The organism is Rhizobium binae (assembly GCF_017357225.1).
In the GTDB taxonomy this organism is placed as follows: domain Bacteria; phylum Pseudomonadota; class Alphaproteobacteria; order Rhizobiales; family Rhizobiaceae; genus Rhizobium; species Rhizobium binae.
On sequence record NZ_CP071604.1, the window covers coordinates 4,080,001 to 4,135,716 of the forward strand.

52 protein-coding genes, 1 tRNA gene and 2 pseudogenes (1 of these 55 only partly in view) are annotated in these 55,716 nt (G+C 61.8%); 27 read left to right on the plus strand and 28 right to left on the minus strand.

Annotated features, from left to right (window positions below; translation table 11 throughout):
• The first annotated feature begins 144 nt into the window (after positions 1 to 144).
• Complete coding sequence (locus tag J2J99_RS19890) at positions 145 to 2,085, plus strand: M23 family metallopeptidase (RefSeq protein ID WP_168296719.1); 1,941 nt, start codon at positions 145 to 147, stop codon at positions 2,083 to 2,085.
• 98 nt (positions 2,086 to 2,183) lie between these two features.
• On the opposite strand, the gene clpB is transcribed toward J2J99_RS19890, so the two are convergent.
• The 6 genes from clpB to J2J99_RS19920 all read right to left on the minus strand — a co-directional run bounded on the left by clpB (position 2,184) and on the right by J2J99_RS19920 (position 11,699).
• Positions 2,184 to 4,784 (minus strand): ATP-dependent chaperone ClpB, encoded by a 2,601-nt coding sequence (clpB, locus tag J2J99_RS19895; protein ID WP_168296718.1) that lies wholly within the window; start codon positions 4,782 to 4,784, stop codon positions 2,184 to 2,186.
• Positions 4,785 to 5,035: 251 nt separating this feature from the next.
• Positions 5,036 to 5,758, minus strand: coding sequence for a DUF4167 domain-containing protein (locus J2J99_RS19900; RefSeq protein WP_168296717.1), 723 nt, complete (start codon positions 5,756 to 5,758; stop codon positions 5,036 to 5,038).
• 343 nt (positions 5,759 to 6,101) lie between these two features.
• Positions 6,102 to 6,962, minus strand: coding sequence for a peptide chain release factor N(5)-glutamine methyltransferase (prmC, locus tag J2J99_RS19905; protein WP_168296716.1), 861 nt, complete (start codon positions 6,960 to 6,962; stop codon positions 6,102 to 6,104).
• A complete protein-coding gene (gene prfA, locus J2J99_RS19910) occupies positions 6,959 to 8,038 on the minus strand; it encodes a peptide chain release factor 1 (RefSeq protein ID WP_168296715.1) in 1,080 nt (359 codons plus the stop codon). The genes prmC and prfA overlap by 4 nt, the downstream gene beginning before the upstream one ends.
• 29 nt (positions 8,039 to 8,067) lie before the next feature.
• Positions 8,068 to 10,335, minus strand: coding sequence for a phosphoenolpyruvate--protein phosphotransferase (gene ptsP / locus J2J99_RS19915; RefSeq protein ID WP_168296714.1), 2,268 nt, complete (start codon positions 10,333 to 10,335; stop codon positions 8,068 to 8,070).
• Positions 10,336 to 10,424: 89 nt separating this feature from the next.
• Positions 10,425 to 11,699: an aspartate kinase gene (locus tag J2J99_RS19920; RefSeq protein WP_004671807.1), complete on the minus strand. Its 1,275-nt coding sequence runs from the start codon at positions 11,697 to 11,699 to the stop codon at positions 10,425 to 10,427.
• A gap of 292 nt (positions 11,700 to 11,991) precedes the next feature.
• On the opposite strand from J2J99_RS19920, the gene ubiG reads away from it, so the two are divergent.
• Positions 11,992 to 12,738, plus strand: coding sequence for a bifunctional 2-polyprenyl-6-hydroxyphenol methylase/3-demethylubiquinol 3-O-methyltransferase UbiG (gene ubiG / locus J2J99_RS19925; protein ID WP_168296713.1), 747 nt, complete (start codon positions 11,992 to 11,994; stop codon positions 12,736 to 12,738).
• Between the two features lie 57 nt (positions 12,739 to 12,795).
• On the opposite strand, the gene J2J99_RS19930 is transcribed toward ubiG, so the two are convergent.
• From J2J99_RS19930 to J2J99_RS19945, 4 genes are read right to left on the minus strand one after another with little or no spacing between them, the layout of a single operon-like run.
• Positions 12,796 to 13,224: a DUF1178 family protein gene (locus J2J99_RS19930; protein ID WP_168296712.1), complete on the minus strand. Its 429-nt coding sequence runs from the start codon at positions 13,222 to 13,224 to the stop codon at positions 12,796 to 12,798.
• On the minus strand, positions 13,221 to 14,078 hold the full coding sequence (locus J2J99_RS19935) for a carbon-nitrogen hydrolase family protein (RefSeq protein ID WP_168296711.1): 858 nt from the start codon (positions 14,076 to 14,078) through the stop codon (positions 13,221 to 13,223). Before J2J99_RS19935 ends, J2J99_RS19930 begins: the two co-directional genes overlap by 4 nt.
• Before the next feature lie 10 nt (positions 14,079 to 14,088).
• Complete coding sequence (gene grxC / locus J2J99_RS19940; protein WP_168296710.1) at positions 14,089 to 14,346, minus strand: glutaredoxin 3; 258 nt, start codon at positions 14,344 to 14,346, stop codon at positions 14,089 to 14,091.
• Positions 14,347 to 14,377: 31 nt separating this feature from the next.
• Positions 14,378 to 15,154, minus strand: a complete 777-nt coding sequence (locus J2J99_RS19945; protein WP_168296709.1) for a ComF family protein — start codon at positions 15,152 to 15,154, stop codon at positions 14,378 to 14,380.
• Positions 15,155 to 15,328: 174 nt separating this feature from the next.
• Between J2J99_RS19945 and J2J99_RS19950 the strand changes: the two genes are divergently transcribed.
• Complete coding sequence (locus J2J99_RS19950; RefSeq protein ID WP_168296708.1) at positions 15,329 to 16,213, plus strand: methyltransferase domain-containing protein; 885 nt, start codon at positions 15,329 to 15,331, stop codon at positions 16,211 to 16,213.
• Positions 16,214 to 16,288: 75 nt separating this feature from the next.
• Here J2J99_RS19950 and J2J99_RS19955 read toward each other — a convergent pair whose 3' ends face one another.
• The 6 genes from J2J99_RS19955 to J2J99_RS19980 form a co-directional block, all read right to left on the minus strand.
• On the minus strand, positions 16,289 to 16,456 hold the full coding sequence (locus tag J2J99_RS19955) for a Flp family type IVb pilin (RefSeq protein ID WP_168296707.1): 168 nt from the start codon (positions 16,454 to 16,456) through the stop codon (positions 16,289 to 16,291).
• A 68-nt stretch (positions 16,457 to 16,524) separates the two neighbouring features.
• A complete protein-coding gene (locus J2J99_RS19960; RefSeq protein WP_168296706.1) occupies positions 16,525 to 16,842 on the minus strand; it encodes a hypothetical protein in 318 nt (105 codons plus the stop codon).
• Between the two features lie 222 nt (positions 16,843 to 17,064).
• Positions 17,065 to 17,478: an 8-oxo-dGTP diphosphatase MutT gene (mutT, locus tag J2J99_RS19965; protein WP_168296705.1), complete on the minus strand. Its 414-nt coding sequence runs from the start codon at positions 17,476 to 17,478 to the stop codon at positions 17,065 to 17,067.
• Positions 17,475 to 18,281: a GNAT family N-acetyltransferase gene (locus J2J99_RS19970; protein ID WP_168296704.1), complete on the minus strand. Its 807-nt coding sequence runs from the start codon at positions 18,279 to 18,281 to the stop codon at positions 17,475 to 17,477. The genes mutT and J2J99_RS19970 overlap by 4 nt, the downstream gene beginning before the upstream one ends.
• Entirely contained in the window at positions 18,262 to 19,503 is a 1,242-nt protein-coding gene (gene argJ / locus J2J99_RS19975) for a bifunctional glutamate N-acetyltransferase/amino-acid acetyltransferase ArgJ (protein WP_168296726.1), read from the minus strand. Before argJ ends, J2J99_RS19970 begins: the two co-directional genes overlap by 20 nt.
• A gap of 107 nt (positions 19,504 to 19,610) precedes the next feature.
• Positions 19,611 to 20,492, minus strand: coding sequence for a peptidylprolyl isomerase (locus J2J99_RS19980; RefSeq protein WP_004671783.1), 882 nt, complete (start codon positions 20,490 to 20,492; stop codon positions 19,611 to 19,613).
• A gap of 246 nt (positions 20,493 to 20,738) precedes the next feature.
• Between J2J99_RS19980 and secA the strand changes: the two genes are divergently transcribed.
• From secA to J2J99_RS19995, 3 genes and pseudogenes are all read left to right on the plus strand, one after another.
• A complete protein-coding gene (secA, locus tag J2J99_RS19985; RefSeq protein ID WP_168296703.1) occupies positions 20,739 to 23,453 on the plus strand; it encodes a preprotein translocase subunit SecA in 2,715 nt (904 codons plus the stop codon).
• A 168-nt stretch (positions 23,454 to 23,621) separates the two neighbouring features.
• Positions 23,622 to 25,045, plus strand: a pseudogene (locus J2J99_RS19990) (lipopolysaccharide biosynthesis protein).
• On the plus strand, positions 25,046 to 26,323 hold the full coding sequence (locus J2J99_RS19995) for a GNAT family N-acetyltransferase (protein WP_168296701.1): 1,278 nt from the start codon (positions 25,046 to 25,048) through the stop codon (positions 26,321 to 26,323).
• Between the two features lie 4 nt (positions 26,324 to 26,327).
• Here the strand turns inward: J2J99_RS19995 and J2J99_RS20000 are convergent, their stop codons facing one another.
• Positions 26,328 to 27,956, minus strand: a complete 1,629-nt coding sequence (locus tag J2J99_RS20000) for an AMP-binding protein (protein WP_168296700.1) — start codon at positions 27,954 to 27,956, stop codon at positions 26,328 to 26,330.
• Between the two features lie 199 nt (positions 27,957 to 28,155).
• Here J2J99_RS20000 and J2J99_RS20005 point away from each other — a divergent pair, with 199 nt between their 5' ends.
• Together J2J99_RS20005 and J2J99_RS20010 are read left to right on the plus strand one after the other, a co-directional pair.
• Positions 28,156 to 29,136 (plus strand): aldo/keto reductase, encoded by a 981-nt coding sequence (locus J2J99_RS20005; RefSeq protein ID WP_168296699.1) that lies wholly within the window; start codon positions 28,156 to 28,158, stop codon positions 29,134 to 29,136.
• 128 nt (positions 29,137 to 29,264) lie between these two features.
• Positions 29,265 to 29,444, plus strand: a pseudogene (locus J2J99_RS20010) (class I SAM-dependent methyltransferase); the annotation flags it as partial.
• 89 nt (positions 29,445 to 29,533) lie between these two features.
• On the opposite strand, the gene J2J99_RS20015 reads toward J2J99_RS20010, so the two are convergent.
• On the minus strand, positions 29,534 to 30,112 hold the full coding sequence (locus J2J99_RS20015) for a TetR/AcrR family transcriptional regulator (protein WP_168296698.1): 579 nt from the start codon (positions 30,110 to 30,112) through the stop codon (positions 29,534 to 29,536).
• 125 nt (positions 30,113 to 30,237) lie between these two features.
• On the opposite strand from J2J99_RS20015, the gene J2J99_RS20020 reads away from it, so the two are divergent.
• Positions 30,238 to 31,533 (plus strand): MFS transporter, encoded by a 1,296-nt coding sequence (locus J2J99_RS20020; protein ID WP_012485376.1) that lies wholly within the window; start codon positions 30,238 to 30,240, stop codon positions 31,531 to 31,533.
• Positions 31,534 to 31,659: 126 nt separating this feature from the next.
• A tRNA-Leu gene (locus J2J99_RS20025) sits at positions 31,660 to 31,744 on the plus strand.
• A gap of 88 nt (positions 31,745 to 31,832) precedes the next feature.
• Here J2J99_RS20025 and J2J99_RS20030 read toward each other — a convergent pair.
• Both J2J99_RS20030 and J2J99_RS20035 read right to left on the minus strand, forming a co-directional pair.
• A complete protein-coding gene (locus J2J99_RS20030; protein ID WP_064825865.1) occupies positions 31,833 to 32,120 on the minus strand; it encodes a hypothetical protein in 288 nt (95 codons plus the stop codon).
• Between the two features lie 163 nt (positions 32,121 to 32,283).
• Positions 32,284 to 32,568 (minus strand): hypothetical protein, encoded by a 285-nt coding sequence (locus J2J99_RS20035; RefSeq protein WP_168296697.1) that lies wholly within the window; start codon positions 32,566 to 32,568, stop codon positions 32,284 to 32,286.
• A 213-nt stretch (positions 32,569 to 32,781) separates the two neighbouring features.
• Here J2J99_RS20035 and J2J99_RS20040 point away from each other — a divergent pair, with 213 nt between their 5' ends.
• Positions 32,782 to 34,530, plus strand: coding sequence for a cation:proton antiporter domain-containing protein (locus J2J99_RS20040; RefSeq protein WP_168296696.1), 1,749 nt, complete (start codon positions 32,782 to 32,784; stop codon positions 34,528 to 34,530).
• 30 nt (positions 34,531 to 34,560) lie between these two features.
• On the opposite strand, the gene J2J99_RS20045 is transcribed toward J2J99_RS20040, so the two are convergent.
• On the minus strand, positions 34,561 to 34,845 hold the full coding sequence (locus tag J2J99_RS20045; protein WP_168296695.1) for a hypothetical protein: 285 nt from the start codon (positions 34,843 to 34,845) through the stop codon (positions 34,561 to 34,563).
• Between the two features lie 201 nt (positions 34,846 to 35,046).
• On the opposite strand from J2J99_RS20045, the gene J2J99_RS20050 reads away from it, so the two are divergent.
• Together J2J99_RS20050 and J2J99_RS20055 are read left to right on the plus strand one after the other, a co-directional pair.
• Positions 35,047 to 35,637 carry a YqaA family protein gene (locus tag J2J99_RS20050; protein WP_168296694.1) on the plus strand — a complete coding sequence of 197 codons (591 nt, stop codon included), beginning with the start codon at positions 35,047 to 35,049 and terminating at the stop codon, positions 35,635 to 35,637.
• Positions 35,638 to 35,763: 126 nt separating this feature from the next.
• Positions 35,764 to 36,279: a disulfide bond formation protein B gene (locus J2J99_RS20055; protein WP_168296693.1), complete on the plus strand. Its 516-nt coding sequence runs from the start codon at positions 35,764 to 35,766 to the stop codon at positions 36,277 to 36,279.
• Positions 36,280 to 36,388: 109 nt separating this feature from the next.
• On the opposite strand, the gene J2J99_RS20060 is transcribed toward J2J99_RS20055, so the two are convergent.
• Positions 36,389 to 36,946, minus strand: coding sequence for an HNH endonuclease (locus tag J2J99_RS20060; protein WP_010031546.1), 558 nt, complete (start codon positions 36,944 to 36,946; stop codon positions 36,389 to 36,391).
• A gap of 111 nt (positions 36,947 to 37,057) precedes the next feature.
• The gene (locus J2J99_RS20065) at positions 37,058 to 37,750 is read right to left on the minus strand and encodes a DNA-3-methyladenine glycosylase family protein (protein WP_168296692.1); all 693 of its coding nucleotides are present in this window, start codon (positions 37,748 to 37,750) and stop codon (positions 37,058 to 37,060) included.
• Here J2J99_RS20065 and gluQRS point away from each other — a divergent pair.
• On the plus strand, positions 37,749 to 38,630 hold the full coding sequence (gluQRS, locus tag J2J99_RS20070) for a tRNA glutamyl-Q(34) synthetase GluQRS (protein ID WP_168296691.1): 882 nt from the start codon (positions 37,749 to 37,751) through the stop codon (positions 38,628 to 38,630). The two genes, J2J99_RS20065 and gluQRS, sit on opposite strands and share 2 nt — an antisense overlap.
• On the opposite strand, the gene J2J99_RS20075 is transcribed toward gluQRS, so the two are convergent.
• Positions 38,595 to 39,518 (minus strand): YihY/virulence factor BrkB family protein, encoded by a 924-nt coding sequence (locus tag J2J99_RS20075; RefSeq protein ID WP_168296690.1) that lies wholly within the window; start codon positions 39,516 to 39,518, stop codon positions 38,595 to 38,597. The two genes, gluQRS and J2J99_RS20075, sit on opposite strands and share 36 nt — an antisense overlap.
• A 75-nt stretch (positions 39,519 to 39,593) precedes the next feature.
• On the opposite strand from J2J99_RS20075, the gene J2J99_RS20080 reads away from it, so the two are divergent.
• The 7 genes from J2J99_RS20080 to J2J99_RS20110 all read left to right on the plus strand — a co-directional run bounded on the left by J2J99_RS20080 (position 39,594) and on the right by J2J99_RS20110 (position 45,366).
• A complete protein-coding gene (locus J2J99_RS20080; protein WP_168296689.1) occupies positions 39,594 to 40,427 on the plus strand; it encodes an SDR family oxidoreductase in 834 nt (277 codons plus the stop codon).
• Positions 40,428 to 40,441: 14 nt separating this feature from the next.
• The gene (locus J2J99_RS20085; protein WP_064686421.1) at positions 40,442 to 40,645 is read left to right on the plus strand and encodes a twin transmembrane helix small protein; all 204 of its coding nucleotides are present in this window, start codon (positions 40,442 to 40,444) and stop codon (positions 40,643 to 40,645) included.
• Between the two features lie 306 nt (positions 40,646 to 40,951).
• Complete coding sequence (locus J2J99_RS20090; protein WP_168296688.1) at positions 40,952 to 41,530, plus strand: cob(I)yrinic acid a,c-diamide adenosyltransferase; 579 nt, start codon at positions 40,952 to 40,954, stop codon at positions 41,528 to 41,530.
• A 33-nt stretch (positions 41,531 to 41,563) separates the two neighbouring features.
• On the plus strand, positions 41,564 to 42,343 hold the full coding sequence (locus tag J2J99_RS20095) for a rhomboid family intramembrane serine protease (protein WP_168296687.1): 780 nt from the start codon (positions 41,564 to 41,566) through the stop codon (positions 42,341 to 42,343).
• 185 nt (positions 42,344 to 42,528) lie between these two features.
• Complete coding sequence (locus J2J99_RS20100; protein WP_168296686.1) at positions 42,529 to 43,290, plus strand: electron transfer flavoprotein subunit beta/FixA family protein; 762 nt, start codon at positions 42,529 to 42,531, stop codon at positions 43,288 to 43,290.
• 25 nt (positions 43,291 to 43,315) lie between these two features.
• A complete protein-coding gene (locus tag J2J99_RS20105) occupies positions 43,316 to 44,245 on the plus strand; it encodes an electron transfer flavoprotein subunit alpha/FixB family protein (protein ID WP_168296685.1) in 930 nt (309 codons plus the stop codon).
• A 239-nt stretch (positions 44,246 to 44,484) separates the two neighbouring features.
• Positions 44,485 to 45,366: a 3-hydroxybutyryl-CoA dehydrogenase gene (locus tag J2J99_RS20110; RefSeq protein WP_168296684.1), complete on the plus strand. Its 882-nt coding sequence runs from the start codon at positions 44,485 to 44,487 to the stop codon at positions 45,364 to 45,366.
• Between the two features lie 178 nt (positions 45,367 to 45,544).
• Here the strand turns inward: J2J99_RS20110 and tlpA are convergent, their stop codons facing one another.
• Positions 45,545 to 46,207, minus strand: coding sequence for a thiol:disulfide interchange protein TlpA (gene tlpA, locus J2J99_RS20115; protein ID WP_168296683.1), 663 nt, complete (start codon positions 46,205 to 46,207; stop codon positions 45,545 to 45,547).
• A gap of 26 nt (positions 46,208 to 46,233) precedes the next feature.
• On the opposite strand from tlpA, the gene argH reads away from it, so the two are divergent.
• From argH to J2J99_RS20135, 4 genes are all read left to right on the plus strand, one after another.
• Positions 46,234 to 47,637: an argininosuccinate lyase gene (argH, locus tag J2J99_RS20120; RefSeq protein ID WP_168296682.1), complete on the plus strand. Its 1,404-nt coding sequence runs from the start codon at positions 46,234 to 46,236 to the stop codon at positions 47,635 to 47,637.
• Between the two features lie 152 nt (positions 47,638 to 47,789).
• Positions 47,790 to 47,984, plus strand: a complete 195-nt coding sequence (gene lptM / locus J2J99_RS20125) for an LPS translocon maturation chaperone LptM (RefSeq protein ID WP_168296681.1) — start codon at positions 47,790 to 47,792, stop codon at positions 47,982 to 47,984.
• 11 nt (positions 47,985 to 47,995) lie between these two features.
• Entirely contained in the window at positions 47,996 to 49,264 is a 1,269-nt protein-coding gene (lysA, locus tag J2J99_RS20130) for a diaminopimelate decarboxylase (protein WP_168296680.1), read from the plus strand.
• A gap of 163 nt (positions 49,265 to 49,427) precedes the next feature.
• The gene (locus J2J99_RS20135; RefSeq protein ID WP_168296679.1) at positions 49,428 to 52,076 is read left to right on the plus strand and encodes a TIGR02302 family protein; all 2,649 of its coding nucleotides are present in this window, start codon (positions 49,428 to 49,430) and stop codon (positions 52,074 to 52,076) included.
• A gap of 75 nt (positions 52,077 to 52,151) precedes the next feature.
• Here J2J99_RS20135 and J2J99_RS20140 read toward each other — a convergent pair whose 3' ends face one another.
• The 3 genes from J2J99_RS20140 to J2J99_RS20150 all read right to left on the minus strand — a co-directional run bounded on the left by J2J99_RS20140 (position 52,152) and on the right by J2J99_RS20150 (position 54,010).
• Positions 52,152 to 52,511: a response regulator gene (locus J2J99_RS20140; RefSeq protein WP_003543311.1), complete on the minus strand. Its 360-nt coding sequence runs from the start codon at positions 52,509 to 52,511 to the stop codon at positions 52,152 to 52,154.
• Positions 52,512 to 52,681: 170 nt separating this feature from the next.
• Positions 52,682 to 53,224 carry a hypoxanthine phosphoribosyltransferase gene (gene hpt, locus J2J99_RS20145; protein ID WP_004671390.1) on the minus strand — a complete coding sequence of 181 codons (543 nt, stop codon included), beginning with the start codon at positions 53,222 to 53,224 and terminating at the stop codon, positions 52,682 to 52,684.
• Positions 53,225 to 53,356: 132 nt separating this feature from the next.
• Positions 53,357 to 54,010 (minus strand): hypothetical protein, encoded by a 654-nt coding sequence (locus J2J99_RS20150; RefSeq protein ID WP_168296678.1) that lies wholly within the window; start codon positions 54,008 to 54,010, stop codon positions 53,357 to 53,359.
• A gap of 206 nt (positions 54,011 to 54,216) precedes the next feature.
• Here J2J99_RS20150 and ftsE point away from each other — a divergent pair, with 206 nt between their 5' ends.
• Positions 54,217 to 54,876, plus strand: coding sequence for a cell division ATP-binding protein FtsE (ftsE, locus tag J2J99_RS20155; RefSeq protein WP_004671394.1), 660 nt, complete (start codon positions 54,217 to 54,219; stop codon positions 54,874 to 54,876).
• Positions 54,869 to 55,716, plus strand: the 5' portion of a protein-coding gene (locus tag J2J99_RS20160; protein ID WP_168296677.1) for a cell division protein FtsX. It continues 166 nt past the right edge of the window; 848 of the gene's 1,014 nt are visible here — the first part of the coding sequence; the start codon lies at positions 54,869 to 54,871; its stop codon lies beyond the right edge, outside the window. Before ftsE ends, J2J99_RS20160 begins: the two co-directional genes overlap by 8 nt.

Below are 55,716 nucleotides of genomic sequence, written 5' to 3' on the forward strand. Positions count from 1 at the left end.
ATTCACACAGGCATATGCGGGCAGACTGCCTTTCCGTGGCTGATTTGACTTCCATGCCCAAAATATGCACATCTTTCGCCCCAGCCAGGATGGCCAGGACATGCTCCCAGAAACATCAAGTGTAAGGACGCGGACCCGACTGCCATGATGACGGAGAAAATGATGATCCGCTCGTTGGGCAACGAGCCTCCGCTTCTGGCCGACGGCAGGCGTGCGCCTGACAAGCGCGAGGTTTCCTTGCGCTGGCTCTCGGGCACGTTCCTCACCGGCATTACATCTTCCGTCCTGATGGGTGTGGCCCTGTTTGCCGCGCTTGATGGCCGCCAGCAGCTGGCGATCCCTGCCGAAGCCTATGCGAGTGCTGCCGCGGAAGCGGATCAGGATACGGCCGTCGTCCGTGGCGGCCGGCTGATCGCGCCCGCCATCGCCGCAAAACCGTCCGACCGGGCGATCATGGAAGTTTCGACCGTCGTCCACGACGGCGAAAAGGAAGTCGTGCGCCGCCAGCCCTTCGCGCATGTGAAGATGACGTTGGCCGCCAACCATGTCGCGACCGAGGACTATCCCGATTTCGACCCCCTGGCGATCTTCTCCGCCGACGAGCCACAGCCTGCCCCGCAAAGCCGCACCGGCGCAATTTACGGCTCCGACGTTGAATCCGAAGTCAGCCTGAAAACCATTGCCTTCCCGACCGGCAAGACCGGCATGAAGATGGCCTCCGGTCTGTCGCTGGAGGAGGTCGAAGAAAATGTGCGTTCCAACGGTTCCGTGCTGACCGACGGCAACACGCAGCTCGCGGCGCTCTATTACGTCGACCCGCGTCGTTTCTCCAACGAGGATGCCGATGTCGATCTGACCGCGGGTCTCTCCGCCCGCGTGCTCGAACAGAATATGACGGTCTCCGCACCGGAATCGATCACGCCGCAGACAGAGGAATTCGCCGACGACATCCTGCCGGTGCGCGCCGACGCACCAATCGCCAAGGCGCTGACAGATTCCGGCTATCCGCAGCAATATGCCGATGGCATTGCCGGCATCATTGCCCAGCAGCTGGGAGCCAGCGACCTCGAAAAAGGCGACGTGCTGCGTATCGGCATCATTCAGAAGGGTGAACAGGCAAAGATCATCCGGGCGAGTGTCTATCGCGGCACCCGCCATCTGGTCACCGTGGCTGTCGACGACAAAGGCAAATATGTGCCCGGCAGCGAGCCGCCGATGCTTGACGCCATCGCCACCGCCTTCGATGACAATTCCTTCGCGCCGGCGCCCGGCCAGAACCTGCCGCGCGTTTATGACGGCATCTTTCGCGCCGCTCTTTCCTACGGCATGACGAAGGATATGACCGCGCTGATCATCAAGCTGCTTGCCAGCAATGTCGACTTCCAGGCGCAGTTGAGGCCGACGGATACGCTCGAGGCCTTCTTCTCCGTCGCCGACAGCACCGGCCAGGCGACTGAGGATTCCGAACTGCTCTACGTTAACGCCCGTTTCGGCGATACGCAAACGCGCTTCTACCGCTTCCAGGATCCCGAGGACGGCACGGTCGACTATTTCGACGAGAACGGCAAGAGCATCCGCCAGTTCCTGCTGCGCAACCCGGTCCCTAACGGCATCTTCAAATCCGGTTTCGGCATGCGCCGGCACCCGATCCTCGGTTTTGCCCGCATGCATACCGGCGTCGATTGGGCGGCACCCCGCGGCACGGCGATCATCGCTGCCGGTAACGGTACGGTCGAGAAAGCCGGGTGGGATTCCGGTGGCTACGGCAACCAGACGATCATTCGCCATGCGAACGGCTATGAATCCTCCTACAATCACCAAAGCGCCATTGCCAAGGGCGTCGTGCCCGGCGCCAAGATCCGCCAGGGCCAGGTGATTGGCTGGGTCGGCACGACAGGCGAATCCACTGGCCCGCATCTGCATTACGAGCTGATCGTCAACGGCACCAAGGTCGACCCGCTGCGCATTCGCCTGCCAGGCGGCAAATCCTTGCAGGGCGAGGCACTGGCAAAATTCGAGGATGAGCGCAAGCGCATCGATACGCTGCTGAACAACCAGACGCCGGATCAGGTGGCGAGCAAGTGATTGCCGTCGCAGCCGCTAGGCTGACGAACTGAAGGGGCGCCTCGGCCCCAAAAAAATGGCGGCCAGGGCCGCCATTTTCATTCATCCGACAGCTCAGCTTATGCCGCTTCGCTGACCGTCTGCTGTGTCCGGAACTGCAGTCGGTCCGAACCGTTTGTCACTTTCACCGTCGATCCATCCGGCACCTGACCGGACAGAATTTGCTCGGCCAGCGGATCCTGCACGAATTTCTGGATCACCCTCTTCAGCGGCCTCGCACCGTAGACCGGGTCATACCCCTTGTTCGCCAACCAGTGGCGGGCCTCCTCATCGAGATCGATGATGATCTTGCGTTCCGACAGCAGAGCCACCAGCCGCTTCAGCTGGATATCGACGATCGCGCCCATCTCCTCGCGTTTCAGGCGGTGGAAGAGGATGATCTCATCGATGCGGTTGAGGAATTCAGGCCGGAAATGCCCGCGCACGACCTCCATCACCTGCTCGCGAACCGTGTCGCTGTCGTCACCGTCCTTAAGCTGGGTCAGATATTCAGCGCCGAGGTTCGAGGTCATGATGACCATCGTGTTGCGGAAGTCGACTGTCCGGCCCTGGCCGTCGGTCAAACGTCCGTCGTCCAGCACCTGCAGCAGGATGTTGAAGACGTCGGGATGCGCCTTCTCGATCTCGTCGAACAGCACGACCTGATAAGGCCTGCGGCGGACCGCTTCGGTCAGCGCGCCACCTTCGTCATAACCGACATAGCCGGGAGGCGCACCGATCAGCCGGGCGACGGAGTGTTTCTCCATATATTCCGACATGTCCATACGCACCATCGCCGTTTCGTCGTCGAAGAGGAAGCGGGCGAGAGCTTTGGTGAGCTCCGTCTTGCCGACGCCGGTCGGACCGAGGAAGATGAACGAGCCGATTGGCCGGTTCGGATCCTGCAGGCCGGCGCGCGCGCGGCGGACCGCACGCGACACGGCCTGAACTGCGTCGCCCTGGCCGATCACCGATTTTCCGAGCTCGTCCTCCATCCGAAGCAGCTTGTCGCGTTCGCCCTCCAGCATCTTGTCGACGGGGATGCCGGTCCAGCGGGAAACGACATGGGCGATGTTGTCGGGGATCACCACCTCCTGGACCATCGCGCCGCGTTCGCCATCCTGCTTCTCGGCTTCGACGAGCTGCTTTTCGAGATCCGGAATGACACCATAGGTCAGCTCGCCGGCGCGCTGAAACTCACCCTTGCGCTGGGCAATCGCCAGTTCGTTGCGGGCATCGTCGAGCCGCTTCTTGAGATCGGCGGCAAGACCGAGCTTCTGCTTTTCCGCCTGCCAGCGGGCCGTCAGCGCATCGGCTTCCTCTTCAAGAGTGGTAAGTTCGGTCTCCAGCCGCTTCAGCCGATCGGCGGAAGCAACGTCGGTTTCCTTCTTCAGCGCCTCTCGCTCGATCTTCAGTTGGATGATGCGGCGGTCGAGCTCGTCGAGCTCCTCCGGCTTGGAATCCACCTGCATGCGCAGCCGCGCTGCCGCCTCGTCCATCAGATCGATCGCCTTGTCGGGCAGAAAGCGGTCGGTGATATAGCGGTTGGACAGCGTCGCGGCGGCGACAAGTGCTGCATCGGCGATGCGCACCTTGTGATGCTGCTCATACTTTTCCTTGAGGCCGCGCAGGATCGAGATCGTGTCTTCGACCGTGGGCTCGTCCACGACGACGGGCTGGAAGCGGCGGGCAAGCGCCGGGTCCTTTTCGACATGCTTGCGATATTCGTCGAGCGTGGTCGCGCCGACGCAATGCAGCTCGCCGCGGGCAAGCGCAGGCTTCAGCAGATTGGAGGCATCCATCGCCCCATCAGCCTTGCCGGCGCCAACCAGCGTGTGCATTTCGTCGATGAACAGGATGATCTCGCCGCTTTCCGCCTGCACTTCGTTGAGCACGGCCTTCAGCCGCTCTTCGAATTCGCCGCGATATTTCGCGCCGGCAATCAGCGCGCCCATGTCGAGCGCCATCAGCTTCTTGTCCTTGAGCGATTCCGGCACGTCGCCGTTGACGATCCGCAGCGCCAAGCCTTCGACGATCGCCGTCTTGCCGACGCCGGGCTCACCGATCAGAACCGGATTGTTCTTGGTGCGCCGCGACAGGACCTGGATCGTGCGGCGGATCTCGTCGTCGCGGCCGATCACCGGATCGAGCTTGCCCTCGCGGGCCTCGCCTGTCAGATCGCGCGCGAATTTCTTCAGAGAATCGAAGCCCTGCTCGGCGTTGGAGGAATCGGCCGTCCGTCCCTTGCGGATCTCGTTGATGACCTGATTGAGGCCCTGCGCCGTGACGCCAGCATTCTTCAGCGTCGAATAGGTTGAAGCTGAGGATTCGATCGCCAGCGCCTGCAGCAGACGCTCGACGGTGACAAAGCTGTCGCCGGCCTTCTTCGCCGCTTCTTCAGCGGTCGAAAGCACCTTCGCAAGCGGCTGCGCCAGGTAGATGTTACCGTTGCCGCCGGAGATCTTCGGCAACTTGGCGAGTGCCGCGTCATTGGCAAGGCGGGCAGCCTTGGCATCGCCGCCGGCGCGCTCGATCAGCGACGCCGCCATGCCCTGATCGTCATCGAGCAGGACTTTGAGGATATGTTCGGGCGAAAATTGCTGATGGCCCTGCGCCAGCGCATAGGTCTGCGCCGACTGGATGAAACCGCGCACCCGCTCCGAATATTTCTCGATATTCATATTCCACCTCCATGGATCGTCCTGCCCTCACGAGGCGCAGACCGATGATTGAGATCGACCCCCTGAAAAGGCAGGCCGCGCTTGGCCCCTCTCGATTTGGGCGAAGCAGTTCGAAGAGAATATGGTAGCCTGCTCCAGGAGTTTAAAGAGCCCGTAAAATGAAAATCCCCGGTACTAGGCCGGGGATTTCTAAGCAAATCAGGGCAGATGATATGAACGTCCCGCCTCTCCCCGAAGGGGAGGCAAATCCCTCACTCCGATGTGGCTTCCGCCAGAACAGGCGCATCGGCGGAAGCGCCCTCGCCTTCCGACGAAGCATCGCCTTCCGCACCACGCCGCGGGCGACGTGGACGGTTGCCAGCGCTGCGGCGGCGGGGCTGGCGTTCGCGCGGCTGACCGGCGGAACCTTCCTCGTCCATGGCCACCTCGGCAGGGATGCCTTCGATCTCCGGCTGCGGGCCGGTTCCATCGATGACCTCGGGCTGAGGTGCCGGAGCGGGAGCGGGAGCGGGAGCCGGCTGCGGCTGTGCCTGCGGCTGGTGCTGCCTGCTCTGCGGCGGCTGGACGACGACGACATCATCGCCGTCATTGTCGTTGATATCAATATCGTCGCTGTCGCGATCCGCCGCGTCGCGGTCATTGTATTCGACGCGATCGTCGCGCTGGAAACGCTCCTGCATCTGCGCCTGGGCGCTGGCGATGATCCGATTGTAATGTTCGGCGTGCTGAAGATAGTTCTCGGCCATCACGCGGTCGCCGGAGCTCTGGGCGTCACGTGCAAGTTGCGCGTATTTCTCGGCAATATGCTGGGCGGTACCGCGAATTTTCACGTCGGGGCCGGAGCTGTCATAGGTCCGGGTCAGCGGATTGCCGCCCTTGCGGTTGAAATTATTGTTATTGTTATTTCCACCGCCGCCATTGTTATTGTTGTTACCACGCCCTCGACCGCGCTTGTTTTGCTGTCCTGGCCTCATAGATCGTTCACCTGAATTCTCTGTTTGTGATGGATACATGGCACCAACCGCCATGACCGGAAAACCGGGTCAGGACCTTTGTGCCGCGAGCATACTGCGCCTTTGCGCCGACCTGCCGCTTGGTTCTCAAGTCAGTTTGACTGATTCACGCGTCGGGTCGTGTTCAACCGTTGAAACTCTCGTTTAAAAGAGCGGACCCCCGAGGCAAACCAAGTACCGAACGAATCTCGTTCATTCCTATCTGCCCAACACGTGTCCGCAACCTATATTGCTTCCTTGGGAAATCCAAGCCTTTTCTTCGCAATAACAATAATGTCCCGTCCAGTGCCGCAATTATCGCCTTTTACGCGAGCGCGAACATGAGCGCCCTGTCGTTATGACCATAATCTTTCATGGATTTGAGGCACCTGAAGCCTTTCGCTTCGAATATCGCCGTCACATCGTTTCGCTGATCGTAGCCGATTTCCAGTCCGAGAACCCCATCGGGCCTCATGAACCTTGCCGCATCCTTGGCTATGGCGTGGTAGGCGTCAAGCCCATCCGGGCCGCCATCCAGAGCCGCGACCGGATCAAATTTCGTCACTTCGGGAGCAAGATCGTGAATGACATTGGAGGCAATATAGGGCGGATTTGAGACAATCGCGTGAAAGGAGCCCTGGATGTCCTCGAACCATCTCGACTGTACGGCCTGAAAGCGATCCTGCAATCCGTTTCTTTCTGCGTTTGATCTTGCCGTTCCAAGGGCATCCGCCGATATGTCGCTGCCGACACCTGACGCCTCGGGACATTCGCTCAAAAGCGCAAGGCATATCGCCCCGGTCCCGGTTCCCATATCAAGAATATGGAGACGGCCATGCACCTTTGCAAGGTCCTTGAGATAGGCAAGCACCGTATCGACCAGGATTTCCGTATCCGGGCGTGGCTCCAGCGTTTCCGCCGAGAGCTGAAGCGGCAGACCGTAAAATTCCCGCTCGCCGAGAATGCGATGCACCGGCTCATGGCCGATCCGGCGTTCCATAGCCTTGGAGATCACCGCGATCTGGTCGGGAGAAAGCTTCTCGGCCGATCGCGTCAATAGCTCGGTCGACGACTGTTTCAAAAGGCCTGCGACCAGCTGCCGCGCATCGGTTGCCGGATCGGCGATGCCTGCCTCGGTGAAGCGACGGCGCGCTGCGGCAAGCATATCGGCGACCGTCTCCCTCATAGCTGCTCGCCGAGCTGCGCCAGCTGGCTTGCCTGATAATCGGCCATCAGCGCATCAACGACCTCCTCGATCTCGCCCTCCATCATCCGGTCGAGCTTATAGAGCGTCAGATTAATGCGATGGTCCGTTACGCGTCCCTGCGGGAAATTATAGGTGCGGATGCGTTCGGAGCGATCGCCGGAGCCGACCTGGCTCTTGCGATCGGCCGAGCGTTCGCTGTCGGCCCGTTGCCGCTCGACATCGTAGAGCCTCGAACGCAGCACCTGCATCGCCTTGGCGCGGTTCTGGTGCTGCGATTTTTCCGAGCTGGTGACGACGATGCCGCTCGGCAGGTGGGTGATGCGCACCGCCGAGTCCGTCGTATTGACGTGCTGGCCGCCGGCCCCGGAGGAGCGCATCGTGTCGATGCGGATATCTTCCGGCCGGATTTCGATGTCGATCTCCTCTGCCTCCGGCAGTACCGCCACCGTCGCGGCCGAGGTATGGATGCGCCCGCCCGCCTCGGTTTCCGGCACGCGCTGCACGCGGTGTACGCCGGATTCAAATTTCAGCTTGGCAAAGACGCCGCGACCGGTGATCGTCGCGATAATTTCCTTGTAGCCGCCGGCTTCGCCCTCGCTGGCCGAGAGCACCTCCACCTTCCAGCCCTTTGCGGCCGCGAATCGTTCATACATCCGGAAGAGATCGCCGGCGAACAAAGCTGCTTCCGAACCGCCGGTTCCAGCGCGGATTTCCAGGATCGCGCTTTTTTCGTCCGCCGCATCCTTCGGTAGAAGCAGGATCTGCATTTCCTGCTCCAGCGCCTCGATCCGCTCCTTCACCTCGGGCAGTTCGAGTTCGGCCAGATCGCGCATCTCGCGATCCATCGATTTGTCTTCGAGCAGCGTGTCGAGATCGGCAAGCTCGGCGACCGCCTTCTCGTAGGCGCGGATTTTCGTGACGACAGGCTGCAGCTCGGAATATTCGGATGCAAGTTTCACATAGACGTCGGCGGCCGGGCCTGCCGACATGCGCGCTTCGATCTCATCGAAACGGCGCTCCAGCTCGCGCATCTTTTCAACGGGAAGCTTCGCCACCCTTCACTCCGATTCTTCTTAGAATATGCCTAAAGGGGAATATTGTGGCTCTCGGCGAAGCGGGCAAGCACCTCGCGCATCGGCACCGTGGCGCTGTTGTCATCCAGCACTTCATTCATCGCTGTCGCCAGCGCGTCGACATCGAGCCCGAGCAGCATCGCTTTCACTGGCCCGATCGAGGCCGGCGACATCGAAATCGAGCGGAAGCCGATGCCGAGCAGCGCCATTGCTGAAAGCGGCTTGCCGGCAAGTTCGCCGCAAAGCGTCACCGGCGTCTTGTTCCGGTCCGCTCCACGCACGATTTCGCGCAGAATACGCAAAAACGGCTTGCCCAGCGGATCGAAGCGGTCCGACACACGCGCATTGCCGCGGTCGACGGCCATCGCGAACTGGAAGAGGTCGTTCGAACCGACCGAAACGAAATCGACCGCCGCCATCAACTCGTCGAGCTGCCAGAGCAGCGCCGGCACCTCAATCATCGCACCGAACTGCAGCTTGCGCGGCAGCCCGTGGCCGAAGCGCGAGAGATGCTGCACTTCCTTCTGCAAGAGCTCGCGCACCGTCGTCAGCTCGGAAACTTCGGTCACCATCGGCACCATCAGCTTCAGCTCGGTGTCGGCCGAGGCCTTCAGCAGGGCGCGCAGCTGGGTGCGCAGCAGCCCCGGCCGGTCGAGCGACAGCCGGATAGCCCGCCAGCCGAGCGCTGGGTTTTCTTCCTCGTGGCCGCGGAAATAGGGCACGACCTTGTCGCCACCGATATCGAGCGTGCGGAAGGTGACGACGCGACCCGCCGCCTGTTTGATCACATTCCGGTAGAACTGCTCCTGCTCGTCCGCCTTCGGCATGGTGGAGGCGATCATAAATTGCAGTTCGGTGCGGAAGAGACCGATGCCCTCTGCACCCGATTCGGACAGCTGCGGCAGATCGACCAGCAGCCCGGCATTCATCATCAGCGAGATCCGCTTGCCGTCTTTGGTGACCGGTTCGATGGCACGCAGTGCCCGGAACTGTTCCTGCCGTCTAGCGCGGAAGCGGACCTTTTCCTCGTAGGAACGGCGATGATCGGTCATCGGCCGCAGATGCACATGCCCCTCGTCGGCGTCGATGATGACGGCATCGCCGTTCTCGGCGAGCGCCACCACGCCTGCCGCCTGGCCGATGACAGGAATTCCCATGGCACGCGCGACGATCACCACATGGCTCGTCACCGCCCCTTCTTCCAGCACCAGCCCGCGCACATTGGCGCGCGGATAGTCGAGCAGTTCCGCCGCCCCCATGGCGCGCGCCAGGATGATCGCATCATTGGGAAAACCTTCGGCCGTCGTCCGGCCGGTATAACCCGTCAACTGTCTGAGCAATCGGTTCGCCAGATCCTCGAAATCGTGCATGCGTTCGCGCAGATAGGGGTCGGTCAACCGCATCATCCGCGCCTTGGTGTCGCTCTGCACCTTTTCGACCGCCGCTTCCGCCGTCAGGCCGTTGCGGATCGCCTCCTCGAGTTTGCGCACCCAACCCTGGTCATGCGCAAACATCCGGTAGGTTTCGAGCACTTCGCGATGCTCGCCCTCCATCGAAACATCGCGGCGCGACAGCATGTCGTCGATCGAGATTCTCAGCGAGCCCATGGCCTCTGCCAGCCGCCGGATCTCCTTCTCCGCATCCTCGTTCAGCAGGTTGGTGACGACGATGCGCGGCTCGTGCAGCACGACATAGCCGAGGCCGATGCCGTCATTATAGGTATCGCCGTCGATCGTCACCGATCGCGTCAGGTCGAGCTCGAGACCGGGCTTGGTGATCTTCTTCAGTTCGCCCGTGGCGATCATCTCGGCGAGCACCATCGCCGTCGTTTCGAGCGCTTCCACCTCCTCGTCGCGATAGTTGCGGCTCGCCTTGTTCTGCACGACGAGAACACCGAGTGAGCGCCCGGTCCTCAAGATCGGCACGCCGAGGAAGGAATGATAGATTTCTTCACCCGTCTCCGGCAGGTAGCGGAACGCCGGATGCGACTGTGCGTCGGAAAGGTTGAGCGGCTGCGCTGAAGCCGCGATCGTGCCGACGAGGCCCTGCCCCATCTTGAGCTGCGCCAGGTGCACGGCCTCGCGGTTGAGGCCTTCGGTCGCGTAGAGCTCAAGCACGCCGTCGGCGCGCAGCACGTAGACGGAACAAACCTCCGCCACCATGTTGCTGGCGATCTGGCGGACAATCCGGTCGAGACGGTCCTGCGGCTCCAGCGGCTCTGCCATCAACTCGCGCAGCCGCTTGAGCAGCACACGCGGACCGCCGGAAAGGTCTCTCATGACGTCTCAAGCTCCCGAAACAACGCACTCTGTCCCGGCCGGCCTGCCTTCGTCTCCTCAACCTGAAGGGGCAGGCCGTCCGCTGGGAATCAATTCTTATCCAGACCGTAGCAGGAATGCAAAGTCCTGACAGCGAGTTCTGCATAGGGACCGTCGATCAGGATAGAAATCTTGATCTCGGAGGTGGTGATCGCCTTGATGTTGATGCCTTTTTCGGCAAGTGCACGAAATGCGGTCGCTGCCACGCCGGCATGGCTGCGCATGCCGATACCGATGACCGATACCTTTACCAGCCCCGATTCGTTTTGCACGACGTCGTAGCCGATCTTCTCCTTATGGTCGCCGAGCACCTTGATCGCCTTTTCGACGTCGCCCGACGGTACGGTGAAGGTCATGTCGGTCTTCGATCCGTCCTCGGAAATGTTCTGGACGATCATGTCGACATTGATATGGGATTCGGCAAGCGGCCCGAAGATCGCGGCGGAGACGCCCGGGCGGTCGGCAAGACGGCGAAGCGAGATCTGAGCCTCATCCTTGGCATAGGCGATGCCGGTGACTACTTCCTGTTCCACGATTTCATCCTCGTCACAAATCAGCGTTCCGGGCGGGTTCAACAGATCGCCCATGCCCGGAGCATCGGGATCTTCGAAAGACGAACGCACGAAGGTACGCACCTTGTGCACCATGGCAAGCTCGACCGAGCGCACCTGCAGCACCTTGGCGCCGAGCGAAGCCATCTCGAGCATTTCCTCGAAGGCAATCTTCTTCAGCCGACGCGCCTGCGGCACGATGCGCGGATCGGTCGTATAAACGCCGTCGACATCAGTGTAGATATCGCAGCGATCCGCTTTTACAGCGGCCGCGATGGCCACAGCCGACGTATCCGATCCACCGCGTCCGAGTGTCGCGATGCGGTTGTCGGGTCCCAGTCCCTGGAAGCCGGCGATGACAGCAACCTGCCCCTCGCCCATCCGCTTGATGATGTCCGAACCGTCGATATCGAGGATGCGCGCCGCACCATGGGCGTTGTCGGTGCGGATCGGGATCTGCCATCCCTGCCAGGAGCGGGCATTGATATCCATCGCCTGCAGCGCGATCGCCAGCAGCCCCGAGGTCACCTGCTCGCCGGAGGCGACGACCGCGTCATATTCCCGCGCATCGTAAAACGGAGAGTTGGCGCCGATCACCTTCGGCGTGCCCTGCACCCAACCGACCAGCTCGTTGGTCTTGCCGGACATGGCCGAAACGACCACCGCCACCTCGTGGCCGGCATCGACTTCGCGTTTCACGTGGCGGGCAACGTTCTTGATGCGGTCCAGGTCAGCGACGGACGTGCCGCCGAATTTCATTACGATGCGTGCCATATGCCTCTACCACGACTGGCGCCGGAAAACGGAAACCCGGACCCGGCATCACGAAAGCCCAGGGGAGACCGGTTGGCGAAAGAGCCGGCCGAATTCTGGAACCGCTCGAAAAGCCCAGGCCCCCAAAGGCCCCAAGTTGCGGCGTCTCTTAGCGAGTTTGGCGGGGGGAGGCAAGCGCGCGCGATAAAAGCAGTTGCCGGGTTGCTCCACGCCCGCCGGTCTCCCGCTCCGCGCCCCTTGACTTATGCTGCCGATCATCCGACTTCACATCTGACGAACGAAGGAGTGGACGATGACGGAAGGCGCCAGAAGCACGATCGACCAGGGCGAAGTGGACCGCTTCTCGGCGATGGCGGCGGAATGGTGGAGCCCGACCGGCAAGTTCAGGCCGCTGCATAAGTTCAATCCCGTCCGTCTCGCCTATATAAGAGACAAGGCCTGCGAGAATTTCGGCCGCGATCCGAAAAGCCCTCGCCCGCTCGAGGGTCTGCGCGTGCTCGATATCGGCTGCGGCGGCGGCCTGTTGTCCGAACCCGTCGCCCGGATGGGCGCCTCCGTCATCGGTGCAGACCCCTCGGAGAAGAATATCGGCATCGCCTCGACGCATGCGAAAGCCTCCGGCGTTCCAGTCGACTATCGCGCCGTTACCGCCGAGGAGCTCGCCGAAGCAGGGGAGACCTTCGATATCGTCCTGAACATGGAAGTGGTCGAACACGTCGCCGAGGTCGATTTCTTCATGACGACCTGCGCGAAGATGGTCCGCCCCGGCGGCCTGATCTTCGTTGCGACCATCAATCGCACGATGAAGGCGGCAGCCCTTGCCATCTTCGCCGCCGAAGAAATCCTACGCTGGCTGCCGCGCGGCACCCATCAATATGAAAAGCTGGTGCGTCCGGAAGAGCTGGAAGGGCCCCTTGCCTCAAGCGGCCTCGAAATCACCGACCGCACTGGCGTCTTCTTCAATCCGCTGTCGAACCAGTGGAACCTGTCGAAAGATATGGATGTGAACTATATGCTGCTGGCGAAACGGCCGGCTTGATTCCCGATTCGTAAGCCAGCTATTTCCGGCATCGGGACCAACCGCGCCGGCTGAATATCAGTGCACATCCTCCGGCAGAACCGGAATGGCAGCGATCTCGATGCCTTCTTCCACCAGCGCTTGCGCCTCGTCGAGCGTCGCTTGGCCGATGATCCCGCGCGGATCCGCCTCGCCATAATGGATCTTGCGAGCTTCCTCGGGAAACTTCGTGCCGACATCCTCGGAATTGGCTTTGACCGCGGCGACGGCCTCTTTCAGCTTCTGCAGGGCCTCTTGCCGCATGGCATCCATTGCCAGCGTCTGCCTCTCGTCCTTCTTGCGCGCCGTCGATACCGACGGCGCCATCAGAAGTTTGGAGACGGCGGCGGAATGGCAGACCGGGCAGGTCAGGAAACCGCTCGCGACCTGACGGTCGAAGTCGGCGCTTTCCGAAAACCAGCCTTCGAATTCATGGGCATTGTCGCAGGCGAGGGAATAGCGGATCAAGCGGCGACGCCTCCTGCGACTGCCCCCGCGATCCTCTCGACCGAGAATTCCCGGCCGTTCCTGAGGTTCGGGATCTTGTCATGCGCGGCCTTGACCGCGCCGGGATCGATCTCGGCGAGGATGACGGCCTCTCCGGTGGCACCGGCGGAGGCCAGCACGGTGCCCCAGGGATCGATGATCATCGAATGACCGAAAGTCTCGCGCCCGTCCTCGTGCCGGCCGGCCTGGGCCGCGGCGATGACGAAGACACCGTTCTCGATGGCGCGCGCGCGCAGCAGGATCTCCCAATGCGCTTCGCCCGTCTGCCGGGTAAATGCGGCCGGAACCGTCATCACCTCGGCGCCGGCAACCGCCTGGGCACGGAAGAGGGCGGGAAAGCGCACGTCGTAGCAGATCGCGAAACCCATTTCGGCAAAGGGCAGCGACAGGACGCGCGCCTCCGAGCCGGCCGTATAGGCTGCACTTTCACGCCAGCTCTCGCCATTGTCGAGGTCGACGTCGAACATATGGATCTTATCGTAGCGATTGAGAATTCTGCCGTCGGGACCGAAGAGGAAACCGCGATTGGCGATCTTGCCGTCAGAAAGCGCGATCGCCGTCGAGCCGACATGCATGTGGATGCCAAACTCCCTGGCAAGCTCGGAGCCGGTCTTGACGATGACGTCATTCGCCTCGTCGGCGAGCACGGCGCGCGCCGCCACCCGGTCGCGCTGCAGCATGCCGGTCATCTCGGGCGTCTGCACATAGCTCGCGCCCTGGGCGGCAGCCTCGCGCACCAGCCGCGCCATGACGGCGGCATTCTTGACCGGATCGACCCCGGAGCACATCTGGATGGCGGCAGCCTTGAAGCTCATCGGTTCGTCCTCACGCCGCCAGCATCGGATCGAGCTTGCCGGCACGGTCAAGCGCAAAGAGATCGTCGCAGCCGCCGATATGTTCGGCGCCGATGAAGATCTGCGGGAAGGTGGTCCGCCCGTTCGACTTGCCAAGCATCTCCTGGCGAAGGTCCGGGGAATAGGTTGCGTCGTGTTCGACGTAGTCGACGCCCTTTTGTTCAAGAAGGGACTTGGCGCGGCTGCAATAGCCGCAGAACTGCCGTGTATAGATCGTGACGGGTACCATGATATCTCCAGACGGATGCCGGGTATTTCTGTCATATAGGCTCGGAGAGAGCCCTTGCAAAGGTCAAAACCGTGATCTCGGCCGCACCCGCCTTGCGTAGCGTCCGGCTTGCGGCGGCAACCGTCGCCCCTGTCGTGTAGACGTCGTCGACAAGAATGATGCGCTTGCCGAAAATGTCGTTTTCGCGACCCTTGGCAATCGCGAAAGCGCCTCTGACATTGTCCTCGCGCGCCCTGGCGCCGAGGCCAACCTGCTGGCTGGTGCGCTTGACGCGGACAAGGGTAGCGGCAAGCAGCGGCCTGCCGGAAAGCCTTGCCATATGGCGGGCAAGCTCGGCAGCCTGGTTGAACCTGCGCGTCAGCATGCGGGTACGGTGCAGCGGCACTGGAATCAGCGCATCGCAGCTTTCGACTGTCCCGTCTGACGCGCGCAACATCCAGCCGGCCATCATCGGCGCCAGATCGGTGCGATCGCGATATTTGAGCCCATGCACAAGGTCGCGGACCGCGTAGTCGTGGGTCGCCGCCGACCGCAACCGGTCGAAAGGCGGCGGATTGGCGATTGCCTCAGCGCTGAGAATGCCGGCGCCGAGATCGTGCGAGAAAGGAATGCCGAGCACCTCGCAATAGGGCCGTTCGATGAAGCGGATGCCGGACCAGCATTTTGCGCAGAGCCCACGATGGCCACCGGTGGAAACGCCGCAGACCGAACAGGCCGGCGGATAGAGAAAATCGACAAATGCCGAAAACGGCCGCAAGAACTGCGTCCGCAGGAAGTCCGCCGGTCTTTCGAAATCGATCGGTCCCATACCACTGAGATTAGCCGGTTCTCTTCGAAAGGAAAATCGCCTTGCCGCGTCGGCGACGCCGGGAGCAGCGCCGCGCGTCTGAAAAGATGCGCAAGCGAACTGCAACGCTTTGCATGGCTGCATAATTCCTGAAATCGATTCCGATTTCAGGAATTATGCGGTAAGGACATCGCCATGGAAATGATCTTCGACAGAGCCCTGATCGCCGCACATCGTCATCGCGCGCTTGTCAACAACGACCGGAAAGCCGCCTTCCTGCTGGACATCGCGGCAGAGGAAATGGCCGAGAGGCTGGCGGTCGTCGAGCGGCGTTTCGAAACCGCCGTCGAATTGCATGGAGCGACAGGTGCGGCGGCCCGCGCGGCAATGGCGACGGGCAAAATCAGCACGATGATCCGCGTCGAGAGCGAGAAGGCCTATGCGGCCCCAAACGAAAGCGTTATCGAGGCGCCGCTCGAGGACGTGCCTCTCGACCCGCAATCGGCCAACCTCATTCTAGCGCCGCTCAGCCTGCACCTGACCAATGATACACCTGGTGTTTTCATCCAGATTCGTCGCGCCCTGAAACCCGACGGCCTTTTCCTGGCGGCCATTCCAGGCGCCGGCACGCTGCAGGAACTGCGCGACGCCCTCTTGACCGCCGAGGTCGAAATGACCGGCGGCGCCAGCCCGCGCGTCATCCCCTTCGCCGATGTGCGCGATGTCGGCAGTCTCATGCAGCGCGCCGGCTTCACCCTGCCGGTGATCGACGCTGAGACCTATACGGTTCGATATGATTCTCTGTTTCCGCTGATGCGCGATCTCCGGGCCATGGGCATGAGCAATCCGCTCGCAGCCCGCGGCCGCATGCCCCTGACCCGCGCCTTCTTCCTGCGCGCGGCGGAGATCTATGCCGAGCGCTATGCCGATCCCGACGGACGTATTCGAGCGACCTTTGCAATCATCTATGTCTCCGGATGGGCGGCTCACGAGAGCCAGCAGAGGCCGCTCCAGCCGGGCTCGGCCAAGGCACGCCTTGCCGATGCGCTGAAAGTGCACGAGCACAAACTCAGACAATAGCGGATGATATCGAAAGTGTCAGCGGTTTGTGCAGCTCATCATGCTGCGGCCCGTCAAAAGTAGACGGCCGGCTGTTCAATTGACGGTGATATTGTTGCTGACAACGTTGAAGACGTTCTGCAGGCTGCCCGTAAAGAAGCCGAGACCCGAGACCAGCGCCGTGCAGATGACGGCGGCGATCAGGCCGTATTCGACCGCCGTCGCACCTGCGCCGTCCGAAAAAAATGCTTTCAAAAGACGCATTACCCCAACCCTTTGCGAAAATCGACTGCAATGACCAATTGCCGGCCATCAGGCGATGGCCGGCAATTTCAGCAACCGGCGCCGACGCCGTATCCTTCGACGACGCAGACCGAGCCGGGCGTCTCCTGCAGCACGCTGCGGCGGATCGTATAGCGCCTGCCGCCTTCGTTCTTCGGGATCGATCCTGTGGTGATCGTGTCGAAATCCACCGGCGCGCTGGCAAAGACGCTTTTCTTCGAGGAATCGGCAAGCATCGGCGTCAGGATCAGTGTCAGGGCGACCACCGCCGTGCCAAAGAGAAGGGCGATGTTGAGCGCACCCGTCCTGCGCGAGGCAGACGAAGCCCGTTCCTTTTCCCGGACAGCTTTCCAGAAATCATCGTCCATGAGGTCAAGCCTTTTAAATACGCACGTCAGATGCTTGATTGAGGCCGATCTTTGGCAGAAGGTGTTAAACGATCCATTAATATCCACAGCCGAAAACGGCGTGAGACAATAATAATCAGCTTACGCTAATACATGTCGACTGGAAGGGCACAGCAATTCCTGGAGAACGACATGCGATGAAATGAGATTTAAAGCGCGGCGCGTGTATTAAACGAGACGCGTTTAAAGCAAATCCTGCAGCATCGGGATGAGCGGCTCGTCGGCCGGCGGCATCGGGTAATCTCGAAGCGCCTGCGCACGCACCCATTTCAAGGCCTGCCCCTCTCGGCCATGGGCAACGCCCTCATAGCGCCGGCAGATATAGAGCGGCATCAACAGGTGGAACGCCTCATAGGAATGGCTGGCGAAAGTCAGCGGGGCGAGGCAGGCGATCTTCGTTTTGATGCCGAGCTCTTCCTCGAGCTCGCGCACCAGGGTTTCCTCCGGTGTCTCGCCGGGCTCGACCTTGCCGCCGGGAAACTCCCAGAGCCCGGCAAGCGATTTTCCCTCGGGACGCTGTGCCAATAGAATACGCCCGTCGGCATCGATCAGCGCGCAGGCGGCGACCAGCAATATCTTCCGGCCCGCCTCGCTCATCGCGGCTCCCGCTGCCAATAACAATAATGATAGGCGTCGCGAAAACCGAGGCGCTCGTAAAGTGCGATCGCCGGACGGTTGGAAAGCTTGACCTGCAGCCAGGCCGATCGGGCGCTGCGCATGCGTGCCCAGCGCAGCGCCGAAGTCAGGATTTCGGTGCCCAATCCTTCGCGTCGCCGCGTTTCGCAGACCGAAAGCGACATGATGCCGGCAAGATCGTTGTCCTGGACGCAGAGCACGGTCGCAAGCGGTCCATCCACCGCATTTTCAATCATGAAGAGGCCCGACGGCGGCTTGATCGCCGAAATGATTTCGGCAAGGGCGGGCTTCAGCGTCAGAGGCGCTCCATCGACGGCAAGATTGGCATCGACGAAACGGCCGACGTCGTGAGTCGGCAGATGATCGAGCGTATCCGGCAGCGCAGCCTCGGCGAGATCGCAGGTCATGACCACCGTTTCGTCGAACCGCGTCCAGTTCTGCGCGCGGAGAAGCTCGATCAAGACAGGCGAAGCGAGCGGCGTCTGACGGACGACCGCTGCGCGACCATAGGCTTCAAACTTGCGGCTCGCCTTTTCTAGGCGGATCTCGACGTCGCGATGGTCCGACGGATCGAGCGGCACGATGGAATTCAGCCGGTTGGACGGGTGGCCGGCCGTCAATCGAACCTGCCAACTGCCGTCATATTGCACGGATGCCGCCGGCCAGGCACGAAAACCGACAGCCTCCAGCCTGCGGACCAGCGGCAAATTCTGCGAGGAAATAGATGCCTGCTCCAACGAACGATCAGCTCCGATAGTCGCCATTGATCGCAACATATTCCTTGGTGAGGTCGCAGGTCCAGACGGTTGCCGAACCCGTGCCGAGGCCGATATCGACTTTGACGGGGATATCCTGCGCCTTCATCACATTCGAGGCGGCTTCCTCGGAATAATCGGAGTCTCGCTCGCCGTTCACGGCGACCCTGACGTCGCCGAACCAGATGGCGAGCCGGTCGCGGTCGGCCATCTCGCCGGACTTGCCGACGGCCATGACGATCCGGCCCCAATTGGCGTCTTCGCCGGCAGCCGCCGTCTTGACCAGCGGCGAATTGGCAATCGACAGGGCGATACGCTTGGCGGCGGCATCGCTCTCGGCGCCCGTCACAGTAATTTCGAGCATCTTGGTGGCGCCCTCGCCGTCACGCACCACCTGCAGCGACAGATCCTTCAGCACTTCGTTGAGAGCGGCGCGGAAGGCGGCAAGCCGGGGATCGTCGGCGCGTTCAACGCGGGCCTGGCCGTCTTCGGCCGCCGCACCGGTCGCAAACAGCATCAGCGTGTCGGACGTGGAGGTGTCGCTGTCGACGGTCATGGAATTGAAGGTCGGGCCAACGCCATCGGACAGCAGCGCCTGCAGCGCAGCCGGCGCGATGTCGGCATCGGTCACGACGAAGGAGAGCATCGTCGCCATGTCGGGCGCAATCATGCCCGCGCCCTTGGCGATGCCGTTGATGGTCACGGCAACCCCGCCGATCTCGGCGCTGCGGGTCGACACTTTAGGATAGGTGTCGGTCGTCATGATCGCCTTGGCGGCCTCAAACCAGAAGTCGCCGGTGGCCTCGGCCTGCATCCGGTCCAGGACGCCTGAGAATTTGGTGGCGTCGAGCGGTTCGCCGATGACGCCAGTGGAGGCTAGGTAGACTTCGTTCTCGCCGCAGCCGACGGCGGCCGCGGCCGATTTCGCCGTGAGCGCGGTCGCCTGGCGGCCCTTCATGCCGGTAAAGGCATTGGCATTGCCGGAATTGACGACGACGGCGCGCGCAATGCCATGCGGCAGGTTGGCGCGGCAGAAATCGACCGGCGCCGACGGGCATCTGGAGCGGGTAAAGACCCCCGCGACGGCGGCCGGCTTGTCGAAGACCATCATCAGCACGTCGGTACGGTTTTTGTACTTGATGCCGGCGGAAGCCGTCGCCATGCGCACGCCGCGCAACGGCGGCATGGCGACAAAGGATTTCGGAGCAAGCGGAGAGACGGAACCGGACATCAGGAAACCTGCCAATGAGCATTTCCGGGCGGCGTCGGAGCCGGGGCGCTGTCTGGAAATGCGACAACATAGTGAAGGGCCCGGAAGAACCGGGCCCGATGCGAATATTACTGCTGCGGCGCCGGCTGGGCGGGCTCACTGCCCGGTTCGGGCTGCTTGTTGGCCTGATCATAACCCTTGCGCAGCGTCTCGTCCGAGATCTCGATCTTGGCGGACGTCTTGGCCTGGTTGAGAAGTGCAAGATACTTGTCGCGCATGACGAGCTGACGAACCTGATCCTGGACCTGATCGAAAGGCGGCGGCGGAGCGTCGCGCTTGTCCTCGACCTTGATGACATGATAGCCGAAGTCGGTCTTCACAGGGGTCTTGGAATAGGCGCCCTTCTCGAGCGCGAAGGCTGCGTCCTCGAACTCCTTGACCATGCGCCCGCGCGAGAAATAACCGAGATCGCCGCCTTCCGACTTGTTCGGATCGGTGGATTTTTCCTTGGCGAGTTCGGCGAAATCCTTGCCGGCGTCGAGCTGCTTGATGATCTCCTTGGCTTCGTCCTCGGTCTTGACCAGGATATGGCGGGCGTGGACTTCCTCCTGCTTCGGCAGGGCTGCGACTTCCTTGTCGTAGCGCGCCTTGACTTCGTCAGGCGTCACGGTGTCGACGACATGCTTCTTGAAATAGGCGTTGTGCAGCTCGCGGTCGGAAAGATACTGCATGCGCTTCTTGAATTCATCGGTCTGGTCCAGCTTCTCGGCGATGGCGTCGGCGGCAAGGAGCTTCACGTCGATGGCGGCGGACAGGGCTGCGACCTTTTTCTGGTCATCGGGAAGCTGCGCCAGCTGCGGATCGAGATTGGCGACGGCAAGATCGAGTTCCGACTGGTGGATCTCCAGATTGCCGACCTTGGCGACGACGGCGTCCTCGGCATGGGCCGGAGCCTGGAATGCAACGAAAGTTGCAAACGCCAGCAGGGCGAATTTATTGGTGCTCAACATCAAATAACCCTTCACAGTTATGTCGCCGGCGTCAGCATCGCCTATTCCAGCTCAAAATAGCCATCAACACCGGATTGTGGCCTTTCTGTATCCGCCAAATCCGTTGACATCATTCGACCCCCCTCTTATCTGTCACGCAACCTCGCGTCCAGAACAGTTTCCGGGCGTTTCAAGGCGTGCGCCTGATTTTCGGCTGGGCCGCGGACAAGAAACGTCGCGGATGAATATTGAGAAAGGACCAGTCACATGGTCAGCTTTGGCGGTATAGCCCGCAAGTTATTTGGGTCGTCCAATGATCGCCGCGTGCGGTCCTTCCAGCCGAACGTCACCGCGATCAACTCCATCGAAGAGAAGACGAAGGCTCTGACGGACGAGCAGCTGGCGGCAAAGACCGAGGAGTTCCGCGCTCTTCTGGCCGAAGGCAAGACGCTCGACGACATCCTGATCCCCGCCTTCGCCGTCGTGCGTGAGGCTTCGCGCCGCGTTCTCGGCCTGCGACCTTTTGACGTACAGCTGATCGGCGGCATGATCCTGCACTCGAACGCGATCGCCGAGATGAAGACCGGCGAAGGCAAGACCCTCGTCGCCACCCTGCCGGTCTATCTGAACGCGCTTTCCGGCAAGGGCGTGCACGTCGTCACCGTCAACGATTATCTCGCCCAGCGCGACGCCGCCACCATGGGCCGCGTCTACGGCTTCCTCGGCATGACCACGGGAGTCATCGTCCACGGTCTCTCCGACGAGGAGCGCCGAGCGGCCTATGCCTGCGACATCACCTACGCCACCAACAACGAACTCGGCTTTGACTATCTGCGCGATAATATGAAGTACGAGAAGAACCAGATGGTTCAGCGCGGCCATAATTTCGCGATCGTCGATGAAGTGGACTCGATCCTCGTCGACGAGGCGCGCACGCCGCTGATTATCTCCGGCCCGCTCGACGACCGCTCCGAACTCTACAATACGATCGACGCCTTCATTCCGCTGCTCGTTCCCAGCGATTACGAAATCGACGAGAAGCAGCGCTCCGCCAACTTCTCCGAGGAAGGCACCGAGAAGCTGGAAAACTTGCTGCGCCAGGCCGGTCTCCTGAAGGGCAACGGGCTCTACGACATCGAAAACGTCGCGATCGTCCACCACATCAACAATGCGCTGAAGGCCCACAAACTCTTCCAGCGCGACAAGGACTACATCGTCCGCAACGGCGAAGTCGTCATTATCGACGAATTCACCGGCCGTATGATGCCGGGCCGGCGTTATTCGGAAGGCCAGCACCAGGCGCTCGAAGCCAAGGAAAAGGTGCAGATCCAGCCGGAAAACCAGACGCTGGCTTCGATCACCTTCCAGAACTACTTCCGCATGTACGATAAACTCGCCGGCATGACCGGCACGGCGCAGACGGAAGCGGAAGAATTCGGCAATATCTACAATCTCGACGTGGTCGAAGTTCCGACCAACCTGCCGATCAAGCGTATCGACGAGGACGACGAGGTCTACCGGACCTTCGACGAGAAGTTCAAGGCGATCATCGCGGAAATTCTAGACGCCCATAAGCGCGGCCAGCCAGTGCTCGTCGGTACGACCTCGATCGAGAAGTCGGAGTTGCTTGCCGAGCGCCTGCGCATGCAAGGTTTCAACGACTTCCAGGTGCTGAACGCCCGCTATCACGAGCAGGAAGCCTATATCGTCGCCCAGGCCGGCGTGCCGGGCGCCGTCACGATCGCCACCAACATGGCCGGCCGCGGCACCGACATTCAGCTCGGCGGCAACCTGGAAATGCGTATCGAGCGTGAACTCGGCGATGTCGAAGCCGGTCCGGAGCGAGAGGCCCGGATCCAGGCGATCGTCGAAGAGATCAAGGAACTCAAGCAGAAGGCGCTCGCCGCCGGCGGCCTCTATGTGATCGCCACCGAACGCCACGAGAGCCGGCGCATCGACAATCAGCTGCGCGGCCGCTCGGGCCGTCAGGGCGACCCCGGCCGCTCGAAATTCTACCTGTCGCTTCAGGACGACCTGATGCGCATCTTCGGCTCCGACCGCATGGACAGCATGCTGACCAAGCTCGGCCTCAAGGAGGGCGAGGCAATCGTCCATCCCTGGATCAACAAGGCGCTGGAGCGCGCGCAGAAGAAGGTCGAGGCCCGCAACTTCGACATCCGCAAGAACCTGCTGAAGTACGACGACGTTCTCAACGATCAGCGCAAGGTGATCTTCGAGCAGCGTCTCGAACTGATGGAATCGACCAATATCTCCGAGACCGTATCCGACATGCGCCGCGAAGTGATCGAGGATCTGGTCGAAAAGCATATTCCCGAACGCGCCTATGCCGAACAATGGGATGCCGTTGGCCTGAAGACCGGCGTCACCAATATCCTGAATCTCGATCTGCCGATCGAGGATTGGTTCAAGGAGGAAGGCATCGGAGAGGACGATATTCGCGAGCGCCTGACGGAAGCCGCCAATGCCGCCTTTACCGAGAAGGCCGAGCGTTTCGGCGATGACATCATGCATTATGTCGAGCGCTCGATCGTCATGCAGACGCTCGATCACCTTTGGCGCGAGCACATCGTCAACCTCGACCACCTGCGCTCGGTCATCGGCTTCCGCGGTTACGCCCAGCGCGATCCGCTGCAGGAATACAAATCTGAAGCCTTCGAACTCTTCACCGGCCTCCTCAACAATCTGCGCGAGGCCGTCACCGCCCAGCTGATGCGCGTCGAATTGGTGCAGCAGGCACCGGCCGAACCCGAACCGCCGCTGATGCAGGCCCACCATCTCGATCCAATGACCGGCGAGGACGATTTCGCTCCGATCTACCACGCCTCCGAAGTGATCGTCGCGCCCGAGAACCGCAATCCCGAGGACCCCACCACCTGGGGCAAGGTCGGGCGCAACGAGGCCTGCCCCTGCGGCTCCGGCAAGAAATACAAGCATTGCCACGGGGCCTTCGAACAGGTCTGAGGCAGATACGACAGCTCTGAAAATGCCGCCTTCGGGCGGCATTTGCTTTTTTGCGGTAACGCCGGGCAGCTGGAATTCCAAGCCCGCGGCCAGGCCGTTCCGGAACCGTTTCTTAACCCTGCTCTGTCAAGACTTCGGGGGACGATTTGCCTGACCTCAGAGTTTTGCGTGTTCATCATGGCAGTCATAGAAACAGCGGAGAAGATGCTGCCGGCGGGCCTGCGCCCGATTGGCGGCCGTACGCTGCGCATGCTCGCGGCCGTGCTGACCGAAGGCGGAGAGAAGGCCGCCGCCCAGCGCATGGCGCTGACGGCCTTTTCGATCCGCATCCTCAGCGCAGCGCTTGCCTTCGTTTCCCAGATCGTGCTCGCGCGGCTGATGGGCGAATATGAATACGGCATCTTCGTTTTCGTCTGGGTGCTCGTCGTCGTCTTCGGCGACCTCTCCTGCCTCGGCTTCCACACTGCGATCGTCCGCTTTCTGCCGCGGTACAAGGCGGCGGGCGCCTTCGAGGAAATCCGTGGCCTGACCGGTACGGCGCGCATCTTCGCGCTGCTGTCCGGCACGGCGATGCTTGCCGCCGGCATGCTCGGTCTGCATTTCTTCGGGGATATGATCGAGCCCTATTATCTCGCCCCGATCTTCCTCGGCCTGTTCGCCATGCCGATGATCGCGCTTGGCGACATTCTGGAAGGCACGTCGCGGGCGAACCACTGGCCGGTAATGGCGCTAAGCCCGGTCTATATTATCCGGCCGATCCTCATCATCGCCTGCATGCTGATTGCAATTGCGCTGGGCGCGGAGCATACGGCCGTCACTGCCATGCAGGCGGCGCTCGTGGCAACCTTCGTCACCGCCCTCGGCCAATATGGCGCGACGCTTTACCGCCTTCGCCGGCATTATGACGATGGCCCGCGCAAGCTCGATTTCCTCGCCTGGCTCAGCGTTGCCTTTCCGATCTTCCTGATCGAGGGCGTCGGCTTCCTGCTCACCAATTCCGATGTCGTCGTCGTCGGCATTTTCCTCCAACCGCACGACGTCGCCATTTATTTCGCCGCTGCCAAGACCATGGCACTGGTGCATTTCATCAATTTCTCCGTCAAAGCCGCCGCCGGCCCGCGCTTTTCCTCGATCATCGCTGAAGGCAACCATGCGCAGCTTTCGAATGCCGCAGCTGACGCCGCCCGCTGGACCTTCTGGCCGGCGCTCGGTGTCGGTCTTGCAGTTCTCGCGGCGGGTCACCTGCTGCTGTCGCTGTTCGGCGGCGCCTTCACGTCGGGTTACCTTGTCATGGCGATCCTGCTTGCCGGCATTCTCTCCAAATCGCTGGTCGGCCCGGCCGAAACGCTGCTGATGATGGCCGGCAAGCAGAATCTCTGCGTCGCACTCTATGCAGGCGCATTGGCCGCCAATGTCGGCCTCAACCTCGCTCTGATCCCCCGCTACGGCATCGAAGGCACCGCGATTGCCACAGCCTCGGCCATGGTGGTCGAGGCTGTCCTTCTTCATATCGCCGTGCGCCGCACGCTCGGCATCGTCCTCTTCGCCTTCGCCAGCCCCGCCGCCGTAACCCAGAAATGAAAGTTCGATAGATGGTGCGTCCGCCCCCCGTCACCGAAAGCACCGACAGCATCACCAACCGCATGATCCATGATCTCGCGTCGCTGCATTTCGAGGCATCGCAGGCCGAGGCCCGTGCCGAGATCGGACGGCCCGGACGCGAACTTTGCCTCTATCCGGGCAAGCTCGGCTACGAACTTCAGGATGAGCTCGACTTCCTCTCCAACCGGGCGATGGAGCCGAACGTCTTTTTCTCCGGCCGCTTCCTCGCGCCCGCCATGCCGCGGCTCGAAGACAGGCAGGTGAATTTCGCCCTGATCCGCGACCGCAATGCCGGCCGCAGCCGCATGCGTTTCCTCCTGCCGTTTTCGGTCGACAAGCCGGGCTTTGCCGTCGGTCCTTCGATCATCCGCGGCTGGTCGAACAGCTTCGGCCCGCTCGGCACGCCGCTCGTCGACAGCGAGGATGCGGCCGAAACCCTCGACAATTTCTTCGAGGCGCTGACGGGTCCTGACCTCAACCTGCCGAGCACCCTGGTTCTGCCGGATCTGAGATTGAACGGAATTTTCGTGCGCATGCTCAAGGCTGTGGCGCTCGGCCGCAATCTGCCGCTCACCGTGACCAACCCCTATCTGCGCCCGATGCTGCAGAGCGAGGAAGAGGCGCCGGCCTATCTCGGCAAAACCATCTCCTCCTCGCATATGCGCGAGATGCGCCGTCAATGGCGCCTGCTGGAGGAGCTCGGAACGGCGGCCTATGCCGTCGCCCGCCAGCCGCGCGAAATTCACGTCCGCTTCGAAGAATTCCTGGCGATGGAGGCCGGCGGCTGGAAGGGCAAACGGCGGAGCGCCCTCGTCACCGACCGCTATCATACCGCCTTCGCCCGCGAGGCCGTCTCGAACCTTGCCGCCGTCGACGCGGTGCGGATTCATTCGATCGACCTCAACGGCAAGGCGATCGCCGCCGTCGTGGTGTTGATGATGGGCGGCGAAGCCTATACTTGGAAGACGGCCTATGACGAAAACTATGCCCGCTATTCTCCGGGCAAGCTTTTGATGAGTGAACTCACCGAATGGCATCTCGACGACGCCAATATCGTCCGCTCCGATTCCTGCGCCGTCTCCGACCACCCGATCATGAGCCGCTTCTGGCAGGAGCGCGAGGAGATGGGAACATTGGTGATCGGCCTGACGCAGAACGGCGACCGCGACATGCGCCAGGTCGCCGCCCAGCTCCACATGTACCGCAGCACCCGCAATATGGCGAAGATGCTGCGCGAAAAGATCATGTCGCTCGCCGGGCGGAGTTGAGGCGTCAGCCTTCGGCTGCCGCCCGTTCCCGCAATAGCCGGCGGATCACCTTGCCCGTGGTCGTCAGTGGCAGCGATTCGACGAATTCCACCTCGCGCGGATATTCGTGCATCGAAAGCCGCATCTTCACCCAGTCCCTGATTTCGGCGGCCAGCGCCTCGCTCGGCGAATGGCCGGGCGACAGCACGACATAGGCCTTGACGATCTCGGTGCGCAGGGAATCGGGCTTGCCGACGGCGGCGGCAAGCTGCACGGCGGGATGGCCGATCAGGCAATCCTCGATTTCGGCCGGGCCAATGCGATATCCCGACGAGGTGATGACGTCGTCGTCGCGGCCCTCGAAGGTAATGTAGCCATCTTCGTCCTGCCGGCCGATATCGCCGGTGAGCAGCCAGCCGTTGGCGAATTTTCGCGCCGTTGCCGCCGCATCGTTCCAATAGCCGAGGAACATGACGGGATCCGGACTGGCGATGGCGATCTGGCCCGCCTCGCCTACCGGCAGCTCATCCCCTTTATCGTTGACGATCGCGACGCGGTGTCCCGGCACCGCCCGGCCGATAGCGCCGGCCTTGCTGACATCGTAGGCAGCGGCAGACGAGAGCACGAAATTGCATTCCGTCTGGCCATAGAATTCATTGACGGTGATGCCGAGCGTGCGTCGCGCCCATTCATAGGTCTCGCGGCCGAGTGCCTCCCCGGCCGAGCCGATCGTGCGCAGCACCAGATCATATTTCGAGCGGGGATCGGGAATGGATCGCATCAGCCTCAGTGCCGTCGGCGGGATGAAGGCGTTGCGCACATCCATCTCCGCCATGATCCGATAGGCCATGTCGGCATCGAATTTCTGCGCCGGCGACGAGACGACGGGAATGCCGAGCAGAAGGCTCGGCAGCAGCGCGTTGAGCAGACCGCCCGCCCAGGCCCAGTCGGACGGAGTCCAGACCTTGTCGCCCACCTTCGGAAAACCCTCATGGGCGAACTGCATGCCGGGAATATGACCGGGCAGAACACGATGACCATGCAATGCGCCTTTCGGCGGTCCTGTAGTCCCCGAGGTGAAGATCATCAGCGCCGGGTCGTCGGGCGTTGTCTTCTCTCCTTCGAAGACCGGCGCATAGGATACGATGAGATCGGCAAAGGAGAGAGCGTCGGGAGCGCCATCGACGCTGATCACATGCCGCAGTTCCGGCAGACGATCGCGGATTTGCCGGATGCGATCGAGGCCGAAATCATTGGTGACGATTGCCGCCGCACCCGAGATTCTCAGCCGATATTCCAGGGCCTCGACGCCGAACAGCAGCGCCAGCGGCAAGGCGATCGCGCCCATCTTATAAATCGCGACATGCGCAACCACGGTCTCGAACGATTGGGGCATCAGCAGAGCGACGCGATCGCCGCGCTTGATGCCGAGCGATGCCAGTGCATTGGCGAACATGGAAGAGCTGCCGGAAAGCTCACTATAGGTCAGCGAAAGATGATCGCCGTCCGGACTGAAATGTTCGAGACAGACACGCTTCGGATCCTTCGCCGCCCAATCGTCACTGACGGCGCGGCCGATATTGAAATCCTCCGGAATGCGCCAGGAAAAATCACGGTAAAGATCGTCATAGCGATCATGGGACGGCAGTCGCATAGTCGGATTCCGGTGAAATGCTGCAGCAGCTAACACCTTGAGGCGCGGATGTGCAAGCCGCAGACGACAACGGCAGCCTGTCACGGACCGTTGTTATCATTGCTGCGCAGATTCCTCGTTCGCAGCCCTGCGACTTTGGCGGTTTCGCCCTAGATCAGGGAAAGCCGCACGGGGGTGTCTCAATTCATGGAGTCGTTTCATGGAATACGTCAAATTTGGAAAGACCGGTCTCGAAGTGTCGAAAATCTGCCTCGGCTGCATGACCTTCGGCGACCCCGGCCGCGGCAACCATGCATGGAGCCTGCGGGAAGAGGAAAGCCGAACGATGATCAGGCAGGCGATCGACCTCGGCATCAATTTTCTTGACACCGCCAACACCTATTCCAACGGTTCATCAGAGGAGATCGTCGGCCGCGCCATCAAAGACTTCGCCAAGCGCGAGGACATCGTTCTGGCGACCAAGGTGTTCAACCGTATGCGGCCGGGTCCGAACGGCGCCGGCCTGTCACGCAAGGCGATCTTCGACGAGATCGACAATAGCCTGCGCCGCCTCGACACCGATTATGTCGACCTCTACCAGATCCACCGTTTCGACTACACGACGCCGATCGAGGAAACGCTGGAAGCGCTGCATGACGTGGTCAAATCGGGCAAGGCGCGTTATATCGGCGCCTCCTCGATGTATGCTTGGCAGTTCGCCAAGGCGCTCTACGTCTCAAGGCTGAACGGCTGGACGGAATTCGTCAGCATGCAGAACCATTTGAATCTGCTCTACCGCGAGGAAGAGCGCGAGATGCTGCCTTTGTGCGAAGACCAGAAGATTGCGGTCATCCCCTGGAGCCCGCTCGCCCGCGGCCGCCTGACCCGCAATTGGGACGAGACGACGGCGCGCAGCGAGACCGACGAATTCGGCAAGACGCTCTACACGCAATCCATCGATGCTGACCGCAGAATAGTCGAGGCCGTGGCCGGCATCGCCAGCGCCCGCGGCATTTCCCGCGCCCAAGTCGCCACCGCCTGGATCCTGCAGAAAAGCGTGGTGACCGCGCCGATCATCGGCGCGTCCAAACCGAACCACTTGGCAGACGCCGTCGCTTCGCTCACGGTCAAGCTCACGGCCGAAGAAATCGCCGTGCTGGAAGCGCCCTATATTCCGCATGCCGTCGCCGGCTTCAAATAGCCACATCCCTCTTCTCAGCGTCCTCATAAAGACAGATCCTCTCCCGACCCCGGGAGAGGATCGGGATAAGACACGAGCCGGTCACAGTTCCGTCCTAGCGCTTGCCTGAAACATCGTGGAATCGTCTCATGACTACTGTTCCCTTCGAGCCCCGCCGCTTCCGCACCACCGCCGCCTATTACGGCCGTTTCCGCGTTCCCTATCCCGACGCACTGATCGAACGCGTGATCACCAGAACTGGCCTTCGCCCCGGCGACCGTCTGCTCGACCTCGGCTGCGGTCCGGGCCAGATCGGCATCGCCTTCGCCGCTGCGAAACGAACTCGCCACCCTGGCGCCGGATGGAAAATTCACCGAGATCGTTGAGGCCAACGCGCTCATCGCCTTCCGCGACTAAACTATCTCTGGCTGCCCGGATCGAGCTGCCGGCGCATGGTCACCAGAAATTGCTCGGCAAGCCCCCGGTCCTCGACGGCGCGGGCAAGGATGACGGCGCCCATCATCGATGAGAGCGTCGTCGCGGCATTGGCGCGGCGTTCCTCTTCGCTGTCGCCGGGAACAATATCGGCAAGTGTGTCGACCAGCACGGACAGTCCGTCACTGAAGACGGCGCGAACCGCGCCGCGGCTGCGGCTCACCTCCTGAATCAGCGTTGCGAAGACGCAGCTGCCGCCGGGATCATCAACCGTGCGCCAGTGGATATAATGGTCAAGAAGTGTTTCGAGCGGCCGGTCGGGCGAACTGGCAATATGCTCCTTCCAGCGCTCTTCCACCCGATCGATCAGCTTGCGGCTGACCTCAAGTGCCAGCTCATCCTTGGAGCTGAAGTGACCGTAAAAGCCGCCATGCGTCAGCCCTGCCGCCTTCATGATGTCGGCAACGCCAACGCCGTCAAAACCGTTTTCCCGGAAGAGCACGCCGGCAACACTCAGAATCTTCTCGCGGTTTTCGGCAAATTTCTCGCGGCTGACCCGCATCGTCGTCTCCGGAAATAGTGGCTTGACAATTTATATGATGTCCATCATCAATACGCAAGAAATATGATGACCATCATGTAAATCGGTCCAGTATCTTCCCCGAGAATCCGAACGGAACAGCGTACATGGTTTCCACAGCCCTTGCCTCAACCCTTGCCCGGCGCAACATTCATTACGGTTGGGTCGTCGTTGCCGCCACCTTCCTCACCATGCTGGTGACGGCGGGCGCCATGGGCGCTCCCGGCGTGCTGATCAAGCCGCTGCAGGACGAATTCGGCTGGGAAACCTCGCAGATTTCCTCCGCCCTCGCGATCCGCCTGATCCTGTTCGGCTTCATGGGGCCGTTTGCCGCCGCCTTCATGAATTATTTCGGAGTGCGCAAGGTCATCGTCTTTGCGTTGACGCTGATCGGCATAGGCTTTGTCGGCTCGCTGTTCATGACGACGCTGTGGCAGCTCCTGCTGCTCTGGGGCATCGTCGTCGGCTTCGGCACGGGATTGACGGCCATGGTGCTCGCCGCGACGGTGTCGACGCGCTGGTTCACCAGGCATCGCGGTCTTGTCGTCGGCATGCTTTCGGCAAGCTCGGCCACCGGCCAGCTCGTCTTTCTGCCGCTGATGGCGGAGCTGACGGAGCGTTACGGCTGGCGATCGACGGTGTTTTTCGTCTGCGCCATGATCATGGTCGCCGCCCTTGCCGTTCTCGCCTTCATGCGCGACCGGCCGGCTGACGTCAATTTGCCCTCTTTGGGCGAGGCGCATGTCACGCCGGCACCGGCCAAGCCGACGCTCGGCGCTGCCTTGATGACGCCCATCACCACGCTGCGCGAGATTTCGACCACCTCGACCTTCTGGATTCTCTTTGCCACCTTCTTCATCTGCGGCCTCAGCACTAACGGCCTGATCCAGACCCATTTCGTCACCCTCTGTGGCGATTTCGGCATCGTGCCGGTGGCCGCCGCCAGCGTGCTGGCCGTCATGGGCATCTTCGATTTCTTCGGCACTATCGGCTCCGGCTGGCTGTCCGACCGGTTCGACAATCGCTGGCTGCTGTTCTGGTACTACGGCCTGCGCGGCCTCTCGCTGCTTTATCTGCCCTTCAGCGACTTCAGCTTCTACGGCCTTTCGATCTTTGCCATCTTCTATGGCCTCGACTGGATCGCCACCGTGCCGCCGACAGTCAAGATCGCCGCCGACCGCTTCGGCCGCGAAAAGGCCGGCCTCGTCTTCGGATGGGTCTTTGCCGGCCATCAGCTGGGCGCCGCCACCGCCGCCTATGGCGCCGGCCTCTCGCGCACGGAACTGTCGAGCTATCTGCCCGCCTTCTTCGTCGCCGGCGCCTTCTGCCTGCTGGCCTCGATCCTTGCGATCACGCTGAAGAAATCAGGCCTGCCGAGCGCGGCGCCTGCTGCGGCCCATTGATCTCAGAGAGGATCCGACCTCGACGCAAAGTCGGACCTCTCCGCCGGATTGCCGCGATAACTTCGCTCGCCCGTATTGCATGCGCGGGCGCACACATGTTAGACACCCGCCTCGTCGGTATCCGTTGCCCCATTGGCGGAATTGGTAGACGCGCTCGACTCAAAATCGAGTTTCGAAAGAAGTGCTGGTTCGACCCCGGCATGGGGCACCAGCCTCCGCTTCCGTCAGGAACGAAGGCGCACTGGCTTCAACCCGCGGGCCTCGATCCCGATACGGAACGAATTTGCATCCGAATAAAATTACTTATTCTTCAACAGCCACATCTTGCCGGCCATGGTGATGCCGTAGACGTCCTTTGATGCGTCGTCGTCCAGATGCCGCCGCTCGAGGAAACCCGGCTCCTTCAGCTCACCCAGCGTCTTGGCCGTGACCGATTTCACTTTCTGAGGCCGCTCTTTCCACCGGTCGGTTTTTGCGTAGGTTACGGTCGCGTTCTGATGCGTCCATTTGTTGGCCGGCTGAGGATAAAGATCTCCATCCCTGGCGAGTTTGAGTCCGGCGATCTGGGACGGGGTAAGTTCAATCATATGAAAATCCTGTGCAGGTCCTTGCGCTGGGAACGCGCTTCGACCGAAGGCGTGCTCATAGCACCGACGGAGGTCTTCCACCACCACATTGCGATAGCAGCGCCACGAAAGGTGAAAACCCGGCTCACGCAGGAACCGGGCCTCGCCCTTCGCTGATATTTCATCAGTAACAGCGCCGCACAGTCCGGGTAACCTCGCCGTCCTCGGTCTGGCGGGTGACGCTTCTGGTTTCGCAGCCATTGTCGCGATAGCGACGGTGCTCGCGTTCTCGGACACCGAAGGTCAAGCCGCGCTCGCTGATGGTGATGCCGGGCCGGACCCGCTCCTGGCGATAGCCGTCGTCGTCATAGGTGCGCTCTCGGACATAGACGCTGTCGGCGAGAACAGGGGCTGCAAACGAGCAGGCGGCAAGCGCCGCCACAGTACAGTTCAAGATGATCTTCCGCATCTCGTTTCTCCTTTTGGTGATGAAGGGGCAACGACCTGAGCGAAGACTGGTTCCAACATCCGTGGCGCGCCGACGATGGCGATCCTTTTGCCGACGATATCTGTTTCCGGCTGGCCAAGGGCACCGACCAAGCTCTCAAAACGCAAATCAACTGTTTAATTTTGTTTAAGCTTCGTCCAATGTGGCGGCCGTTACCATCAGGCGAGGCCAGACGTGCATCAAGAAGTAGGACTCATCGCGACGGTCGCCGTCAGTTTTGTTTTCGCGGCGGTCCTCGGTTATGGCGCCGACCGGCTCCGGCTGCCGCCGCTCGTCGGCTATCTGGTGGCCGGCATCATGATGGGGCCGTTCACCCCAGGCTTCGTCGCCGACACCGCGCTTGCCGGCCAGCTCGCCGAAATGGGCATCATTCTGCTGATGTTCGGCGTCGGCCTGCATTTTTCCGCCTCCGATCTGCTCGCTGTGCGCGGTATCGCCGTGCCGGGTGCGATCGGACGGATATTCTTTGCCACATTGCTGGGCATCGGCCTCTGCAAGCTCTGGGGCTGGAGCCTCGGCGCCGGCATCGTCTTCGGCCTCAGCCTGTCGGTGGCAAGCACCGTCGTGCTCCTGAAGGCGCTGGAGGAGCGCAATCTCGTCAATGCGGCAAGCGGGCGCGTCGCCGTCGGGTGGCTGATCGTCGAAGATCTGGCGATGGTGCTGGCGCTGGTGCTGCTGCCGGCGCTGGCAGAACTTCTCGGTGGTCATGCCGTCGATACGACCAATCATGGTCTTGGCGAACTGCCGCTGGCGCTGACGATCGGGTTGACCTTGTTGAAGGTGGCGGCCTTCGCCGCCATGGCGATCTTCCTCGGCCCTCGGATCGTGCCCTGGCTGCTGACGATGATCGCGCGCACCGGATCGCGCGAGCTCTTCACGCTGACGGTGCTGGCGATCGCCCTCGGCATTGCCTTCGGCTCGGCTGCGATCTTCGGGGTCTCCTTTGCGCTCGGCGCCTTCTTCGCCGGCGTCGTCATGAGCGAATCCCAGCTCAGCCACAGAGCAGCCGCCGATTCGCTGCCGTTGCAGAACGCCTTCTCCGTGCTGTTCTTCGTCTCCGTCGGCATGCTCTTCGACCCATCGATCCTAGTGCGCCAGCCGCTGGCCGTGATGGGGGCCCTCGCACTCATCATCCTCGGCAAGGCCATCATCACCTTCGCGATCGTCATGCTGCTGCGCTATCCGATCAGCATGGGCCTGACCTTGGCCGGCGGCCTTGCCCAGATCGGCGAATTTTCCTTCATCCTCGCCGGCCTCGGCGTCTCGCTCGGGCTGCTGCCGCATGAGGGCCAGGATATGATCCTTGCCGCCGCGATCCTGTCGATCACGCTCAACCCGATCGTCATCGTCGCAAGCGACGGCCTGAAGAAATATATGCATTCGAAATGGCCCCTCCTCTTTGAAAACTACGGCAGAAAGAATCAGAAGACGCTGGGCAAGGAACTTGAAAAGATCAGGGCTCTCGGCGAGGAGCGCCAACGCCAGCACCAGCTGAAGATGCAGCAGCTGATCGAAACCTTCCCGCTGTTCTCCCAGGTCGGTGAGGATGCGCAGGAGGAGCTGCTGCTGCTCTTCAAGGCAAGGTCGGCCCCGCCCGGCGAGCGGGTCATCCGCCGCGGCGATCGCGGCGACAGCATGTATTTCATCTCCTCGGGTGCGGTCGAAGTGCGGGTCGCCAGCGGCGCGATCCGCCTCGAACCGGGCGCCTTCTTTGGCGAGATGGCGCTGCTGAGCGGCGGGCGGCGCACGGCCGACGTCATCGCCGTCGACTTCTGTCAGTTCGAGGTGCTCGAGCGGCGCGACTTCAACATGTTCATGTCGCACCATCCCAACCTGCGGGCGATCGTCAGCGAAATGGCCCAGAAGCGCACGGAGATGAATGTGTTGCGGCAGCAATGGGAAAAGTCGATGGATCTGTCCTGAAACCGCAGCCACCACAGGGTCGCAATCCGTTCAGGACGATGCCGGCCAATAACCGTCGGAACGGAAATCCGCGGGGATCGGATCGAGCCGCGACAGCGCTTCGGCGGCGAAATCGATCTGCATCGACAGATACCTCAGCGCCGCCGGCATCGGTGCGCCGGTCACAAATTCCCGGATGCGGGAGGGATGATAGCCGCTTTCGTTGAGCCGCCGGACGGCTTCGCGGCGAACGTCGTCGCGGTTCGGCCTGTCGTCAGTATGCCCGTCCGTCGAAGCGGCCTGCCCACGGCCGCCCTCGATCACCTTGAATTTCATGTCGCGTCACCCTGCACGTCGCCCTCAAACCAGCTTGCCGCAGAATCGCCGATTCGCCATCCCATGAAATCTTGGGAGAGACATCGATGCACGCATCACGAAATTTTTAGGCGGTGGGTGGCACGAAGGACACGGGCGAGCATTTACAGGGCGGTCTACGGCCCCTAAAGCTCTTTTGCACCGCAACAGGAAGGGAACGGAATGCTCCGCAGACTTTACGACTGGACCATGTCTCTGGCCGCGCGCAAATCGGCCGAAGCCTGGCTCGCCGTCATCGCCTTCGTCGAAAGCTCCGTCTTTCTCGTCCCCGCCGATGTGCTGTTCCTGCCGATGGCACTCGCCAAACCGGAGCGCTCCTATCGCTATGCGCTGATTGCGACTATCGCCTCCGTGCTCGGCGGCATCGCAGGCTGGGCGCTGGGTCACTACGCTTATGAAGCGGTGGCGCGGCCAGTTCTCGAATTCTATGGCAAGCTCGATGCCTTTGAGGAGATGAAGGCCTACGTCACCTACGAGTGGATCCTCCTGCTGCTTGTCACATCAGGCCTTGCGCATCTGCCGCCGATCAAGATCGTGACGATCCTGTCCGGCGTCATTAACGTCAATCTGGGGCTTTTCATCATCTCGGCGATCGTGGCCCGCGGCGCGCGTTTCCTTCTCCTCGCCTGGCTGCTACGCCGCTATGGCGAGCCGATCCGCGACTTCATCGAGAAGCGCCTCGGCCAGCTCGTCGGCATCGGTGCCACTGCGGTGATCGTGCTATACGTCGGCTACCGCTCTTTCGCTCACTAAAGCGTTTCGTTTTTCTTCGAATAACGAAGATGCTCTATCTATTTTAATTTTACGCAATTCTGGACGCAAAACCGCTTCACACTTTTGCTGGAATTGCTCTAAGCCAAACTCTCGCGGAGTTCCGCCATGACTGCCACCGCCTCGCCGCTCGCCCGTCCCGGCTTCGTCTATTCCATGTTGCTCGCTATCGGCATGGCGGCAGTGGTCGGCGGCGCCCTCGGTTTCCAGTATATCGGCGGCTATATCCCCTGCGCGCTCTGCCTGTTGCAGCGTCAGCCCTATTATTATGCCATTCCGATCGCCATTCTCGCAGCGATCTGCGAGTTCTTCGGTCTGCCAAACTGGATTTCCCGCGCGATGATTCTGGCAGCCGGCATTCTGATGCTCGTTACCGCCGGCATGGGCGTCTATCACGCCGGCGTCGAATGGCACTTCTGGCCAGGCCCGGCCACCTGCTCGACCACCGCAAGCAGCATGACGACCAATGCCGGCGATCTGCTCGGCGAACTCAACACGATCAAGGGCCCATCCTGCACCGATGCGGCGCTCAGGGTACTCGGCCTGTCTTTTGCCGGCTGGAACGTCATTGCGGGAATCCTGCTTGCGGCCTTCGCTTTCGTCGGCGTTCGCAAAACCGCCTGACGCATGTCGCCGAGGACATGCGCAACGGGTCGCTGATAACGACATGGAAGCAAAGAGCCGAAGCGCGGTTGCGGACTCCCGGTCGCTGCGACGCTGTTGACGGGTGCGATCAGGGCTGCAGTTCGGTATCCCAGTAGAGATAGTCGAGCCAGCTGTCGTGAAGATAGTTTGGCGGAAACAGCCGGCCGTTATTGTGCAGATCCTGCACCGTCGGCTGGTAGGGCTTCTGCGCCGGGAACATGCCTGCCTGCTTCGGAAGCTTGCTGCCCTTGCGCAGATTGCAAGGGGAGCAAGCCGCAACGACATTTTCCCAGGTCGTCTCGCCGCCATGGGCGCGCGGGATGACGTGGTCGAAAGTCAGGTCGTCATGCGAGCCGCAATACTGGCACTCGAACCGATCGCGCAGGAAAACGTTGAACCGGGTGAAAGCAGGATTGCGGGATGGCTGAACGTAAGTCTTCAGGCATACGACACTCGGAAGCCGCATCGAAAAGCTCGGCGAGGAAACCGAGTGTTCATATTCCGCGATGATATTCACACGGTCGAGAAATACCGCCTTGATCGCGTCCTGCCAGGACCAAAGCGACAAGGGGTAATAACTCAGCGGCCGATAGTCAGCGTTCAGAACGAGCGCCGGCAGGGCCTGCGGGGAGACTGCAATCGTCAAGGGACTCTCCTGATCGATTCGGCATCTGCACCTGTATATTAGGCCGGTTGTTACAGGATTGTGAAGTCCAATAAATTCAGAGGATAAAGGCAATTTGAAGAGTGTGGCCGATCAACCGTTCGGCACCATGTCGCGGCGCAGTTTCGCGGCGTAATAGGCCCAGAAAAGCCGGGCTGCTACCGAGCGCCATGGCGACCAGACCTGCGAAAGCTTGGCAAGCGCCTTCGCTTGCGGCCGCGCCGCAAGTCCGAGCGCGGCGCCGACGGCATTCTGCAGCGCGACGTCGCCGGCCGGAAAGACATCGGCATGGCCGCCGCAGAACATCAGATAGACCTCCGCCGTCCACGGGCCGACGCCCTTCAGCCCCGTCAGCTCGCTAAGCGCTTCGCCCGGCGGCTTCAGGCAGAGCCCGGACAGATCGAGGCGACCGGAGGCAACCGCGTCTGCGATCCGCGTCAGCGTATCGGCCTTGGCGCGCGACAGGCCGAATTCCCGCCATGCCTCTGGGTGAAGTAACAGGTAAGATTCCGCCGTCAGCGCGCCATCCGCCGGCAGCATGCGTCGCCAGATCGCCTCGGCGCTGGCGCGCGAGACCATTTGCGACACGATGATATGGGCAAGGCCGGCAAAACCGGGTTCGCGCAGCCGCAGCGGAAGCGGGCCCGCATCCGCCGCGATCGGTGCAAGGCGCGGATCGAGGCGAAGCAACGCTTCGAGCCCGAGCCTGACGTCATCGTCATTGCGAATGATCTGCACGCTTCCTCCTAGTGGTTCAAAACCGAAATCCGTGGCAGAAGAAAGCATGACCACGAGCGAGCGTCAAAAACCTGTCTTTCGTTTTGCGCCGAGCCCCAACGGACCGCTGCATCTCGGCCATGCCCTGTCGGCCTTTTTGAACCGCGACATGGCAGAAGCTCTGCAGGGCCGCCTGCTGCTGCGCATCGAAGATATCGACCAGGCCCGCTGCACCCCGGAATTCGAGGCCGGCATCCTGCGGGATCTCAACTGGCTGGGCATCGACTGGGAAAGCCCGGTGCGGCGTCAGTCGGAACATTTTCCGGAGTACCAGGCAGCGCTGCATGCGCTGATCGAACGCAGCCTGGTCTATCCGGCTTTCCTCACGCGCAGCGAGGTGAAGGCGCGGGTTGCCGCCTATGAGGCGGCAGGCGAATCCTGGCCTCGTGATCCCGATGGCACGCCGCATTATCCGCCGATTGATCGCGAGCGGCCCGAAACCGAATGGCGGGATATCCTCTCCTCCGGGAAAAGGCATGCCTGGCGTCTCGACATGCGCAAGGCGCTCGACCTGATCGGTGAACTGCTGTTCTGGACGGAAACCGGCGACAGCAGAACAGGCGAGATCGCGGCCGAGCCTGGCGTCTGGGGGGATGTCGTCCTGTCGCGCTCGGATGCTCCCTCAAGCTATCATCTTTCGGTGGTGGTCGATGACGCCCTTCAGGGCGTGACGCATGTCGTGCGCGGGCTCGACCTTTTCCACGCCACATCGGTGCACCGGCTGCTGCAGGTGCTCCTCGGCCTGCCGCAGCCCCTCTATCATCATCATCGCCTCATTCTCGACGCCGATGGCCGCAAGCTTTCGAAAAGCGAAGGTGACAGCGGGATCGCCGAATTGCGTGCCCGCGGCACGTCAGGGGCCGATATTCGCCGCCTTGTCGGGCTCTGATCGCCGTTCGACACGCTCTCTGCCGACGATCGAAAGCGTATGCGAGAACATCCGGAAGACCCGGAACTTGATCAGCGCCGCATTGATCTCCGCGCCGATGATGAAAATGACGCCGACCATGTAGAGGAAGATCAGCACGATCATGACAGAGGCGAGACCGGCATAGGTCGCGGTATAATTGGCGAAGGTGGCAAGATAATAGGCAAAGATCAATGCGCCGGCGAGCCAGAGAAGCAGCGTTAGCAGCACGCCGGGAATGACGTCGAAGACCCGTCGCTTGCCGGCCGGCAGCCAGAGATGCATGACCAGCAGGCCTACGGTCAGCACAAAAAGCGTGCCGTAGATCCGCCAGCTGAAGACGATGTCGAGCGTATCGGCAAACAGCGGAAACCAATTCCGGGCATAATCGAGCGCCAGCGGCAGCGCCACCAGCAGGATGCTGATCGCCGCGAAGATGATGACCGCGATCAGCACGTAGCCGAGGCTGGCCAGGCGGGTGAAATACCACGGCCGGGTTTCCTGCACCCGGTAGGCACGATTGAGCGAGATGCGCAGCGCCTCGACGCCGTTCGAGGCGAAATAGGCGGCCGCCAGCACCGAGATCGTCAGCAGCCCGCCGCGCGGAATGGTCAGAACCTGCAGCACCTGGTCGGCGAGTGGTTTGGCGATCGCTTCGGGCCAGGTGTCGAAGATCAGATGGATAGCGGTGGAGGAAAACTGATCGGCGCCAAGGAAACTTGCCAATGCGGTACCGAAGATCAGGAACGGGAAAACCGCAAGCAGGCTCGACAGCGCGACGTGGCTTGCCATCGCAAATCCGTCGTCCTCGACCATGTGACAAATCGCGTCATAGACCACGTCGTAGATCGTGCGCAGCACCTTCCGCATTCCGTCTCCGGCTTCCAGATTGTATCCTCTGGCCGAATATGGGAAACGAGTCCCATTTTGTACAGGAATCATTCAATGGTGGAGCAGCGCACAATCGTCGTCACCGGCTGTTCCTCCGGCATCGGCGCGCATTGCGCCCGGGCGTTGAAAGCCGATGGCTGGCGCGTCTTTGCAACGGTGCGTAAAACGGATGATCTGCCGGCCCTCGAAGCCGACGGCATTGAAACCTTCTTGATGGACTATGCCAGAACCGAGACGATCACCGAGCTGGTCGGCGCGGTTCTCGAACGCAGCCGCGGTCGCATCGACGCGCTCTTCAACAACGGTGCCTATGGCCAGCCGGGCGCCGTCGAGGATCTTTCGACGGCAGCGCTGCGCGCGCAGTTCGAGGCGAATTTCTTCGGCTGGCACGAATTGACGCGGCAGGTCATCCCGACGATGCGCAAACATGGCCAGGGCCGGATCGTGCAATGTTCGTCCATTCTCGGCGTCGTCCCCTATCGCTATCGCGGCGCCTACACCGCCTCCAAATTCGCGCTCGAGGGCCTCAGCGTCACCCTGCTCATGGAACTGCACGGCAGCGGCATCCATGTCAGCCTGATCGAACCCGGACCGATCGCCACGCGTTTCACCGCCAATGCGCTCGCAAAGATCAAGGAAAACATCGATGTCGAGAACTCGCCGCACGCAGCCGATTATGTCAGGCAGTTGGCGAGGCTTGAGGGTTCGGGGCCGGTCAATCGTCATAAACTTGGCCCCGAGGCGGTTTATTCGGTATTGAAACACGCATTGAACTCGAAAAATCCAAGGCCACATTACCCCGTAACGACTCCGGCTAAACAGGGCATGCTCCTGAAGCGGCTGCTTCCGGCGGACCTCTTCTACCGCCTGATGCGCTGGACGGACTGAGAAAGCTGAATGCCATGTCCACAATCACCTATATCCTTGCGGTCATCGTCATGGGCGTCGTCGCCCTCGTGCTGATCCGCGGCCTCTTCAACATGATGAAGGGCGGCGACGCCAACCTTTCCAATAAGCTGATGCAGCTTCGCGTCCTCCTGCAGGCAGTCGCCGTCATCCTGATCATGCTGACGCTCTGGATCACCGGCGGCGGCCGCCCGACCTGAGGAAACCGTGGAGGGGCTTTTGATGATGCACGCACTGGATTCCCGTGACATCCCTCGAGACAAGCCCGAGGACAGGAATGAGGGAGGTGAGGCGAGCGGCTTAGGGAAACACTCCGACGCGGTGTGCGTCAGTATGCCGGAGCGAATTTGGCGACAAGGCCAACCCCACCCTCCGTCATCCTCGGGCTTGAGCCGAGGATCCATCCCCATAGCCGCTGACAGATGCGGTGTGGATGCCCGGCTCAAGCCCGAGCATGACGGAGCTTGGGGCAATGCCACCGCCCTCTCCTCGATCGGCGGTGCGGCATGGTGAAACTCAACAAGATCTACACGAAGACCGGCGACGACGGCACGACGGGCCTGGCTTCCGGCCCGCGCCGCCGGAAGGACGATCTGCGCGTCGAGGCCTATGGCACGATCGACGAGGCCAATTCCGCGATCGGCCTGGCGCGGCTTTACACGACAGACTTGGTCGACCTCGACACGATGCTGAAGTCGATCCAGAACGATCTCTTCGACCTCGGCGCCGATCTCGCCACGCCCGACACCGGCGAACCGCCGGCCTATGAGCCGCTGCGGATCGTCGAGACGCAGGTCGAGCGCATCGAGCGCGATATCGATCGGCTGAACGCCGACCTCAATCCGCTGACATCCTTCATTCTGCCGGGAGGCAGCCCGGCCGCCGCGCATCTGCATCTAGCCCGCACGATTGCGCGGCGGGCCGAGCGGCTGATGGTGACGCTGGCGCGCATGGAGGGCGAAATTGTCGGCGGGCCCGCGATGAAATATATCAACCGGCTTTCCGATTTCCTCTTCGTCGCGGCCCGCCATGCAAATGACCAGGGTCGTGCGGATGTGCTTTGGGTTCCGGGAAAAAACAGATAGGTTTGCCGCGATCACGATTGCCGGGGGGCCTTAATGTTCATACCACTTCACGACGCCAATACGCTCAAACATATCAAGGTTCAGTGGGTGACGCTGGCCTTGATCGCGCTGAATGTCGCAATCTGGCTCTTCACCAGCCTGGAGAGCGAACAGGCAGCCCAGGCAACGACCGTCGGCCTCGGCTACATCCCGGCGGTCGTCTTCGGGCAGGCGCAATTGGCCGAGGGACTGGACATCGTGCCGGGGCCGCTGACCTATATCACCTATGCCTTCGTCCATTCGGGCTTCTGGCATCTGGCCGGCAACATGGTCTTCCTCTGGGTCTTCGGCGACAATGTCGAGGATGGGATGGGCCATATGCGCTTCCTGCTTTTCTATCTCCTCTGCGCGGCCGCCGGCGCACTTTGCCACGGCTTGCTGACGACGACCCCGGAAGCGCCGCTGGTCGGCGCCTCGGGGGCGATCTCCGGGGTCGTTGCCGCTTATGTCATGCTGCATCCGCGCGTCAGGGTCTGGGTGCTGGTGTTTTTACGTGTGCCCTTGCCGCTGCCGGCCTTCGTGCCGCTGCTTTTGTGGATCGGCCAGCAGTTCTTCATGCTGGCTTTTGCACCCGACGCCGACGTCTCCTGGGGCGCCCATGTCGGCGGCATCCTTGCAGGCGCTGTTTTGATCGTGGCGCTGCGTCGTCGCGGCGTTCCGCTTTTCGATCGGGAAATCGTGACGCCGCGCGCGGTGAGGAACGAAGCCGGCGCCGGTGCGGCCGTTACGGCCGGCGCGGACGGGCGTCTCCTCTGGGGCCGTGGCCGGCGTTAACGGATATATTGACGTGCACGTAAACGTCCATATATTGCCGAAGCAATCCCCTGCCTGCGTCATGCAAGCGTTGTATTTGGGGGAAAAACGCGTATCCATGTCGCCATTCGACAATCGAAGCGGCGCTCAAGCGCGCATTTTCCTCAAAAGCCTCGCTGAAGCCAGTTTTACTTGAAGGAGACCCCATGAAGATTCTCGTGCCCGTCAAACGGGTTGTCGACTACAACGTGAAGATCCGGGTGAAGCCGGATGGTTCGGGTGTCGAGCTTGCCAATGTGAAGATGTCGATGAACCCGTTCGACGAAATCTCGGTGGAAGAGGCGCTGCGGCTGAAGGAAGCCGGCAAGGCAGAAGAAGTGGTGGTGGTGTCGATCGGCCCGGCCAAGGCTGAGGAAACCTTGCGCACCGCCCTGGCCATGGGCGCCGACCGGGCGATCCTGGTCGAGACCGACGATCAGGTCGAGCCGCTCGCCGTCGCCAAGATCCTCAAAGGCGTCGCCGATGCCGAACAGCCCGGCCTCATCATCGTCGGCAAGCAGGCGATCGACGATGATAGCAACCAGACCGGCCAGATGCTGGCGGCGCTGCTCGGTTCGGCCCAGGCGACCTTCGCCTCGAAGATCGAGATCGACGCTGCCGTCCCTGGGGGCAAGGCTGAGGTGACCCGCGAGGTCGACGGCGGCCTGCAGACGATCGAGATCAAGCTGCCGGCGGTCATCACCACCGATCTGAGGCTCAATGAACCGCGTTATGCCTCGCTGCCGAACATCATGAAGGCGAAGAAGAAGCCGCTCGACAAGAAGAGCCCTGCCGATTTCGGCGTCTCCACGACGCCGCGGCTGAAGGTGTTGAAGACCGAGGAGCCGAGTGGCCGCAAGGCCGGCGTCAAGGTCAAGTCGGTCGCTGAGCTGGTCGACAGGCTGAAGAACGAAGCCGGCGTGCTGTAATCGGGTTGGAACAGGAGCAATTATCATGACCATTCTTCTTCTGGCCGACCATGACGGCAATCACCTCTCCGACCAGACCGCCAAGGCGCTGACCGCTGCCTCAAAGATCGGCTCCGACGTGCATGTGCTGGTCGCCGGCAAGGCCGCCAAGGCTGCCGCCGAACAGGCTACCAAGCTTTCCGGCGTTTCCAAGGTGCTGCTGGCCGAAAGCGATGCGCTTGCCAACAATCTCGCCGAGCCGCTTGCCGATCTGGTCGTCTCGCTCGCCGGCTCCTATGACACGATCGTCTCGGCCGCCACCTCGGTCGGCAAGACGGTGCTGCCGCGGGTCGCCGCTCTGCTCGATGTCGCCCAGGTGTCGGAGATCATCGAGGTCGTCAGCCCCGATACCTTCAAGCGGCCGATCTATGCCGGCAACGCCATCCAGACGGTGCAGGCAAGCGATGCCAGGAAGGTCATCACCGTGCGCACCGCCTCGTTTGCCTCGGCGCCGGAAGGCGGCTCGGCCAGCGTCGAGGCGATCGCGGCTGTTTCCGATCCAGGCCTGTCGCGCTTCGTCTCCGATGCGCTGTCGACGTCCGAACGTCCGGAACTGACCTCGGCCAAAGTCATCATCTCGGGCGGCCGGGCGCTCGGTTCGGCCGAGAAGTTCAAGGAGGTCATCCTGCCGGTTGCCGACAAGCTCGGGGCTGCCGTCGGTGCATCGCGCGCCGCCGTCGATGCCGGTTATGCGCCGAACGACTGGCAGGTCGGCCAGACCGGCAAGGTGGTGGCGCCCGATCTCTATATCGCCTGCGGCATCTCCGGGGCCATCCAGCATCTCGCCGGCATGAAGGATAGTAAGGTGATCGTCGCCATCAACAAGGACGAGGAGGCGCCGATCTTCCAGGTTGCCGATTACGGCCTTGTCGCCGATCTGTTCGACGCCCTGCCGGAATTGCAAAAGGCGCTGTAAAGCATGGCACGCAAAACTGCACGGCGGTTTGCGAGGACATATGCCTAAAGGCAAGGACCTGAAGCGCGACAAGCGAATCTGAAAGATCGCAACGCGCTTCAAAGCCGCCAATGCTTTCCTTTCGCACTTGCGAATGACTGGAAAATTGTCTTTTATCTGCTGCCGGGCGATCTTTCGTCCGGCAGTAATGCTAAAATAATGCGGCAACGCGGGGGCGACTGCCGAGCGGGGGTTTGGAGATGAGTGCGGTGTTGAAGAATATTGGGATCATCGGTGCCGGCCAGATGGGCTGCGGCATCGCGCATGTTTCGGCCGCCGCAGGGTACAGGGTCCACATCTACGATCTCTCGCAGGACCGCATCGAATCCGGCCTTGCCACCATCAATGGCAATCTTGCCCGACTGGTGACGAACGGCAAGATGAGCGATGAGGAACGCAAATCGACGTTGTCGCGCATAACCGGCTCGGCCGATGTCAACGACCTCGCTCCGTCCGATCTGGTCATCGAGGCAGCCACGGAGGACGAAAGTGTCAAGCGCAAGATTTATAGTCAGGTTTGTCCGGTGATGAAGCCGGAAGCGCTGCTTGCCACCAACACCTCCTCTCTTTCGATTACCCGGCTTGCTGCCGCCACCGACCGCCCCGAACGCTTCATGGGCATTCATTTCATGAACCCGGTGCCTGTCATGAAGCTGGTAGAACTGGTGCGCGGCATCGCCACCGATGAGAAGACCTTCTCCGCCGCCAAAGAATTCGTCGGCACCCTGGAAAAGACCATTACTGTCGCCGAGGACTTCCCGGCCTTCATCGTCAACCGCATCCTGCTACCGATGATTAACGAAGCGATCTATACGCTCTATGAAGGTGTCGGCACGGTCGATGCCATCGATACGGCGATGAAGCTCGGCGCCAACCATCCGATGGGGCCGCTGCAGCTTGCCGACTTCATCGGCCTCGACACCTGCCTGTCGATCATGCAGGTGCTGCATGACGGGTTGGCGGACTCGAAATATCGACCCTGCCCGCTATTGGTGAAATATGTCGAAGCCGGCTGGCTCGGACGCAAATCCGGCCGCGGCTTCTACGACTATCGCGGCGAGGTGCCCGTCCCGACACGCTAAGCGGGACATCACCAAAAAGGGCGAATGGACCGAACGCCCGCGAAATGCTTTCCTTGCCGTGAACGGGGGAAACGCCATGTCGACCGAAACACCGATGTTCCTGCTGCAGTGCTGCGTCCTTATAGGAATTGCCGGCGTTTTCCTGATCAGAGGAAATGGCGACTCCTGACCGGCATCCTTACGATCCGATCGCACCCTTGATCAAAGTCTTGGCGTCCTCGCTGTCCCAGGCGGCGGGTCCGTTCATGGCGGAGATCAGGCAGCCCTTGTCGTCAAGCAGCAGCGTCACCGGCAGGCCGAAGGCGAGACCCTCCTTCTTCAGGCTATTGAAGGCGCCGATCGTGTTGTCGCGGTAAAGCTGCAACGCGTCGACGCCGGTCTCGGCTAGGAAAGCCTTTGGCTTCTCGTCGTCCCCCGTATCGATATTGATCGGCACGACTTGGAACTTGTCGCCGCCCATCTGCTTTTCCAGTGCGTTCAGCGCCGGCATCTCCTCGCGGCAGGGCACGCACCACGTGGCCCAGAGATTGAGCAGCACGGTCTTGCCGGCGAAATGGTCGAGTGTCAGCGGTTTGCCGCCAGGGCCATTGAAGGATACGGCGGTCAGCTTGCGCGGCTCGTTGGCGGCGACCATCGCTGCAACCTGCCCCTTCATCAGCGGCGTCAGATTGGCGGCGCGTTCCCTGGCCAGCGGGCATTCGACCGAAGCCGTATCGCCGATGCCATTGCCAATCCCCGTCTCCTTCACGTATACCGCTGCCGCACCGGCAATAACGCCTGCAACGGCGGCGATTGCGATCAGTTTTACGGACGGCAGGCCGAAGGGTTTTTTTGTCGTCATTTCATTCTCCAGGACGGGCATCTTTCATGGCCGAGAGCAACACGGACACCAAATCCTCCAACCAGATGTGGGGTGGGCGCTTCGCCTCCGGCCCGGACGCGATCATGGAGGAGATAAATGCCTCGATCGGTTTCGACAAGAAGCTATTCGCCCAGGATATTCGCGGTTCCATCGCTCATGCGACGATGCTCGCCCATCAGGGGATCATCTCGGCCGAGGATAAGGACAAGATCGTTCACGGGCTAAACACGATCCTGTCAGAAATCGAAAGGGGCAATTTCGAATTCTCGCGCCGGCTCGAAGACATCCATATGAACATCGAAGCGCGCCTGGCGACGCTGATCGGACCGCCCGCCGGCCGGCTGCACACCGCCCGCTCGCGCAACGACCAGGTGGCGCTCGACTTCCGCCTCTGGGTCAAGGAAGAGCTCGAGAAGACCGAGAAGATGCTGACCGGCCTGATTGCCGCCTTCCTCGACCGCGCCGAGGAACATGCCGAAAGCGTCATGCCGGGCTTCACCCATCTGCAGACCGCCCAACCCGTGACCTTCGGCCATCACTGCATGGCCTATGTGGAAATGTTCGGCCGCGACCGTTCGCGCGTGCGCCACGCCATCGAGCATCTGGACGAGAGCCCAATCGGCGCGGCGGCCCTGGCCGGCACCGGCTACCCGATCGATCGCCACATGACGGCCAAGGCGCTGGGGTTCCGCGAGCCGACCCGCAACTCGATCGACACGGTTTCCGACCGCGACTTCGCCATCGAGTTCCTGGCGATCGCCGCGATAACGGGCATGCATCTGTCGCGTCTCGCGGAAGAGATCGTCATCTGGTCGACGCCGCAATTCGGTTTCGTGCGCCTGTCCGACGCCTTTTCGACGGGATCCTCGATCATGCCGCAGAAGAAGAACCCGGATGCAGCCGAACTGGTGCGCGCCAAGACCGGCCGCATTAACGGCTCGCTGATCGCGCTGCTGACGATCATGAAGGGCCTGCCGCTCGCCTATTCCAAGGACATGCAGGAAGACAAGGAACAGGTCTTTGACGCGGCCGAGAGCCTGGAACTGGCGATCGCCGCCATGACCGGCATGGTGCGCGACATGACCGTCAACACCGCGCGCATGAAGGCGGCGGCCGGCTCCGGCTTCTCGACGGCGACCGACCTTGCCGACTGGCTGGTGCGCGAAGCCGGCCTGCCCTTCCGCGACGCCCATCACGTGACCGGCCGCGCCGTGGCGTTGGCCGAAAGCAAGGGCTGCGGTCTTGCCGAACTGCCGCTCGCCGACCTGCAGGCGATCCATTCTGATATCACCAACAAGGTCTATGACGTGCTGACCGTCGAAGCCTCGGTCGCCAGCCGCAAGAGCTTCGGCGGCACGGCCCCCTCCGAGGTGCGCAAGCAGATCGCCTTCTGGCGCGCCCGCAACTGAAAGAAAGGCGAAGCGAAAAGCCGCTTCGCCCTTCCCTTGCACGGGGAAAGACCATCCAACAATCAGGGTGCACAAGGCGGAGAAACTTCGCTATGAAGATGTCCATCGTTCGGAATGAATGATGTCCGCCATATCTCGTACAAGAGGATTCCATGCAGAAGAGCTTGCCGCACCTCATTCGTTTGACGGCGGTCATCGCCGTCATCGGCCTTGCCGTTGCCGGATGCGGGCGCAAAGGCGATCTCGACCCGCCGAGCGCTGCGGCAACGAAAGAAGGCGACGTTTCCAAGCCGACGAAACAGCCGGGAACCATTGACAAGCCCTTCCTTCTCGATCCTCTTCTTTAAGGCATAAGCCCGTGAACCATTTCGAGTACCGCCACGGCATCCTTCACGCCGAGAACGTTCCCGTTCCCGAGATCGCCAAGGCGGTCGGCACGCCGTTCTACGTCTATTCCACCGCCACCCTGGAACGCCATTACCGGGTCTTCTCCGAAGCCTTCGCGGATATGGACTCGATGGTCTGCTACGCGATGAAGGCGAATTCGAACCAGGCGGTGCTGAAGACTCTGGGTCGCCTCGGCGCCGGCATCGACGTCGTCTCGGAAGGGGAACTGCGCCGCGCGCTCGCAGCCGACATTCCGGCAAGCCGCATCATGTTTTCAGGCGTCGGGAAGACTCCGTCCGAGATGGATTTCGCGCTCGAGGCCGGCATCTACTGCTTCAACGTCGAATCCGAACCCGAGCTCGAAATCCTCAACCAGCGCGCCGTCAGCGCCGGAAAGAAGGCCCCCGTCTCCTTCCGCATCAACCCGGATGTCGACGCCAAGACGCATTCGAAGATCTCGACCGGCAAGAAGGAAAACAAGTTCGGCATCTCCTGGGAGCGTGCCCGCGCGATCTATGCCCATGCCGCCAAGCTGCCCGGCATCGAGGTCACCGGCATCGACATGCATATCGGCAGCCAGATCACCGAGCTGCAGCCTTTCGACGACGCTTTCAAGCTGCTGCGCGACCTTGTCGCGACGCTCCGCGCCGATGGCCACACGATCGATCACGTCGACATCGGCGGCGGCCTTGGCGTCCCCTATAAGGACGACAACAATCCGCCGCCGCTGCCGGATGCCTATGCGGCGATCGTCAAGAACCAGCTGCGCGATCTGAACTGCAAGGTCATCACCGAGCCCGGCCGCCTGATTGTCGGCAATGCCGGTATTTTCGTGACCGAAGTGCTTTATGTGAAGGACGGCGGCGACAAGACCTTCGTCATCGTCGACGGCGCGATGAATGATCTCATCCGCCCGACGCTCTACGAGGCCTATCACGAAATCCGCCCGGTGACGATTTCGGCGGCGAACGCGCCGCGTATCCGCGCCGACGTCGTCGGCCCCGTCTGTGAGACCGGCGACTATCTGGCGCTCGATCGCGAAATGTCGATGCCAAAGCCTGGTGATCTGCTGGCCGTCAGCACCGCCGGCGCCTATGGCGCCGTCCAGGCCGGCACCTATAACAGCCGCCTGCTGGTCCCCGAAGTTCTGGTCAAGGGCAGCGATTTCCATGCGATACGACCGCGCAGAACCTATGCCGAGCTGATCAGCCTCGATTCGGTTCCGGCTTGGCTCGACTGACGAGGGCATCACTTTTTGGCGAATAAACGTGAAAAGCCGGTATTGCCGGCCGCTCGCCCTCGCCTTCGCCACAAAGAGTGTTATCCTTGTCAACCATGAGCCTATTGCCCCGCAATCGCCGGAAGCGCCCTCTGTTCCACTTGAGATCGCGGAGACCGGACCGATGACAAGCCCCTTCAGGCAGAAGAAGGGTGCATTTGCGCTCCGCCCTGCCCTTGCCCGGCTGGTGACGACAAAACGTCTGCTGGCGCGCATCGTGCTTTTTTGCGAGCAGCTGCTGCCGCCTCTGGTGCGGGTCCTGTCGGTCGCCGCCCTTTATCTCTCCGCCTCCTGGTTCGGTGTCTTCCGCAGCGTGCCGGACTGGTTGCGCATCCTTCTGCTGATTGCTTTCGCTCTCGCTTTGCTCGTTGGGCTTCTTCCCTTCCGCAATCTGCGCTGGCCGAGGATCGCCGAAACCGATCGCATGCTGGAAGAGCGCAACGGCCTGCCTCACCAGCCAATCACCGTCCAGGAAGATGAGCCGGCCTTCGACGCGCCCTTCGCCCGGGCGCTTTGGCGCGAGCACCAACTGCGGATGGCCGAAAAGATTGCAGCGCTCGATGCGGGCATGCCGAGGCCCGACATTGCCGGGCATGACCGTTTCGCCCTTCGCGCCATTCCGGCGCTTCTGCTGGTCACGGCCTACGCTTATTCTCTGTCGATCAATGGCGGTTCGATCAGTGACGCATTGCAGGCAGCACCCGAACAGGTGACGATCGATCCGGCGGTGCGCATCGACGCCTGGGTGACGCCACCCTCCTATACCGGCCGCGCACCGGTTTACCTGACCGCCGATGGCAGTGAACAGGCGCCGATCGGCATTCCGCAGTTTTCCTCTCTCACCGTGCGCGTCAGCGGCGGAAAGACGGCCGAAAAGGTCGTGTTCCGCAAGGCGAACGGTCAGGCGCAGGATATCGCCGTGCAGGGCGACGCAAGCCCGCGTCAGACAGCTGCGGCGGCCGGCAACCCGCCGGATGCCCCCGCCGGCCAGGCTGCCATCGCCCAGACGCATGCGATGAAGCTCGAGGAGAACGGCACGCTCGAAGTCAGCGGCCGCCGCTGGAGCTTCGACATCCTTCCCGACAAGGCGCCAGAAATTGCCTTTAACGGCTTGCCGAAGTCCAGCGTCAACGGCGCGCTCGAAATTGGTTTCACCGTCAAGGACGATTACGGCGTCCAAGAGGCTCATGCGGAGATCGTACCGGCCGAAACCGATCCGCAAGCAACGCCTCTCTACCCATTGCCGGAGTACAGGCTGGATATCCCCCGCCGCAACGCCCGCGACGCCAAGGGTGTGACCAGCCGGAACCTGACCGAACATCCGCTCGCAGGCAAGCGCGTGCGCGTGACGCTTGTCGCCAAGGACGGAGCCGGCCAGACCGGCCGCAGTCCGCCGCATGAGATGACGCTGCCGTCGCGGCCCTTCAACGAGCCGCTTGCCGCCGCCGTCGCCGAGGAACGGCAGGTTTTCGCCCTCGACACCCGCAAGATGCCGCAGGCGATCGCGCTGAACGAGGCGCTGACCATCCGTCCCGAGGAGACCATTCCCAAGCTCACCAATTACCTGCTCCTGGAATCCGCCTTGGCGCGAATGAAGCTCGCAAAGGGCGAGGAGGCGCTGAAGGATACCGCCCAATATCTCTGGGAAATCGCTCTCGGCATGGAGGACGGCGATCTTTCCCTTGCCGAGCGCAAGCTGCGCCAGGCCCAGCAGAATCTTGCCGATGCGTTGAACCGCAACGCCCCGGACGAGGAGATCAAGAAGCTGATGGACGAGCTGCGCAAGGCGATGCAGGACTATCTGAGCGAGCTCGCCCAGCGCATGCAGAACGCGCCGATGCAGCCCAACCAGAACGCCCAGAACATCCTGCGCCAGCAGGATCTGGAACGGATGATGGACCAGATCGAAAATCTCGCCCGCTCCGGCAACCGTGACGCGGCCCAGCAGATGCTGTCGGAACTGCAGCGCATGATGAATAATCTGCAGGCCGGCCGGCCGCAGCGCGGTCAGCAGAGCCAGGAGAATAGTGAGGCCCGCAAGCAGATCGACAAGCTCGGCCAAATCCTGCGCGACCAGCAGAAGCTGATGGAAGAGACCTTCCGCCTCGATCAGCAGCTCAAGGACCGCATGCAGCGCGGCGAACCCGATATGGGCGAAGACGATCCGCTGCTCGACGACATGGCCCCCGGCGAAAACGGCGAGCCGCAGGAGCAACAACAGGGCCAGCAAGGCCAGGAAGGCCAGCAGCCCTCCGACCAGATGACGGCCGAGCAGTTGCGCGAGGCGTTGAAACAGCTGCGCGCCCAGCAGGATGGGCTCGGCAAGCAGCTGGGTGAATTGCAGAAAAAGCTGGGCGAGATGGGTATGAAGCCCGGCCCCGGCTTCGGCCAGGCGCAACGCGAGATGGAAGGCGCCGGCCGCGAACTCGGCCAGGGCCGCGGCCAGCCGGCCATCGAAAACCAGGGCCGCGCGCTGGAAGCGCTTCGCCAGGGCGCCCGTGACATGATGAACCAGATGATGCAGGCACAGCAGGGCCAGCAGGGACAAGGCCCGAACGGACAGGTCGGCCAGGGCGAGCAGAACGGCCGCGACCCGCTCGGCCGTCCGCGCCGGACCCAAGGACCGGACTTCGACGACAGCGTCAAGGTGCCCGATGAAATCGACGTTCAGCGGGCGCGGGAAATCCTCGATGCGATCCGCGAAAAACTCGGCAATAATCCGCCGCAGGAAATGGAACGGCGATATCTCGAACGGCTGCTGGATATCCAATAGGCTCTCAAGCGCGTAACCCCGAAAATCGCAATCGATTTCCGGGGTTACGCGTGAATTCCGAAGAGTGGCCGCGCTTTAAGCGACGAGCGCCCGGGCAACTGCCTTGCGGATATCGGGAAGCGCGAATGGCTTGGCGACGACGTCGATGATCTTTTCGGCAAGGTCGTCGGCCCGTTCGCGCTGCTCGGCATAACCGGTCATCAGCAGGATCTTCAGGCCGGGAAAGGCGTCCTTTGCCTGATGGGCGAGTTCGATGCCGTCCATCACAGGCATGCGGATATCGGACAGCAGCAGGTCGTAGACTCCATCCTTCAGCTTCTCCAGCCCCTCGGCGCCATCGGCCGCTTCATCAGTCTCGTGACCGTCGAGCCTGAGCGCCCGGGCTACGAAAGACCGCAGGGAGTCCTCGTCTTCCGTAATCAGAATTCTTGCCATATGTGCATGCTCCGTCTTCAGCCCCCGCGACGGAAATCACCAGACTTTCCTTTTCGATCGGTAAAGATGGCGAAGCGATGGACGGGATGGTTAACAACCCGTCTCGAGCGACGGCAGAGCGCCACGCATCTTTTCCAGACGTGCGAAGGCGCTGCGGTGCTGCCGATATTTCAGGCGTCGCCAGTCACCACTCCGACGAAGGGCAGTTCACGAAAGGCATAGGCGACATCCATGCCGTAGCCGACGACGAAATAGTCGGGGCATTCGAATCCGACATAATCAGCCTCCAGCTTTTCCTTGCGCTTGACGCGCTTGTCGAGCAGCACGGCGATCGTAACGTTGCGGGCGCCACGCTCGAACAGCAGTTCCTTGGCAAAAAGCAGCGTTCGGCCGGATTCGAGAATATCGTCGATCAACAGAACGTCGCGGCCATGCACATCGCTGTCGATATCCTTGACGATGCGCACGCCTTGCGAGACCGTACCGCTGCCATAGCTGGACAGCGTGATGAACTCGACCTCGGGGGCAAGCCCGGTGTCATGCAGGGCGCGGATCAGGTCAGCGGCGAAAATGAAGGAGCCCTTCAGCACGGCAATGACGAGCAGGTCCTTGGTCGGACCGTTGGCGATCTCCCGCGCCATCGCATGATTGCGCTCGGCGATCTGTTCGGCGGTGAAGAGCGGCTCGATATTTTTTCCGCGCACGACAGGCATAGGCTTGCTCCCTGAAAAGAAGGGTAAGCCGTTAGCACATATGCGAGCTTGAAACAGCCTCGCCAGCCAGGAAATTAACCGGATTGGCGCGACCTGTGGCAGGAAAAGTGTGCCGCGCCCCATCCGGCGCGTCTAAGGCAGGAACGAAAGCCGGATCTCCGGCAATTTTCCGCCGGCATGCTGGACACGCGCCGAAAAGCCCCGGCTCTGGCCGCCATAGATGACGTCGACAGGTGGGTTGATAACGATGCTCGCGGTCAACCGCTCGTCAGTCACGAGATCGGCGCGGATCGGCTGCAGCGTCTGCGTCGTGCCGCTGTCGTTTTCGATGATGCCGTTGATGACGAGCACCCGCATGCCGTTCGCATCACGCGGCGTCGCGGTCACATGGGTGAAATGCAGCGGCGTTCCGGAATAAGGTCGGCCGCTCGACAGGCTGGAGAAGCCACCCGCAAGCCCGAAGACGAGCACGGCGAGCGACAGCACCAGGATGGCGAAACTGCGGATCGAGGCGCGCTGCAGGAAGGCTTCCGCTTCCCGCAGCACGAAAGCGGCCGCCGGCGGCATCAGCGGCAGCCGCGCGGCGTGCGCCTCGATGGTGCGCCTGCGGTTGTCGTTAGGGGTCCTTGCAGCGAATTCCCGCGGCCGTACCTTGCCGAGCGTGACGAATTCGGCGTCGGCGATATCGGCAGGGCGCAGATTGCGTTGCGGGCGGCTAGCGGGTTCGGGCGGCAGGAAATCATAGGCCTGGCCCGGTGTCCGGCGGCTGAAGAAGGATGCTTCCATGGTCGCTGCCTCGCAGATGTCCACATGGTTTCACTGCCAGTGCTAATCTTGGCATTGAAACGAATCCTTCTCAGTCGTAAATTTTAATGGTTAATGCTTCGCAAAGATCGCCATCAAACGGGCGTCTTTCCGGCAAAATTTACCGGCTGTTAACGGTGTTGGTTAACAAGTCACGCGGCGAAACCAAGAACAGACTGAGCTGCCCGTTGATCCACTTCGAGAATGTCGGTTTGCGTTACGGCATGGGCCCGGAAATCCTCCGGGACCTGACCTTCGACATTCCGAAGAAATCCTTTCAGTTCCTGACCGGTCCGTCCGGCGCGGGCAAGACATCCCTGCTGCGGCTGCTCTTCATGTCGCTGCAGCCGACGCGCGGGCTGATCCGCATGTTCGGGCGCGACATTTCCGAAATTCCCCGGCCCGAGCTGCCGCTGCTGCGCCGGCGCGTCGGCATCGTCTTCCAGGATTTCCGTCTGCTCGATCATCTCACCACCTATGAGAACGTCGCTTTGCCCTTACGGGTGCGCGGCAAGGAGGAAAGCTCCTACAAGACCGACGTCCTGGAACTGTTGAAATGGGTTGGCCTTGGCGAACGCATCAACGTGCTGCCGCCGGTGCTCTCCGGCGGCGAGAAGCAGCGCGCCGCGATCGCCCGGGCGCTGATGGACCGGCCGGAAGTGCTGCTGGCCGACGAGCCGACCGGCAATGTCGATCCGCCGATGGCCCGGCGCCTGCTCAATCTGTTCCTCGAGCTCAATCGGCTCGGCACGGCGGTCGTGATCGCCACCCACGATCTGGCGCTGATGGAGCAGGTCGAGGCCCGCCGCATGATCCTCTCGGAAGGGCATCTCGATATCTATGACTGAGCCCCCATCCAGCAGCCGGGAGAAGGCGCCGGCCCAGGCCCAGCAGAAGCGGCCGGAAATGCGCGTGCGCCCGACCGCGCCGATCCTGCCGCCTTCCAATATTCAGGGCAACGCCCTGATGGTGGTGATATCGATCATGGCCTTTCTCGCCTGCCTGACGCTCGGCGGCGTCAGCATGGTGCGTTCGACGGCGGCGAGCTGGGAGAGCCAGATCTCCCGCGAGATCACCATCCAGATCAAGCCGGACGACAATCTCGACATGGAAAAGGCGCTGATTCAGGCCCGCGACCTGGCGCTGACATTCGTCGGCACCAAAAGCGGCCAGATCGTCGACGAGGCAGCCACCGCCCGTCTGCTCGAACCCTGGCTCGGTCCCGGCCTCGACCTCAAGGATCTGCCCGTCCCCCGGCTCGTCGTCATCACCATCGACGAGAGCAATCCGCCGGATTTCGATGCAATGCGCGGCCTCCTCAAGGACAGCATCCCGCAGGCGAGCCTCGACGATCACCGCACCTGGGTCGACCGGCTGGTGTCCATGGCGCACACGACGGTGCTGATCGGCACCGGCGTCCTGCTGCTGGTGTGTTCGGCAATGGTGCTGACCGTCGTCTTCGCCACACGCGGTGCGCTGTCGGGCAATCGACACATCGTCGAAGTGCTGCATTTCGTCGGCGCCGAAAGCTCCTTCGTCGCCACCGAGTTCCAGAAGCATTTCCTGAAGATCAGCCTCAAAGGCTCGGCGATCGGCAGCGCGCTTGCCACCCTTTTCTTTGCCACCGCCGGCTTCTGGCAAAGCCGCACGCTGGCGACGCCGGAAACGGATCAGGCAACCGTGCTGTT

Excerpts from the sequence above, each read along its gene's own strand:
- J2J99_RS20020 (WP_012485376.1), top strand. The coding sequence starts at position 30,238 with ATGGTTTCCACAGCCCTTGCCTCAACCCTTGCCCGGCGCAACATTCAT.
- J2J99_RS20110 (WP_168296684.1), top strand. The coding sequence starts at position 44,485 with ATGAGTGCGGTGTTGAAGAATATTGGGATCATCGGTGCCGGCCAGATG.
- J2J99_RS19945 (WP_168296709.1), bottom strand. The coding sequence starts at position 15,154 with ATGGGACCGATCGATTTCGAAAGACCGGCGGACTTCCTGCGGACGCAG.
- J2J99_RS20045 (WP_168296695.1), bottom strand. The coding sequence starts at position 34,845 with ATGAAATTCAAGGTGATCGAGGGCGGCCGTGGGCAGGCCGCTTCGACG.
- argH (WP_168296682.1), top strand. The coding sequence starts at position 46,234 with ATGGCCGAGAGCAACACGGACACCAAATCCTCCAACCAGATGTGGGGT.
- J2J99_RS19920 (WP_004671807.1), bottom strand. The coding sequence starts at position 11,699 with ATGGCACGCATCGTAATGAAATTCGGCGGCACGTCCGTCGCTGACCTG.
- mutT (WP_168296705.1), bottom strand. The coding sequence starts at position 17,478 with ATGAGCGAGGCGGGCCGGAAGATATTGCTGGTCGCCGCCTGCGCGCTG.
- J2J99_RS19950 (WP_168296708.1), top strand. The coding sequence starts at position 15,329 with ATGGAAATGATCTTCGACAGAGCCCTGATCGCCGCACATCGTCATCGC.
- clpB (WP_168296718.1), bottom strand. The coding sequence starts at position 4,784 with ATGAATATCGAGAAATATTCGGAGCGGGTGCGCGGTTTCATCCAGTCG.
- J2J99_RS19970 (WP_168296704.1), bottom strand. The coding sequence starts at position 18,281 with ATGGCGACTATCGGAGCTGATCGTTCGTTGGAGCAGGCATCTATTTCC.
- J2J99_RS20085 (WP_064686421.1), top strand. The coding sequence starts at position 40,442 with ATGTCCACAATCACCTATATCCTTGCGGTCATCGTCATGGGCGTCGTC.
- J2J99_RS20100 (WP_168296686.1), top strand. The coding sequence starts at position 42,529 with ATGAAGATTCTCGTGCCCGTCAAACGGGTTGTCGACTACAACGTGAAG.
- hpt (WP_004671390.1), bottom strand. The coding sequence starts at position 53,224 with ATGCCTGTCGTGCGCGGAAAAAATATCGAGCCGCTCTTCACCGCCGAA.
- grxC (WP_168296710.1), bottom strand. The coding sequence starts at position 14,346 with ATGGTACCCGTCACGATCTATACACGGCAGTTCTGCGGCTATTGCAGC.
- J2J99_RS20090 (WP_168296688.1), top strand. The coding sequence starts at position 40,952 with ATGGTGAAACTCAACAAGATCTACACGAAGACCGGCGACGACGGCACG.
- J2J99_RS20000 (WP_168296700.1), bottom strand. The coding sequence starts at position 27,956 with ATGCGACTGCCGTCCCATGATCGCTATGACGATCTTTACCGTGATTTT.
- J2J99_RS20140 (WP_003543311.1), bottom strand. The coding sequence starts at position 52,511 with ATGGCAAGAATTCTGATTACGGAAGACGAGGACTCCCTGCGGTCTTTC.
- J2J99_RS20065 (WP_168296692.1), bottom strand. The coding sequence starts at position 37,750 with ATGCTTTCTTCTGCCACGGATTTCGGTTTTGAACCACTAGGAGGAAGC.
- J2J99_RS20080 (WP_168296689.1), top strand. The coding sequence starts at position 39,594 with ATGGTGGAGCAGCGCACAATCGTCGTCACCGGCTGTTCCTCCGGCATC.
- J2J99_RS20015 (WP_168296698.1), bottom strand. The coding sequence starts at position 30,112 with ATGCGGGTCAGCCGCGAGAAATTTGCCGAAAACCGCGAGAAGATTCTG.
- J2J99_RS19935 (WP_168296711.1), bottom strand. The coding sequence starts at position 14,078 with ATGAGCTTCAAGGCTGCCGCCATCCAGATGTGCTCCGGGGTCGATCCG.
- J2J99_RS20075 (WP_168296690.1), bottom strand. The coding sequence starts at position 39,518 with ATGCGGAAGGTGCTGCGCACGATCTACGACGTGGTCTATGACGCGATT.
- ptsP (WP_168296714.1), bottom strand. The coding sequence starts at position 10,335 with ATGAGAGACCTTTCCGGCGGTCCGCGTGTGCTGCTCAAGCGGCTGCGC.
- J2J99_RS20055 (WP_168296693.1), top strand. The coding sequence starts at position 35,764 with ATGACTGCCACCGCCTCGCCGCTCGCCCGTCCCGGCTTCGTCTATTCC.
- prmC (WP_168296716.1), bottom strand. The coding sequence starts at position 6,962 with ATGAGGGAGACGGTCGCCGATATGCTTGCCGCAGCGCGCCGTCGCTTC.
- J2J99_RS19995 (WP_168296701.1), top strand. The coding sequence starts at position 25,046 with ATGGTGCGTCCGCCCCCCGTCACCGAAAGCACCGACAGCATCACCAAC.
- J2J99_RS19900 (WP_168296717.1), bottom strand. The coding sequence starts at position 5,758 with ATGAGGCCAGGACAGCAAAACAAGCGCGGTCGAGGGCGTGGTAACAAC.
- J2J99_RS20005 (WP_168296699.1), top strand. The coding sequence starts at position 28,156 with ATGGAATACGTCAAATTTGGAAAGACCGGTCTCGAAGTGTCGAAAATC.
- lptM (WP_168296681.1), top strand. The coding sequence starts at position 47,790 with ATGCAGAAGAGCTTGCCGCACCTCATTCGTTTGACGGCGGTCATCGCC.
- J2J99_RS19890 (WP_168296719.1), top strand. The coding sequence starts at position 145 with ATGATGACGGAGAAAATGATGATCCGCTCGTTGGGCAACGAGCCTCCG.
- secA (WP_168296703.1), top strand. The coding sequence starts at position 20,739 with ATGGTCAGCTTTGGCGGTATAGCCCGCAAGTTATTTGGGTCGTCCAAT.
- tlpA (WP_168296683.1), bottom strand. The coding sequence starts at position 46,207 with ATGACGACAAAAAAACCCTTCGGCCTGCCGTCCGTAAAACTGATCGCA.
- argJ (WP_168296726.1), bottom strand. The coding sequence starts at position 19,503 with ATGTCCGGTTCCGTCTCTCCGCTTGCTCCGAAATCCTTTGTCGCCATG.
- gluQRS (WP_168296691.1), top strand. The coding sequence starts at position 37,749 with ATGACCACGAGCGAGCGTCAAAAACCTGTCTTTCGTTTTGCGCCGAGC.
- J2J99_RS20150 (WP_168296678.1), bottom strand. The coding sequence starts at position 54,010 with ATGGAAGCATCCTTCTTCAGCCGCCGGACACCGGGCCAGGCCTATGAT.
- J2J99_RS19955 (WP_168296707.1), bottom strand. The coding sequence starts at position 16,456 with ATGCGTCTTTTGAAAGCATTTTTTTCGGACGGCGCAGGTGCGACGGCG.
- J2J99_RS20095 (WP_168296687.1), top strand. The coding sequence starts at position 41,564 with ATGTTCATACCACTTCACGACGCCAATACGCTCAAACATATCAAGGTT.
- J2J99_RS20050 (WP_168296694.1), top strand. The coding sequence starts at position 35,047 with ATGCTCCGCAGACTTTACGACTGGACCATGTCTCTGGCCGCGCGCAAA.
- J2J99_RS20135 (WP_168296679.1), top strand. The coding sequence starts at position 49,428 with ATGACAAGCCCCTTCAGGCAGAAGAAGGGTGCATTTGCGCTCCGCCCT.
- ubiG (WP_168296713.1), top strand. The coding sequence starts at position 11,992 with ATGACGGAAGGCGCCAGAAGCACGATCGACCAGGGCGAAGTGGACCGC.
- J2J99_RS19960 (WP_168296706.1), bottom strand. The coding sequence starts at position 16,842 with ATGGACGATGATTTCTGGAAAGCTGTCCGGGAAAAGGAACGGGCTTCG.
- J2J99_RS20105 (WP_168296685.1), top strand. The coding sequence starts at position 43,316 with ATGACCATTCTTCTTCTGGCCGACCATGACGGCAATCACCTCTCCGAC.
- J2J99_RS19980 (WP_004671783.1), bottom strand. The coding sequence starts at position 20,492 with ATGTTGAGCACCAATAAATTCGCCCTGCTGGCGTTTGCAACTTTCGTT.
- J2J99_RS20030 (WP_064825865.1), bottom strand. The coding sequence starts at position 32,120 with ATGATTGAACTTACCCCGTCCCAGATCGCCGGACTCAAACTCGCCAGG.
- J2J99_RS20035 (WP_168296697.1), bottom strand. The coding sequence starts at position 32,568 with ATGCGGAAGATCATCTTGAACTGTACTGTGGCGGCGCTTGCCGCCTGC.